Here is a 56,220-nt window from a genome sequence, read left to right as displayed (position 1 = left end):
CGCCTTCGTATGCCACGTGGAGTATTTTATGCCTGAGGTCATTTTCGCCGGTCCGGCTGGTCGCCTGGAGGGTCGCTACCAGCCCTCCAAGGAAAAGAGCGCGCCGATCGCCATTGTGCTGCACCCGCACCCGCAGTTCGGCGGCACGATGAACAACAAGATCGTCTACGACCTCTTCTACATGTTCCAGAAGCGCGATTTCACCACGCTTCGCTTCAATTTCCGCGGCATCGGCCGCAGCCAGGGCGAATTCGACCACGGCACCGGCGAATTGTCGGACGCGGCCGCCGCGCTCGACTGGGTGCAGTCGCTGCACCCCGATTCCAAGAGCTGCTGGGTCGCCGGCTATTCCTTCGGTTCCTGGATCGGCATGCAGTTGCTCATGCGCCGGCCGGAGATCGAGGGCTTCATCTCGGTCGCGCCGCAGCCCAACACCTACGACTTCTCCTTCCTTGCCCCCTGCCCGTCGTCCGGCCTCATCATCCACGGCGATGCCGACAAGGTGGCGCCGCCCAAGGATGTGCAGACGCTGGTCGACAAGCTGCACACGCAAAAGGGCATCACAATCACGCAGAAGACGCTGCCCGGCGCGAACCATTTCTTCGCCAACCACGCAGAACTGCTGATCGAAGAGTGCGCCGACTATCTCGACCGCCGGCTGGCGGGCGAGCTCGCCGATCCGCGACCGAAGCGGCTGCGCTAGTCCTAAGGCGGTCCTGGGAGCAACCTAACGGCGGTCAGCCGATAGCTCGCGGCTCCGCCTCGCCGACGCTATTTTGTCCTTCGACCCGCTCGACCATCCCAGCCGGAACGTGCGCTTGGGCACCGGTCGGGTCGACGACGGCCGCTGGAAGATGAAGCCGAGCCGCGCGAAGACCAGTCCCGAGACGATCGCGAAAGCCAGGCCAAGCCCGAAGCCTGCGACCGTGTCGCTTGGATAATGCGCGCCGACGAAGACGCGCGTCGATGCGATGCAGACCGTGACCGCCAGCGCGATGTGCCAGCGTTTTGGAAACAACAGCAGCAGGATGCCGAACACCGCGCCCATCGTCGTGGCATGGCCCGACGGAAAGCCGGCGAAGCGCGCATCCATGGCGAAGGGATGCAGCGACAGGACGCCGAAATCGTTGAAATAGAGCGGCCGCGCCCGGCCGATGCCGTATTTCAGCAAATTGACTGCCAGCCCGGAAAGCCCGACGGCGCAGAGCACCAGGAAGGCGAAACACGTCCAGTTGTAGACCATTATTCGCGCCTGCCGTGAAAGGCTGCGCCAGTCGGTCAGATTGGCGGCGACGAGACAGAGCGCCGCCGGGATGAGATACCAGCCGCCGAGGCCGAAATCCGTGAAGAAATCGGTGAAATGGACGAAGCCCGGCGTCCACGCTCCGCGCATCCTGCCAGCGGCGCTGTCGAGGCTGAGGAAAGCGGCCGCCGCCAGCAGCACCCAAGCGAGTGCCCAGACCGGCCACGCGATTTCCGGGTAGCGTGCCGGGCGGACGGCAAAGCGCCGCCTCACGATGGCAATCGTGTCGAGGAAGTTGCCGAGTGAGCGGCGGTAAAGGGCTACGACGGACATGACTGGGTCTACAGGGGTGTTTGGGGCCCGACACTATTCCTCACGGGGCCACCCGATAAAGGCCAAGCGCCAACTTGTCTCCTGACGAATAGTTGAGCCCATCGATCTCGGTAAGACGCTTTGCCGACTTGCCCTGCCCGCCAAGCAATTCGTTGAGCTTCTGTTCGTCCTTGACGGGGGCTAGTCCCAGCGCGCAGGCCGGATCGGCGAGCAGGTGTTTTGCGACGCCGTCGACGTCGGTCAGCACCGTGCTAGTGCCGACCAGGAACACCAGGCTCGGCTCGTGATAGGGCGACGAGGCGAGCACGGTGGTATCGCAGAGACGGTTGGCATCGACGGCCGCCTTGATGGCCGGGCTCAGCCAGATCGGCTTCAGAGACGGCGCGATGACACCGAACAACAGGCTGAAGGTGATGCCCGCGCCGACCGCGATCGCCGCGATGCGGCCCAGCGGCACCTGCAATTGGCGTGGGAAAGCCAGATAGCCGGTGGCCAAAGCGGCGATTGCCGCCGGGATACTCCACCAGGAAAAGGCCTTCGCGAGATAGATCGGCGTCCCGATGCACACCGCGGCCAGCCCGATCGACACGACGACGACGCCAAAGGCCGTCGCCCACCAAAGCCAGCTCTGCCAGCGCTTCAGCGGCGCGTTCGCCTGGTCCGCCGGCAAGGTGAGCAGCCAGCCGATCAGCAGCGCCATGCCTGGATAAGCGGGCATCACATAATGCGGCAGCTTGGTCGGGATCGCCTCGAACACCAGCCAGAACGGGATATACCAGGCGAGGCAGAAGCGCAGGCGCGGATCGTCCCAGAAGCGGTTGATGGCCTGCAGCCCGGCGCTGACCGCGATCAGGCCGAACGGCCACATGAACAGCGAATAGGTGAGCATGTAGAAGCCCGGCGGCAGGCCATGCGATTCCTCGCCCTGCGCCACCTTGTTCAGCATGTCCTTGCCGACCGCTTCCTGGAAGAAGGCGCCGCCGCTCTTCCAACTGATGAGAATGATCCAGGGCAGCACGATGACGAGCACGATGAGGACGCCGCGCACCAGCTTCAGCTTCAAAAGCCAGCGCCAGTCGCGCTCGAAGGCGAACAACGCCACGGCCGTCAGCAGCGACAGGAGCGGCGTCACCGGCCCCTTGATGAGAATGCCCAACCCCTGCGCGATCCAGAAGATCCAGGGCAGATGGCCGGCAACCGGCTCTTTGCGGCGCGTGGCCAGATAAACCTGCGCCAGCGCGCCTTGCGCGGCCACGCAGCAGGCGAGCAGCATGGCGTCGGTCTTGGCGTCCCGGCCCTCGAAGGCAGTGGCGAAGATCGCCGCCATCATCAAGCCGGCGGCCAGACCGGCATTGGCGCCGAAGAGTTTCGTGCCGGTCCAGCCGATCCCGACGACGGCGAGCGCAATGCCCAGCATGGAAACCAGCCGATAGACCCAGATCGGCGCTTCAGCCCCCTCGCCGCTCAGCGCCACCGCTGCCGATTGCAGCCAGTAGATACCGATCGGCTTTTTGTAGCGGGAGACATCCTGCAGACGGATGTCGATATAGTCGCCGGTTTCGACCATCTGCTTGGTCGACTGGACGAAGCGGGATTCATCGCGGTCGACCGGCGGCAGGCTTGCCAGCCCGCTGACGGTCATAAGAATGCTGAACAGAAAGAGGATGAGGGAGTTCCTGTTCATCGCGGGAGCTTGTCCGATCTGATCTGCGGGATGGCCCCGTCGCGGCGCTTGGGGCGCGCTGCCCTTGCGCGGGCGCCTCATTACGCCAGCAAAAGGGGCGAAGCAAGGATGCGCGAGCGCGGTCTGAGCGGAACGCAAAACCGGAAACCACTTTTGCTGATCGCGCAATTTGAGTGGCGGGCGATCGGACGCAAAACCGGAAACCACTTTTGCTGATCGCCCGCTGATGCTAAACGCGCCCCTTCAAGTCAGGCTCGGCCGAGTGCTGGGCGATCTCCAGGAAGAAAAAATGTCCGGCTTCAAATCCGATTTCCTGCGCATCATGAGCGAGCGCGGCTTCATCCACCAGATTTCGGATGAATCCGCCCTCGACCAGCTTTTCGCCAAGGAAACGGTGAGCGCCTATATCGGCTTCGACGCGACCGCCAAGAGCCTGCATGCCGGATCGCTGATCCAGATCATGATGCTCCACTGGCTGCAGCAGACCGGCCACCGGCCGATCGCGCTGATGGGTGGCGGTACCTCGATGATCGGCGACCCATCCTTCAAGGACGAGGCGCGCAAGCTGCTGACGCCGCAGGACATCGAGGACAACCTGGTCGGCATCCGCCGCAATTTCGCGCCCTACCTCAAATTCGGCAGCGGCGCCGGCGACGCGATCATGATCAACAACGCCGACTGGCTGATGGAGATCAACTACGTCAATTTCCTGCGCGATGTCGGCCGGCATTTCTCCGTCAACCGCATGCTCGCCTTCGATTCCGTGAAGCTCAGGCTCGACCGCGAGCAGTCGCTGTCCTTCCTCGAATTCAACTACATGATCCTGCAGGCCTACGATTTCGTCGAGCTCTACAAGCGCGTCGGCTGCAGGCTACAGATGGGCGGCTCCGACCAGTGGGGCAACATCGTCAACGGCATCGACCTCGGCCATCGCATGGAAGGCGTGCAGCTGTTTGCGATGACCACGCCGCTGCTCACCACCTCGTCCGGCGCCAAGATGGGCAAGTCGGCCTCGGGCGCGGTCTGGCTCGATGGCGACATGCTGTCACCTTACGAGTTCTGGCAGTACTGGCGCAACACCGAGGACGCCGATGTCGGCCGCTTCCTGAAGCTCTACACGACGCTGCCGCTGGATGAGATCGCGCGTCTCGAAAAGCTCGGCGGCTCGGAAATCAACGAGGCGAAGAAGATCCTCGCCACCGAGATCACCGCCATGCTGCATGGCCGCGAGGCGGCCGAGACGGCAAGCGAGACCGCGCGCAAGACTTTCGAGGAAGGCGCGCTCGCCGACACGCTGCCGAGCGTCGAAGTGGCCAAGGCCGATCTCGAGGCCGGTATCGGCATCCTGTCGCTGTTCGTGACGGCAGGGCTCGCCGGCTCCAATGGCGAAGCGCGCCGGCATATCCAGGGTGGCGCCGTCCGCCTCAACGACCAGCCCGTAACGGACGACCGCAGCGTTGTGACGCTTCAGGATCTGGGCGCGGAGGGTGTCGTAAAACTCTCGCTCGGCAAGAAGAAGCACGTTCTGGTGCGGCCGGTCTGATCGGCCGGTCGTCCTACCGATACTCGAAGATCGATCGGAATATTCCGGGCGCGATCACCGAGAGCGGGTTGATGTCGAGGCTCGGCTTGTTTGCGTTGCCGCGCAGGCGGTAGGTGACGCCGATCAGGCCGCGGTCGCGGCCGTTGCCGAGCAGCGGGCCGAACAGCGGCAACTCGCCGAAGATGCGGTTCAGCCCATAGACCGGCATGAAGGTGCCGGTCATGTCCATGTTGTTGTCCTTGTCGTAGAGCATGCCCTGGAAGGTGGTGCCGATGCGCGGCCCCCGCAGCACGCCGTTTGCCAGTCTGAGATAGCCCGAGCCCTTGTCGATCTCGGCGAAGCCGCGCTCGAATTGCACCCTTGACGTGTCGATATCGGCCTTCACCGCCTGGTTCAGGCTGCGCGTGTCGCCGGCCGGCTTGGTCGACACGATCGAAGCGAGCTTCGGCTCGTTGACGACGTAGAAATTGCTGGCGTCGACCTGGCCCTTCATCGGCCCGTCGGCGGCGCCCGCGAGCGACAGCGTGATCGCCCCGCCCTCCATGTGTTCGTATATGTTGAGGAAACGCAGGATGGCCCCGGCATCGGCCGACTTCATCCTGAGCGCTCGGCCGGCGTCGCCGGTGCTGTTCTTGACGGTGATCGCGGCACCCGAACTCGCCGTCGCGCTGACATCGAGACCATTCACCCGGGAGCCGGCGCCGCTGTAGTCCAGTTTCAGGTTCGACAGCACTTCGTCGTGGAAGCCGGTAAGCGACTTCACGTCGGCGCTCACCGAGATCGCGTCGGCGCCGGCGCCTTTCGTGGCCGTGTCGACGTCGGTGGTGAACTGCTTGATCAGCGAGCGGGCATCGAGTGAATCGCCGCTCACGTCGACCGCATAGCTCTTGCCCGACCGTTTCACCGAGACGGCGACATCGTCGCCCCTGTTGAGCGCGACCCTGCTGAAGCGGGCCGAGGACAGCGCCCCATTGACCAGCGTCACGTCGCCTTCGACCGAAAAGCTCTTCCCGTCGAGATTGAAATCGGACAGCGTGGTGGTGTTGCCCGACTTGGCCATCGTGAAGGTGGCTTTGGCCGGAATGCCCGCCCCCTTGCTCCATCCGACCCAGGGAATGTCGAGCCTGGCGTTGGTCAGGTCGGCCGAAACGTCTTGACCACCCTCGCCGCTCTTGTCGATCGCCACCATGATGGTTCCGGCAAGCAGCGGCGACAGGCCGGGCATCGTCGCCTCGCGCGTCTTGTCGTCGAGGACGAGCGCGACCTTGCGGCTGCGCGGCGGACCGTCGTCCTCGAGCGGTTCGACGAGATCGAGCTCCGCCGGAATGCCGTTGAGCTTCGCCTTGGCCGATATCACCGCGCGGTCCGGGCTGACGGTGATCGAGCCGTCGGCCTCGGTCACCGTCTGGTCCTCGAACGGCTTGGCTAAAGAAAGATCCTGGTAGTCCAGCGCCACCAGCCAATCGAGCGTCGAGGTGTCGACGCCGGAGGTCAGCGGGATGTCGGCCCGCACATGGCCGGTGACGTCGCCGCTCAAATCCTCCGGCGCGAGGCCGACATGGCGCATGGCGTTGATCGGCTCATAGGAGGCGAGTTCGGCGATCGCCGACGCTTCGCCTGCGACATCGATATCGAGCGCGCCGATGACCGGCGAACGGTTCGCCTGCTTCACGGTGAGCGTGCCGCCGCTTGCCGCCACGGTGCGGCCGCTCGGCATATAGACGTTGCCGGAGGACAGCGTGATATCGACGTCGTTGCCATGGAAGGCGACGACGCCGACGGCGTCGCGGATCGGCGGAATGCGGCCCGCCGTGTCGAAGCGCGAGCCCTCGACCTGGAAGCGGCCGAACACCTCGTCGCCGGAAAGCGGAACGCCGTTGCCGAGCCGCCCCGGCACGACCTGGAACTGCAGGTTGGCGTCGACCACGCGGCCGCCGAACAGATTGTCGAGCACCCAAAGCCTGGCATTGCGAGCGGAGAACCATGGCCACAACTGCTTCACATGCGAGACCGGCATGTCGTGGACATTGAGCGAAAGCGACACGCCCGGCGGGCCGTTGTCGATGAAGGCAAGCGACGCCCTGCCCAGCACCTCGCTCGAACCGCCGGAGCGGACGCCGATCTGCTCGGCGACGAGCTTGCGGCTCTTGGTCTGGTAGACGCCGGCGATGCGGGCGAGGAACTGAAGCGCCGGCTCCGGCGATTCCGACGGCGCGAGCGTCGAGCCGTCGCTGATGAGATCATAGCGATAGGACGGCTCTTCGCCCGCGGCTGCCGGCTTCGGCCCGATCGATCCGGCGAAGTCGAAGGTCGAGCGGCCCGTCTTGATCACCAGCCTGTCGACCGAAATCTTGTTCGATCCCGCCACCAGCGCGACATTGGCGTCGACGTCGGCCGGCAGCAGCCCGCGCGAGCCGAGATCGAGCACCGAGCCGCCGAGCGACAGCGAAGCCGTCAACCGCGACGGCGTTTCGCTTGACGCTTCAACGCCCGAGAGCTTCAGCGCAATCGAACCAAGCTTGCCGCCCTGGGGGGCGGAGTTCCCATCGCTAGAGCTTGCCTCGGCCAGGTTTCGGCCGGACTCCGCTACCTCGAGGCTGCCATCAAGCGACGCGATCCGCCGCGCCGTCGCGTCGCGAACAGCGGACGCCTTCAGGATCGCGCGCCGGCCATCGACATCGGCATCGTAAGAAAGCTCGATGCTGCCGGTGCCGGTCTGGGCAACGTTCGCGTCGGCGACCGTCACGCGCTTGACCGGTCCGCCGTCCGGCAGTTCGAATTCGACGTTGCTGAGTTCGACCTGGCGCATCGAATCCTCGCGCACCGCATCCAGTGCGTCGTTGACGCCGGAAAACACCGCCGCCGACACTTTCTCGGGATCGACGAGACCATCCTCGTTGCGCAGCGCCGCCGTCCAGTCGCCGCCGCCGGACGGCATTGCGGCGACCATGATGTGGGCGTCGGAAAACCTGGCGCTGGTCAGCCGGACCTCGCCGGACAGCAGCGGCAGCAGGCGCATGCCGAAGCGCACACGCCCGACGTCGGCCATCGGCTTGCCATCAGCGGTCTTCAGGCTGACGTCGCTCACCTGCAGGGCGACGAAGCTCGACCCGTCGAGCGTCAGCCGCGCCGGCCCGACGGTAACGTTGACATCGACGCCGGCCAGCTTCTCGATGGCTGTCTCGGCTTCGGCGCGAAGCCGCTCCGTGCCGATGCCCGACGTGCCGAGCACATAGATGCCTGCTGCCGCCAGGAACACCAGCGCGCAGAGCCCGGCAAACACCCGGCCAACGATGCGGAAGCGGCGGCGCACCGAAGCGCGGCCGAGTGGTGGCACGCGGCACGCGGACGGAAACGTCCCCAGGTCTGTGATCTCGTCACGCCTGAACCTGATCTTCTCGTGCTGCGGGTGCTCCTGATCCACGCAATATTCCGTTGTGAACGAACTCGTCGTGGACGAATCCCCACCTTAGGTTATACCGATGCTCGATCCGCGCGTAACCTCAGACAAAGGCATCGACATGGCTGATCTCGCAGTGGGCGACGTTGCGCCGCAATTCGATCTTCCGCGCGACGGCGGCGGCTCCCTCAGCCTCGCCGCGTTGCGGGGAAAGCCGGTCGTACTCTACTTCTATCCGCAGGACGACACCACAAGCTGCACCAATGAGGCGATCGGCTTCTCGCAGCTGAAGCCTGAATTCGAGAGGGCCGGCGCCGTGGTCATCGGGCTGTCCCCCGATAGCGTCAAGAAACACGACAAATTCAAGGCGAAGTACGATCTCACCGTCGACCTCGTCGCCGACGAGGAGCGCAAGGTGATCGAGGCCTACCATCTGTGGGTCGAGAAGACCATGTATGGCCGCAAATATATGGGCGTCGAGCGCGCCACCTTCCTGATCGGCAAGGACGGCCGCATCGCCCGCATCTGGCGACAGGTGCGGGTCAAGGGCCATGCCGAAGAGGTGCTGGAAGCGGCGCGCGCTCTTTGAGCCAGCCGAAAGCACCACCCACCGCATCTGCCGGCCGCTTCCTTTCCCCACTGCAACCTGCGACGCGCAATGCGTGAATTGGTTACGCGAGCATCGCGGCCAGCAAAGCTTTGTTAACCCTAATAATGTGTAATCCCGGGCGGTCGTTGGAGTCGTAACGAAAGCTTTGGTCCCGTGAAACCAACCGGTCAGTCAGCGGTCTTCGGCAGGCGCAAAGAGCCCCATACGGTCATTATCGCCAGGGGCAACGAGATCAGGCATTTCACCATTCGCCCCTGGCTTGCCGCATTCATCGGGTCGGCGCTTGCGGCGATCGCCATCGGTTACCTGCTCGCAACTTCCTATCTGGTGCTGCGCGACGACCTGATCGGCGCCACGACGGCAAGGCAGGCGCGTATGCAGCAGGCCTATGAGGACCGCATCTCCGCGCTTCGCGCCCAGGTGGACAGGATCACCAGCCGCCAGCTTCTCGACCAGCAGCTCATGGAAACCAAAGTGAGCGAGTTGCTGGCCAGGCAGACCCAGCTCAGCCAGCGCCACGGCCGGCTCGGACCGATCCTGGAACGGGCTGAAAGCGAGGTCGGCGACATACCCGCGGCGGCCGACGCTCCGGCGAAGCCCGACGAGCATGACGAAATCACCGGCAGCCTTTCGCAGGCCCCGACCTACTCCGTCGCTAGCCTGAGCGCCGGCGACACCAGGCCCTTCTCGCTGTGGTCGACACGGTCCGACCCGCTTGACAACGAAACCGCCGCCGATCGCGCCGACAAGCTGTTCGTATCGATCAACGCATCGCTGAAAGCCATCGAGAACCAGCAGCTCACCCGCATCACCACGCTTGCCGACAATGCCTACAAGAACGCCGATGCGATTTCGCAGGCGCTAGAAGCAGCCGGCCTCCCGGTCGATACCGAGCTCGACAAGAACGATGTCGGCGGCCCCTTGGTCCTGCTCGATTCCTCGATGATCTTCGACGGCAAAGTCAAGGAGTTGGATGAGGCTCTTGATGCGCTTGATCAAGTCAAGAAGGAAGCGCGCAAGCTGCCGCTCACCAATCCCGCTCCAGGTCGCGCCGTCACCAGTCCGTTCGGCGTGCGCACCGACCCGATCCTCGGCACGGCCGCCTTGCACACGGGGATGGATTTCAGGGCGCCGATCGGCATGCCGGCCAAGGTCACGGCCGCCGGCGTCGTGACCAAGGCCGGCTGGAACGGCGGCTACGGACGCATGGTCGAGGTCGACCACGGCAACGGTTTTTCCACGCGCTACGGGCATTTGAGTGAAATCGATGTCACCGTCGGCCAAAAGCTCGCCGCCGGCGACGTGATCGGCAAGACGGGCAGCAGCGGCCGCTCGACCGGCCCGCATCTCCACTATGAAGTGCGCCACAACGGCGAGGCGGTCGACCCGCTGCGGTTCCTCGCCGTCGGCAAGAAGGTCGCGCAATACCTTTAGCGCGTCCGTCCGCCGCGCGCCGGAGACCCCTCGAATCTACCCGCAATTTGATTGCATGAACGCGTCGCGATTGACTCGGCCCAAGTTGTAGGATGATATGTATCACCCTACCGCCTGATGCCGATTGCACCGCCGATGACCATTCACAGCCTGTCGCCGGAGATTATCGACGCCCTCGAAGGCGCCGTCGGACGGAACGGCCTGACCGCCGAGCCCGCGGGAATGGCGAAGTATCTTGGCGATTGGGCGGGCGACCATCATGGCGGCGCCCTTGCGGTCCTGCGACCCGGCTCGGTCGCCGAGGTGCAGGCATTGATGCGCCTTTGCAGCGAGCTCGGCCTCGGCGTCATTCCGCAAGGCGGCAACACCGGGCTGGTCTCGGGTGCGATCGATACGAAGGACGCCGGCCGGGTCGTCATCAGCCTGGAGCGACTGAACACCATCCGCCGGATCGATCCTGAGAACTTCACACTGCAAGCCGACGCAGGCTGCGTGCTGCAGACGATCAAGGACGCGAGCGAGGCACAGGACTGCCTGTTTCCGCTGGCGCTCGGCGCGCAAGGCAGTTGCCAGATCGGCGGCAATGCCGCGACCAATGCCGGCGGCGTCAACGTGCTGCGCTACGGCATGGCGCGCGACCTGATCCTCGGACTGGAAGTCGTGCTTGCGGATGGCGAGTTGTGGAACGGGTTCTCCGGGCTGCGCAAGAACAACAGCGGCTATGACCTGAAGCAGCTTTTCATCGGCTCGGAGGGCACGCTCGGCATCATCACCGGCGTCGAGGTCAAGCTGTTCCCGAAGCCCGCGCGGACCGAAACGGCCTATCTCGGTCTCGCCTCGTTCGAGGCGGCCGTCGCGCTGTTCAACAGGGCGCGCCGCGACTGTTGCGACCTCATCTCGGCCTTCGAAATCATCGGCTCGGAATGCATCGAGCTTGCCCGGCTGATCGACCCTGGAATGACCGCGCCGGTCGCGGCCCCCGTGCAGGTGCTGATCGAATTGTCCTCCGGGCCGACCATCGATCTCAACGGCTTGCTGGCCGGCTTCCTTGCCGATGCCATGGAGCGAGGCCTGGTGACCGACGCGGTTCTCGCGACCAGCAACGCGCAGGCGAATGCCTTCTGGGCGATCCGCGAAGGGCTGGTCGAAGGCCAGGCGAAGCGTGGCTATCATGTCCGCACCGATCTCTCGGTGCGCATCTCGGACATCCCTGCCTTGATCGAGCGCGCGCGCCGCTTCGTCGCACTCGAGCATCCCAATTGGATCCCGCTGGCCTACGGCCATGCCGGCGACGGCAACATCCATTTCAATGTGCTGCCGCCGCTCGATCTCGGCACGGCGGAAGCCCGCGCGCGCGGCGCGGAGATCACGGCGGGGCTCTACGACATTGCCGTCGACCTCGGCGGGTCGATCAGCGCCGAGCACGGCATCGGCCGCAGCCGCCGGCGCGAATTCTGGTCCGGACTCACGCCCACACATCGTCGCATGATCGCGGCGCTGAAAACCGCCCTCGACCCAAAGGGGCAGATGAACCCGGGCTGCCTATTGCCCTCGACGGAGACTTCCCCATGAAGCAAAGACTGGCCGCTATCGGCACTGTCGAGACGCTGCCCCACCGGGTCGCTACCTTCCTCAGCCGCGAGATCGAATCCGGCGAGTTGAACCCCGGCGCGCGGCTGCCGACCGAGCAGGAGCTGTCGGAGAAATTCGGCGTCAGCCGCAACGTCGTGCGCGAGGCGATCGCGCAGCTCCGTGCGGACGGCATGATTGAGGCCCGGCAAGGCATCGGGGCTTTCGTGCTGGCGCCCGAGCAGCGGGCCGCGATCCGCATCGACCGCGAGGCGCTCAAGGACACGCACAATATGGAGCGGCTGTTCGAGCTGCGCTGCATCCTCGAGTCCGAGTCGGCGGCTCTCGCCGCGGTGCGGCGCGGTCAAGAACATCTCGAATCGATCAAGGCGGCGCTCGACCGCATGGGCGGCGAGGAGCGATGGGAGGAAGGCAGCATCGACGCCGACCTGCTCTTCCACCGCGAGATCGCGCGGGCCACAGGCAACAGCTACATCCACACCTTCATTTCCTTCGTCTGCGAGCAGATCCGTCACTCGATCCACTACGCCCGCCTCACCAACCCGCTGCACGATCTCGTCGAGGTCAATGTCGGCGAGCATGTGCGCATCTACGAGGCGCTGGTGGCAGGCGATCCCGTGGCCGCCGCGGCGGCGATGCGCACGCATATCATCGGCGCCGCCAACCGCGTCGGCGTTAAGCTGCCGCTCTCGAAAACAAGCGGAGCGAAATAGATGCCGGCGAGCGTCACCCGCATCTCCGACGTCTGCCTGCTCGTCGAGAATATCGAGCGCACGGTCGACTTCTATGTCGGGAAACTCGGCTTCCGCCTGCGTCGCCGCGCCGAAGGCTTCGCCGATTTCCATGGCGAGGGCGTGACGCTCGCCGCCTGGGAGCTCGACCACATCAACCGGCACACCGGCGTCTCGAATCTCAGATCGCCGCGTCATGCGCACAAGGTCTGCGTCGCCGTCCAGCTCGACACACCTGCCGATATCGATCGGCTGCATGGCGAACTCAGCGCCAAGGGCGTGCCATTCTACGGCCCGCCCGAAAACTACGTCTGGAATGCGCGCTGCGTCTATTTCACCGACCCGGACGACACGCTCTGGGAGCTCTACGCCTGGCTCGACGGCGGCCCTGGCGACTACCACGACGAACAGCCGTAGACGACGCCGCGCCGGAGGGAACGGCGCTTGCAAGAAGAGACAAGAAGTCTGCAACAGGAGCGAAAAATGAGTGGGAACCGAGACAATCGATTGAACCGCCGCACTTTCGTGAAGAGCGGCCTCGCAGCGGTCGCGGCCGTATCGGCCGGCCTGCAACTGGTGCTGACGCCGGGCGCCAGGGCCGCCGGCAAGGTCGTCATCCAGTATGACTGGCTGATGTCCAACGGCCAGATCGGCGACATCGCCGCCGTCGCCAACGGCTATTTCAAGGATGCCGGGCTGGAGATCGAATTCAGCCCCGGCGGCCCCAACGCCTCGACCGTGCCGCCGGTCATCTCTGGCGCCGCGCAGCTCGGCCAGTTCTCCGAAACGCCGCAGCTCTATGCCGCGCGCGCCAGCGGCGTGCCGGTCAAGATCGTCGCCTGCGGCTTCCGCACCGGCCCCTACGCACTGACCTCGAAGCCGGCCAAGCCGATCCGCAATGTCGCCGACCTCAAGGGCAAGAAGATCGGCATCCAGCCGACCGCGCGCTTCGTCATCGACGAGATCCTGGCCAAGAACGGCATCGACCCGTCCGAGGTCACCATCGTCAATGTCGGCTTCGACAAAGGTCCGCTGGTGCGCGGCGATGTCGACGCCATCGGCGGCTGGATCACCAACACACAGGCTTTAAGCGTGGTCGGCGACGATCGTATCGACCTCCTGGTGCGCGACCTCGGGCTTAGCTCCTACGCCGACGTCTATTTCGCCACCGACAAGGCGATCGAGGAAAATGCGGACACGCTGGCAAAATTCATCGGCGCCGTCGGCAAGGGCTGGGGCTGGGTGCACGCCAACCCGCAGGAAGCGGTGAAGAAGATGGTCGCCGCCTACCCGGAAATGGATCTTGGCTGGGAGCAGAAGACCGTCAACCTGGTGTTGAAACTTTCCTTCGACGGCGCGACCGCCAAGGACGGCTGGGGCACGTTCGATCCCACTTCGATCGAGGAGCAACTGACGCTGCTCGACAAGGTCGGCCAGTATCCGAACGGGCGCCCGGCCGCCAAGGATGTCTACACCACCAAGATCCTGGAGCTCTCTGCCGCCGACCGGCCCAAGCTCGATGCCCCTGCGGCCTGATGGCGAACGCGATCGAAGCCCAGAAGCTCGATGTCGGCTATGGCGACCGGCAGACGGGCGTCAAAGTGCTCGCCGGCCTCGACCTCGCGGTCGCGGCCGGCTCCTTCCTGTCGATCCTCGGACCATCCGGCTGCGGCAAGTCGACCTTGCTGCGGGTGGTGGCCGATCTGCTCGATCCGCTCGGCGGCACGATCAGCGTGCTAGGCGCCACACCGCACGCGGTGCGCTCGCGCCGCGATGTCGGCTTCGTCTTCCAGGATTCCACGCTGCTTCCCTGGCGCACAGTGCGCGACAATGTGCGCCTTCCGCTTGGCGTCGGCCAACGCAGCCTGACACGCAGGATCGAAGACCGCAGCGCCGAGCTGCTCGAACTGATGGGGCTTGGCGGTCTCAGTGAGCGCCTGCCGCATCAGCTTTCCGGAGGCCAGCGCCAGCGCGTCGCGATCGCCCGCGCTCTGCTTGGCGAGCCAAAGCTGCTGTTGATGGACGAGCCCTTCGGGGCGCTGGACGAGATCAACCGCGACCGGCTCAACGACGAGTTGCTTTCGCTCTGGCGGCGCACCGGCACGACGATCCTCTTCGTCACCCATTCTATCGCCGAGGCCGCCTATCTCGGCGAGCGCGTCATCGTGCTTGCCGCCAATCCGGGGCGTGTGGTGAAAGACTTGGACATGCGGCCCTTCAAGCAGGAAGGCAACCGCTGCTCGCGCGAGGATCCGGCGATCGTCGCCGCCATGGCGGAGCTGCGCACGGCGCTGGAGCGCGCGTCGTGAGACCGGCGCCGCTCTCCCCGCAGATGACCTTTGCGCTGCCCGTGCTGGGCGCCGCGTCGATCCTGCTTGCCTGGCAGTACCTTCTGCCGCTGCTCGGCGTTCCCGCCTATATCGTGCCGACGCCAACCGCGATCTTCGGCGTCTTCCAGAAGAATTTTCCGCTTCTCATCGACAATCTGAGGCCGACGCTGATCGAGGCGTTGGCGGGTTTCATCATCGGCAATCTGGCCGCCGTGCTGCTTGCCGTGCTGTTCGTGCACAGCCGCATCCTGCAGGCCGCCTATTTCCCGATCGTCCTGTTCTTCAACACCATTCCGATCCTGGCGCTGTCGCCGATCATCATCCTGATCTTCGGCCTCGGCATGACACCCAAGATCGTCATCGCCGCGGTGATCTGCTTCTTCCCGACGCTGGTGAACATGATCCGCGGGCTGGATTCGGCAAGCGACAACGAGCACGAGCTGTTCCGGGTGCTGTCGGCGACACGCCCGGAGATTTTCTGGGGCCTGCGGCTGCCGCGCGCCCTGCCGATGCTGTTCTCCTCGCTCCGCATCGCCTCCGCGACGGCCGTCATCGGCGCCATCGTCGGCGAATGGATCGGCTCGGACAAAGGCCTCGGCGCGCTGATCATCCAGGCGACCTTCAACTACCAGTCCGACCGCCTCTACGCGGCAATCGTGCTGTCGTCGTCGTTGTCGATCGCGCTGTTCTGCATCGTTGTGCTGATCGAGCGCCGGGCTGTCAGATACTGAACGGACGCACGTCGGTCCGTGCGAACCCTGCACGAGCCGGTGTTGGTCAGTCCGATTGCACGAACAGAAACCGGATCGCCGCCGCAGCCAGGGTCGTGGCGCTCCCGGCCGGATCTGCCGTGGCCTCCCTCTCAGGATTTGACATGAATCTCTCGCGGGAACTTGGTCAAGGTCTCATGGCCGGTTTCGGTCACCAGGATGGTCTCACTGATCTCGATGCCCCAACCATCCATCCACATTCCGAGGATGGAATGAACGACGTTGCCGGGCGTAAGCACGGTCTTGTCGCCCGGCCTGAGGCTGATCGTGTGTTCGCCCCAATCCGGCGGATAGGCGACGCCGATGGAATAGCCGATGCGCGATTCCTTCTTCAGCCCGTAGCGTTGTATAACCTTGCGCCACACAGCCTCGACTGCCTCGGCCGATGTTCCCGGCCTGACCGCGTCGAGCACCGCGGCCATGCCCTCGATCACTGCCTTGGCGGTGTCCGCGACACGGGTTGGTGTCTTGCCCAATTGCACCGTTCTCGCCAGCCCGGCCGCGTAGCGGCGGCAGACGCCAGCGAGTTCCAGCGCAATCGTCTCGTTGTCACCGAACCGCCTGTCGCTCCACATGATGTGTGGGGCCGAGGCATTCTCGCCGCCGAGGATCGTTGGCGGAAGGGCGGTGATATCGCCAGCGAAGTCCGGGCTGCCGGCTATCTGCGCCGCCTGGATGGAGGCAATGGCATCGCATTCGCGAATGCCTGGCGCAATGACTTCAAAAGCTCGCGCGACGGCAGCTTCGGCGAGCGTCGAGGCCTTGCGCAGGTAGGCGATCTCGGGAGCGGATTTGACCACGCGGATCCAGTTCACCAGGAGATCAGCGTCATGCCATTTTGCGTTGGGAAGCCCAGCGACAAGCCGCGCATGCCCTTTGGGAGAGAAATAATAGGCTTCGAGTTCGATGCCGATGTGCCTGTTTCCCCAGCCTTTGGCGGCGATCCAGCTCGCGATCCAGTCCATCGGATGGCGGTCGGCCCGCTGAACATGGTCTTCCGGAAAACCGACCACGTTCTCGGGCTTCATCCAGGCGGTCAGAAGCCCGCCCGCCGCATCCATGGCGCGGCCGATCCAGACCGGCTCGGCCTCTTCGATCGGAACCAGCACCATCTGGGGCGTGTAGAATGACCAGCCATCATAGCCGGTGATGTAATGTTGGTTGGCAACGTCGTTGACGATCAGGAGTTCGAGGCCACGCTTCGACATCTCGGTCCGAATCTTGCGAAGCCGCTGCTGGTATTCGTCGCGGGCAAACGGCAATTCGATCATTTCTGCTCCATGCCTGTCGGATCAAACGATTGCTGGTTCCTCACCATTGAGGCGGCTTCAATATGGAGGCAATCAGCCAGGACGGCACGTGCACAGGTCCTAAACCGGTCCTGCCCTTTCCCGCGCCTCAGGATTCCATCGTCGATTTATTTTTGAATTCCATTTGACTGAATAAATCTTCTCTGCGAACCTTGCGTCAGATGGGAGCGCAAGGCATGGCGTTGCGAGGGACCAATCAGGAGTTCGGGCGGCCGTACAACCGGCGCATCGTGCTCGAATCCATCCGTCGCTTCGGCCCCATCGCCCGCGGCGACATCGCCCGGCATGTCGGCCTCACCGTCCAGACCGTATCGACCATCGTTCGCGAACTGGAGGAGCAGGGTTACATCCTGTCGGTCCGCGAGGAGCCGAAGGGCCGCGGCCTGCCGCCGGCAACCCTGCGCATAAATCCGGAAGGCGGCTATGCCGTCGGCATCCACCTCACCCCGCTCGGCATCGACGCGGCGCTGATCAACCTCAGCGGCGACGTGATCGAGAGCGCGCATCGCGAGGCGCCCAACGCCACGCCCGACGCTGCCTTCGATGCGATCGGCGCCATGGTTGCCGAACTGACCGGCCGCCGCTCGGGTGGCCGGGTCATCGGCATCGGCATGGCGCTTCCGGGACCGTTCGGCGTCGAGCCGATGAGCTTCGTCGGCCCGACCACCATGGCCGGCTGGCAGGACGTTCCGCTGCGTGAGCGGCTGACCGCCGTCACCGGCCTGCCGGCCTTCTTCGAGAACGACATGGCCGCCGCCGCCATGGGCGAGCGCCTTTACGGCCTCGGCGCGAAGCATGCCGAATATTACTATATCTACTTCGGCGTCGGGCTCGGCGGCACCATGCTGCATGACGGCAGCGCGCTGCGCGGCGCCTGGGGCAATGCCGGCGAGATCGGCCATATCCCGGTCGTCCCGGGCGGCGAGTTCTGTCCGTGCGGCAATCGCGGCTGCCTCGAACGCTACATCTCGCTGGAAGCACGAGGCCGGTGGAGCGGCGATGATGCCGAGTGGGTGGCCGAGGTAGCGCCGATCTTCCGCAACGCGATCGCCATCATCGAGAACCTCTTCGACCCCGAAACGATCGTCCTCGGCGGACTGGCTTCCCCTGCCCTGCTCGAACGGCTGGCGGCGTCAGCGGAACCGCTGCACAACTCGGTCTCTGCCCGCAAGGATCGCATGACGTCGCGCATCCTGGTCGCTCGGGGCGGCCAGCACGCGGTGCTGCGGGGCGCGGCGGCGCTTGCCGTTTCCGGCGTGCTTTCGCCGCGCTTCGGCCAGATCTTCACCGCCAAGCGGCAACGCGAGGACCACCCTCTGAAAGGCGGAGACATCGCGGCATGAGTGAGCCCCTGCTGGTCCTCGACAACGTCGCCAAGAACTACGGCGCCATCCAGGCGCTGCGAGGCATCAGCTTTTCGATCGGACGCGGCGAGGTCGTGGCGCTGCTCGGCGACAACGGCGCCGGCAAGTCGACGCTGGTCAAGATCATCGCCGGCGGGCTCGAGCCGACTTCCGGCCGCATGCTGTTCGAAGGCAAGGAGTTCCTTGCCAAATCCCCCGCCGAGGCCAAGGCCGCCGGCATCGAGACGGTCTACCAGGATCTCTCGCTCTGCACCAACGTCGATGTGGTGGCCAACTTCTTCATGGGCCGCGAGATCACGCGCAAGGTGCTTGGCGTTCCGGTACTCGACGAGCGCGCCATGGAAGCGGTGGTGGCGAAGGCATTGGCCAATGCCGGCACGCGCATTCCCTCGCTGCGCACCAAGGTCGAGCATCTCTCGGGCGGCCAGCGGCAGGCGATCGAGCTCAACCGCTTCGTCCATTGGGGCGGCAAGCTGGTGCTGCTCGACGAGCCCTTCGCCGCGCTCGGCGTCGAGCAGACGCGCCGCGGCCTCGACATGATCCGCCAGGTGGCAAGCCAGGGCATCGGTGTCGTCATCATCACCCACATCATGCAGCAGGCCTTCCAGGTCGCCGACCGGATCGTGGTGATCCGCCAAGGCGTCGTGGCAGGCGACGTTGCGCGCAACAAGACAAGTCCCGATGCGGTGATCAACATGATCACCGGAGAGACGCTCGCCGGTGCCGGACCGGCGGGCTGAGGGACAAATGAGGGGTCCGGCGAGAAGAGGAGCGAACGACATGAAGCGAGTGCTACTTTCTGTCTTCGGTATCCTGGCCCTGGCCGTTGCCACGCTCACGCCGGCATTCGCCCAGTCCAAGGGTACCGTCTACTACCTGGTGCCGACACTGCTCGACGAATTCCAAACCGGCTCGGTGACCGCGCTGGAACTGTTCCTGAAGCAGGTCGGCTATGACTTCAAATCGCTGAACGCCGATAACAAGACCGACGCCCAGCAATCGCAGATGAACGACGTCATCGCACTGAAGCCTGCGGCGATCGTTCTTGCGGCGGTCGATTTCAACGCGCTGAAGCCGTCCGTCGAAGCGGCCCGCGCCGCCGGCATTCCGGTGGTCGAATTCGACCGCCAGATCACCGCCACTCCGTCCGACTTCACCTCGGTGGCGGGAACAGTCGAGATCGGCCACATCGCGGCCGACCAGGCCGAAGCGCTGCTGAAGGCCAAGAACGGCTCGGTGAAGGGCAAGGTTCTGCAGGTGCTCGGCGATCCCGGCGATCCCTACACCCTCGACATCCAGAAGGGCTTCGAGGAGAAAGTGAAGGCGTTTCCGGACGTCAAGATCATCTCGCTGCCGGCCATGCAATGGGAAGCGAGCAACGCCGGCACGATCGTCGCCGACCAGATGCTGGCCAATCCGGACATCGACCTGATCTTCAGCCACGCCGCCCATCTTTCGGTTGCGGCAGTCGCTTCGCTGGAAGCCGCCGGCAAGAAGCCGGGAGACGTCATGCTGATGAGCTCGAACGGCGCGCCGGTCGGCCTCGACCTGATCCGCAAGGGCTGGCTCAACGTCGAGGTCGAGCAGCCGCTCTACGCGCAGGCCGCCGCGGTCGCCATGTTCATGGACAAGGTCGCCAACAAGCAGGAGATCAAGCCCGGCGACTATGACGTGCTTGGCCTGAAGTCGATCGTGACCAAGGAAGCTTGGGGCCCGAACATCAAGATCCCGGGCGCGGCGATCACCAAGGACAACGTCGACAATCCCGCCTTCTGGGGCAACCAGAAGCCGCCGACGGAAACCGTGAAACCGGTCGAATAGACTTTGTCGCATCGAGCTCCGGGCTGCCGGCCCGGAGCCTCGCGGCGCGTCCGCCCGAAGTGGCAGCGCACCCCGTCCCGACGTCAACCGGATCGGCCCATGAGTCCGCACACCCGCTATAGTCTCGAGCTCGTTCTCGACAATCTCGTCTGGTTCATGCTGGTCTTCGTGCTGGCGGTCTTTTCCGTCCTCGTTCCGAACTACTTCCAGCTCGGCATTTTCGCCAACATCATCGAGGCTTCGAGCGTGCTCGGCGTCATGTCGATCGGCCTGGCGCTGGTGATCATTGCCGGCCACATGGACCTGTCGGTCGAATCGGTCGCCGCGCTCAGCGCCATGGCGGTCGGCATCATGTTCTGCTCGTCAGGCATCGGCCAGGGCGTGCAGTTGCATCCGGACTGGCTGATGGTGCCGGTGTCGCTCGCCATCGCGCTTGCCGTCGGCGCCATCATCGGCGTCATCAACGGCTTCCTCATCGTCAGGCTGAAGATGAGCGCCTTCATCATCACACTGGCCTCCTACATCTGGGTGCGCGGTCTCGTGCTGGTGATCTCAGGCGGACGCTCGGCGCAGGATCTGGCGCCCGCCATCCGATGGTTCGGCATCCAGCGGCTCGCCGGCCTGCCGCTGACCGCCTGGATCGCGGTCGGCTGCTTCGTGGTCTTCTCGCTGATCCTGGCCAAGACGCCGTTCGGCCGGCATCTGGTGATGATCGGCGGCAACGAGACCGCGACCTTCCGCGCCGGCATCCGCGTCAACCGCAACCTGATCGTCGCCTTTGTGCTTGCCGGCGCCATCGCCGGGCTGGCCGGCTGGCTGCTTGCCATCCGCACCTCCGGCGCCACTGCCAATCTCGGCGTCGGCCTGCTCTTCAATGCCTTCGCCGCCGTCGTCATCGGCGGCGTAAGCCTGAAGGGTGGCGTCGGCACTCTGCCCGGCGTCTATGCCGGCGTGCTGCTTCTGTCGGCCATCAACACCGCCATCAACCTGATGGGCCTGCCGGCCAATTTCACCCAGGTCATCCATGGCCTCCTGGTGCTGGCGGCCGTGCTGCTCGACGCTTTCAAGCAAACCATTCGTCAAAGACTCGCATGACAGGACGGCTCGCATGACAGGACGCATCGAAGGCAAGGTGGCGGCGATCGTCGGCGCCGCGCGCGGCATCGGCAAGGGCATAGCCCAGCGCTTCGCTGAAGAAGGCGCCAAGCTGGTGCTTGCCGACAGCGAGGCCGAAGCCGGTAAGGCGAGCGCCGACGAGTTGGACGCCGCCTTCATCCACACCGACATTTCGAAGATGGCCGATGCGGAAGCCGTCGTCGCATTGGCGCTCAAACGCCACGGCCGCCTAGACATCATCGTCCAGAACGCCGGCATCTATCCCTGGCAGCTCATCGAGAACACCAGCCCGGAGGACTGGGACCGCGTCATGGCGGTGAACCTGCGCGGCAGCTTCAACGCTGCCCGCGCAGCACTTACGCCGATGAAGGCGCAGCGCAGCGGCCGCATGCTCTTCACCTCTTCCATCACCGGCCCGCAGGTAAGCAGCCCCGGCCACGGTCACTATTCGGCGAGCAAGGCCGGCATCAACGGCCTCATCCGCGCCGCCGCTCTCGAGTTTTCCGCCTACGGCATCACCGTCAACGGCGTCGAACCCGGCAACATCCTGACCGAAGGCATGAAGCTTCATCGCGATGCCGCCTTCATCAAGAGCATGGAGAACGCTGTGCCGCTCGGACGCCTCGGCACGCCGCGTGACGTCGCCAACGCCTTCCTGTTCCTGGCCTCGGACGACGCCAGCTACATCACCGGCACGACCATCGTCGTCGACGGCGGCCAGCTTCTGCCCGAGGGTCAGGATTTCCGGTTGACGCCGCCGTGAGGTGCCGCGGCCGCCAACTGACTTCCAGCACGTCTGTGCGGCCGCGCGCGGCGCCGCAGGCGACGACGGGATACCTGGGCCGCCCCGATGGGAAACGCTCCGCTCGCCAGATACCTTGCGCAGCGGATCCTGCAGGCCTTCGTTGCACCAACGGTTGGGCGCAATCCGATTAGATCATATACTTCTAATATGCAGCCGATTCGCCGACTACCCGACACAGTTGAAATGCACCCCGGACAACCCGATCATCCCCGCAGTGCACTTCCAGAAAGAAGTATTGGACAATCAAGCCATCTGCGATACAGACTTCGATGTGCTGATTTCAGCAGCGGCGGCCTATGATTTGGGTAACAAGAACCTCAGGGCAATTTGGTTCAAAATGGAACCGACCTGCGGGCTATTGGCGATCCAATCGTTGAGGCCACCGAATCACATCAGGCAAAAAGCTTCGACCTCCCGGCTATCGCTCCAGAAGGAACCGAACCGTCAAATCTTCAAGGTTTAGCCTAGTGCCATCCGCCGGACGAGAACGTTCAGAAGTCGTTCATTCGGACATCAGCCGCAAGGGGCCCCGAGTCATCTCCCGGCTGATAACATTGCGGGGCTTGGCTCTGGTGCACGATGGCCTTATGGGCGCCATCGCACTGTTGCTTTCTTTCGCATTGCGGCTGGATGTCATCGGCTTCTCTCAGAACTCGTGGGGATACCTCGCCGCCGCGACATTCTTCGGAATTATAGTGAGCATCACGGGTTTCTTCCTTGGGCTCAACCGCGGCATATGGCGCTATGCGTCGCTATCCGATTTTCTGGCGATTGCGGGTGTCGCTACTGCATCTCTCGCAATTTTCACGGTTGCCGAGTTTCTGATCAATCGACTGAACTCAATTCCGCGTTCCTCGATCCTCATCGCTTGGGCCTTCACGATCGTGCTTTTGGCCGGGCCGCGCGCCGCATACCGGGTTTATCGCAACCGACACGATGTGAGCAGGGGAAAAGCAGCCCGAGGAGCTGGCAGGAACGTTCTGCTGATCGGCGCCGCCGACAATGCCGAGGCCTTCATAAGAACGATCAAGGAGAGGCAAAGTGCCTCTGTCAACGTGCTTGCGATCGTCGACGAGCGCGGCCGCAGAACCGGGCGAGCCATCCGGGGCATACCAGTCGTGGGTCCGCTGGACAAACTCCCTCAGATATTGGACCGGTTCGAGGCGCGGGGGCGCCGGGCCGAGGCAATAATCCTCACTCGATCGCGCGATGAATTTCAGCAGTACGCCAGTCTCGAGGAGCTGGTGGAGATCGCGGCACAGCAAAAGCTCGAGTTGCTGATGCTCCCAAACCTGCTCGACATGAAGAGCATCGATGCGGAGATCGAACTTACCCCGATAAAGTTGGAGGATCTTCTGCAGCGCGCGCCCGTCAAGTTGGACACGCGCAAGATTGCCGCCATGATTGGCGGCAAAAACGTAATGATCACTGGAGCGGGCGGTTCGATCGGGTCCGAGTTGGCGCGGCAGGTGGCGGAGCTGAGCCCTCTAAGCCTCGTTCTGGTGGACGCCAACGAGTATGCGCTCTACTGCATCAAATCCGAGCTGACCCAAAAACGCCCTGACACGCGGATCGACGCCGTGCTTTGCAACGTGCGTGAGAGGGATGCGATTAGCAATATCGTTGAAACCCATGCGCCACATCTGATCTTCCATGCAGCTGCTTTGAAGCACGTGCCGATGGTCGAAGCGCAGCCGATCGAAGGCATTTTCACAAATGCCATCGGTACCCGGAATGTTGCCGACGCCGCGCTCCGCTGGAAAGTCTCCAAGATGATCATGGTGTCGACTGACAAGGCTGTGAACCCGGCAAACGTCATGGGTGCCACGAAACGAATGGCGGAAATGTATTGCCAGGCAATGGATCTCGACCAGAAGACGTGCACCACGCGCTTCATGACCGTTCGCTTCGGCAACGTATTGGGATCAGCCGGATCGGTAGTTCCCCTCTTTGAACAGCAGATAAAGGCCGGCGGGCCCGTAACAGTGACCCATCCGGAGATCGTTCGCTTTTTCATGACGATCCCGGAAGCATGTCTTTTGGTCCTGCAGGCGGCGGCTCATGAGCCGGACAAGATTGATGAGCGAGGCCGGATCTTTGTCCTCAATATGGGGTCACCCGTGAAGATCGCCGATCTCGCGAGGAACCTCATTCGTCTCTCAGGACGCCGGCCGGACACTGACATTGAAATCGCTTACACCGGGCTGCGCCCCGGAGAGAAACTCTACGAGGAATTGTTCGACCGTAGCGAAACACTGAGCGAGACTGGCTCGCCGGGAATCCTGGCAGCGTCCGCACGATCGATTGAGCGGGCGGTGATCGTGCGTATCTTCGATGAGATGCAGCGCATGGTAGACGATCTGGATGTGGAGGGCGCGCTACGACTTCTCCAATCGACCGTACCGGAGTTCACCGCGGGACCTGATATCCACCTGACAATGAGCAGAGCGCGCTCGCTACGGCAATGAACGTCACCTACCGCTGGCGGATCGTCAGACAGCAGGTGGCGTGGGCAGTGGCAACTGTTGCGTTATGCTGTATCGGGATTTTGGTCGGAGGACCTTTCTTGCTGGCTTCGGCAGCGGCGCTGTGCAACGTGTTGCAGGTTTTCTTCTTTGCCAAGCGCGTTCGGGATAGATTCGAGGTAGACGCTACGGTCTTGGCGCTCCTTCGTGCAAAATCCGCCACCCCTTCGACAAGCCCCTGATGTGAACCGCTGCCCGCTTTAGACAGCGTGGCCAACCAATGACGGGAACAAAAAATTCAGCAGGTTATATGGTGGGCGATGACGGGCTCGAACCGCCGACATCTTCGGTGTAAACGAAGCGCTCTACCAACTGAGCTAATCGCCCGCTCCGGGCCGGACCTTTAAGCAGTTAGGGCTCTATTCGCAAGGCCCAATGAACAGCCGGCGCACCCGCTGTCAGGCGGATTTCCCCAATGCCGGCGCACTTGTCAAAAAACCTTCCGCTGATTGCTGATATGCTCACATGCCGCGCTTGACACCCGCAAACGAACCCCTTATCCAGCGCCCCAACGACGAACACGCCTTATACGTGCTCGTCAGTGCGCGGGTGTAGCTCAGTCGGTTAGAGTGCCGGCCTGTCACGCCGGAGGTCGCGGGTTCGAGCCCCGTCACTCGCGCCAGTCTTTTCAAGGGTTTAGGCTCTACGCTCCAAAGAAGTTTCAACTGCCGACCCTGGATGCGCAAGCTCTGGCAGCGCTCGTTCCGCTCCGCCGCGATCGCGTATGCCTGAGGCCCGTCTGGTCCACACCGCACGATCGAGAGGCCAAGAGCCTTCGCCATTGTCGTCGTATTGCGCTCAGCCGAGTTCTTGGGCGAGCCCGATGAGAAGCCCTTCAGGCCCGCGGATGTAGCAGAGCCGGTACGCGTCTTTATACTGGACTACTTCGCCTACGAGCTGCGCGCCGCGATGGCGGAGCTTTTCAAGCGTCTCGTCGATGTCGTCCACGGCGAACATGACGCGCAGGTAGCCTAGAGCGTTCACCGAGGCGTTGCGGTGATCCGCGACTACAGGCGGCGTGAGGAAGCGGGATAGCTCGAGCCGGCCGTGGCCGTCCGGCGTGCGCATCATGGCAATCTCGACGCGCTGATCGCCCAATCCAGTGACACGTCCGGCCCATTCTCCTTCGATCGTGGCCCGCCCTTCGAGCTCAAGGCCGAGCTCGCGAAAGAAATCAATCGTCCCTTCGAGGTCATCGACGACGATTCCTACGTTGTCCATCCGTTTGAGTGCCATGTGTTCAGGCTACAAGGTGCCGTCCAGGCCGTAAACTCATAAGCGCCGGGGCGCCCTTGAAATGGCCGGCGTCGAGTTCATCTCAGAGAACGGCGGCGGCGCCGGCATGAGGTTGAGAAAGGCTGGATCGTCAAGCGCTTCTCACCGGCAGCCACCTGAAGGAAGGCACTGCTCACGCCGGCGGCCATTTATGAAGCGCGTGTCTTCGTCAGCCGTTCGGATAGTAGCCGCCGTCGGCACCGTCACCCACATAGGTGCCTTGCCCGGTGGCATTCTGAAGCCGCTGATCCAGGGCATTGATCTCCCCCAGCGCCGAACGGTCTCCGGAAGTCAGCGCGGTACGCTGGATGGTATCCGCCTGCTGCATCAGATCACGGGCCTGATCCTGCGTGATCTTGCCGGCTTGCCTTGCTTCCCGGATACCCTGCCTCACGTTCAGCAACTGATCCAACGCCGCTTTCGCTTTCGGATCCGCCGGCACCGATGCCGTGGTCATGGTGTCGACCCTGTGGTGACGGTGCACCGCATAGGCGCTCGAAAGCGGTATGGCCGCGAAGACCGATGCGACCGCGATGATTTTTGGCATGAAATAGCGCATGACGGCATCTCCCTATGATGGAGGGAGCGGTAAAGCCGCTTCCCCAAAACGGGCCGTCTGGTCGCGTCGTGTCGCGATGCAGCCACTCACCGCCGGCGGTTCTCGGCCCGGGGACGAGATATAGAGGCCACCCCGGAGTTGAAACGCAGGTGGCACGCAAACGTTATCCGATGTGATCGAGCGTTGAATGGTGGCTGCACATATGCTGGCTACCTGTCTGTTTCGGGCGAATATACCGGCGCCGCTCGTCAGGCCTGTGCTCCACGTTCCCCTTGAACTGCCTCAAGAAAAGATGGCTGCCGGTGGGCCATAGCTGTCGTCGTCTTTTCAGGATGCGCCCTTGCTTACTTTCCCCTTCTCCGAAGCGAATCCCATTCAATATCCCGGCCCTCCTCCGAAAAGTTCGGACGTGGTGATTGTCGGCGGCGGCATTATCGGCGTGACGACAGCTCTTTTTCTTGCGCGGCGGAACATCTCCGTGACGCTGGTGGAAAAGGGGCGGATCGCGGCCGAGCAGTCCTCCCGCAATTGGGGATGGATCCGCAAGCAGGGACGCGATGCGGATGAGCTGCCGATCGTGATCGAGGCATCCCGCCACTGGCGGCAGCTGGCCGAGGAATGCGGCGAAGACATCGGCCTCAACCAGACAGGCGTGACTTATCTTGCCAGCTCGGACCGCCAAATGGCCGGCTTCGAAGAATTCCTGAAGATCGCCGCCGTCCACAAGATCGATACCCGCCTTCTGAACGCGCGGGAAACCGCGGGTCTCATCAAAGGGATGTCACGCAGTTTCAAGGGCGCGATGACAACACCTTCCGACATGCGGGCCGAGCCTTGGGTGGCCGTGCCCGCACTCGCCCGGCTTGCGGCCCGCAAAGGCGTCAGGATCGTGGAGAATTGCGCGGCGCGAACCTTGGAAATCTCGGCCGGCAGGGTCAGCGGCGTGTGGACCGAGGCGGGTCACATCGAGACGTCCAGCGTTCTGGTCGCGGGTGGTGCGTGGTCTTCCCTTTTCCTGAGAAGACATGGCGTCTCCATTCCCCAGCTCAGTGTAAGGTCGACCGCGGCTGCGACGGAGCCAATGCCTGAAATCCATGCAGGCGCCGCGTCGGGAGAACATATCGCCTTCAGACGCAGACAGGATGGCGGATACACGCTCGCTCCGGGAGGCAGCCATTTGCTCCACCTGGGGCCTGACGCATTCCGGCACGCGACGAAATACCTTCCCGCCCTCATGGCCAATCCTTTCGGCTCACGCTATTCGCCGGCCGCACCGGATGGCTACCCGGACAGTTGGTCGACGCCGCGTCATTGGACACCGGATTCTCAAAGTCCTTTCGAAAGAATGCGGGTGCTCAATCCGGCTCCGGAACGTTCCGGTCTCCGTTCGATCGAACGCAATTTCAGGCGCCTGTTCCCACAGCTCGAGTCGGTCCGCCTGAAGGCAAGCTGGGCAGGCATGATAGACGCCATGCCGGACGTCGTCCCCATAGTCGATCGCGTGCAGGCGATCATCGGCCTTGTCGTCGCAACGGGCATGAGCGGTCACGGCTTCGGCATCGGGCCGGGAATCGGTCGGGTCGTCTCCGACATGATCCAGGGAAACGAGATCGGCCACGATCTCACCCGCTTTCGCCTGTCACGCTTTTCTGACGGAAGCGCCATTCGGTTAGGCCCCTCTCTCTAGAGCCGCGGCAGGAACTAATCGCTTATTGTTCCGTTCCACCCAGAAGTCGAAATCGGGAGATTGAGATGACTGTGAGATGTCGCGTTTCGATTGACGACGCCAGGGATGTGGACGAGCTCGCTTTCCAGGAATTGCCGCGGGTGGGTGAAAGCGTATCCATGCCGGTCGACGGATCGAATATGGACCTTCGCGTTCTGCGCGTCGTGCATATGCCCGGCAGCGAGCAAGGCGCCGCGACGATGCTGGAACTGACCAGCAAGATTCTCTAGCGGCTTTTCCCCTGTTTCACTCGCCCAACACGACACCGGAGGAGACAATCTGGGCGGTTCGCTCGGTGAGCTTCTCGCGCTTTACAAGCGTAGGCTTTTCATAGGGCTTCTTCATCTCACCGTTCCGGAACCGGCGCTGCCTTGTGTTTGGTCAAGACAGTGAACGCGCGCGCACTCGTTGCGTTCCGAAGGACGGGTTGTGGCTGAATTCGGCCAGTCGTGGGCGCACGCGTGCCCCGACTGCGCTCGAACCGACTTGCGCGGACGCGCTCGATGGACTGGTGGCGTGGAATTTGCCGATACCAAATCTGCCTCAGTGCCCTGCGATTTCAGTTTGTAGATCAGCCGGACCGCCAGTCCGACGTATCCGACCTGAAGAATGATCATCGCAACAATGGCCCAGCCGAGCGCCCTCCAAGCCGAGCCTGTCTCCAGTTCAGCCCAGATCGCCGTAATGAACGACGTCGCGAACATGCCCACTAGAAATTGAGGAAATTGCATCGGCACGGCACCCAAGGCTTTGGCGTTTCCAGGCGACTCTCAACTCACCGTGAAAAAAGCCCGCCGCCCCATTTGCGGAGCGGCGGGCCCCCCAAATTTGCCCCCCGGCTACCGGGGCACGGTCGACCCCGGCATTGCTGACAGTGCAATTGCGGTGCCAGACACGATGACCCATTACGGGACACCTATGCGGTCGACGCAAGGCGTCGGCGCCAAATAACATTAACCGTGGCTAATATGTCACCGTATCGCCGCAAGAGACCGGATTGTGAGGATTGCGGCAGGCACCGGTCGGGCGCGGTGCTGGGAGCGCCCGTGAGGCTGCGCACGAGGCTGGCGACTGCTTCAAGCCTTCGCCAGCAGCGCCTCGACTTCCTCAAGCGTCGGCATCGACGGAGCCGTGCCCGGACGGGTCACCGAAATGCCGGCGACGGCGCAGGCAAAGTGCACCGCCTCCAGCGGCTCGACACCCTTGGCAAGTGCTGCCGCCAGGCCGCCATTGAAGGCGTCGCCCGCCCCCGTGGTTTCGATCACCGCGCCGGCATTGACCGCGCCTACATGTTCGGAACAGTCCTTGCTGTGCAGCAGCGCACCCTTCTCGCCAAGCGTCACGATGACGGTGCCGACACCCTTCGCCAGCAACGCGTCGGCGGCGCGGCGGGCATCCTCGATCGACGAAACCTTGATGCCGGTCAACCCTTCGGCCTCGGACTCGTTGGGCGTGACATAGTCGCAGAGCGCGTAGATGCTGTCCGGCAGCGTGGCGGCCGGCGCCGGGTTGAGGATGGTCGTCACCCCTGCTCCGCGCGCGATCTCGAGCGCCTTCAGCGCGGCATCGATCGGCTGTTCGAGTTGGGTGACGAAGACGCCGGCCGAGCGGATCAGATCGGCATGCGCCTCGATGTCGGCGGGCGAGATCAGCATCGCCGCACCCGGGCTGACGATGATGGCGTTGTTGCCGCTGCCCTCCTCGACGAAGATGTAGGCCGCCCCCGTGTAGCTGTCGGGCGTGTCGATCACCGCGCTTTTCACGCCGGCGCCTTTCCAGGTCTGCTTGGCCATGTCGGCAAAGGCATCGACGCCGAGCCGCGTCAGAAACGTGATGTCGGCGCCGAGCTTGCCGGCCGCCACCGCCTGGTTCGAACCTTTGCCGCCCGGTCCGAGCTTGAACGAATTGCCCAGGATCGTCTCGCCCATGCGCGGCTGGCGGTCGGCGCGATAGGCCGTGTCGGCGACGAAGACCCCCAAGATCACAACAGGCTTCATGACAACAGGCTTGCCGGCGGCCATCTCCTTACTCCGCATCCGGCGGAATGACGCCCTTGCGGAAGGCGAAGCAGCCATAGAAGCGGCGCTCGCCGGTCTGGATGACGCAGTATGCCTTCTTGGCGCGCTCGTAGAAGGCGTAGCGCTCGATCGAGATCATCGGCCAGGACTTGCCTTCGGCCGCGTCGATCTCCTTCTGCACCTCCTGCTGCACCGGCGGGATCTCGTTCGGCTTGCCGACGATCTCCATGCGTGCGGCGGCGTCGTCGACGAAGCTGTCCAGCGGATAGAGCGACAGCACCGCCTTCGCCACGTCGGCCGCCGGCGCATCGATGCGCAGCAGCTTGCCGAGCACGGTCTGCTTCGCGACGGAATCGGATGGGAAATTGGTGTCGGCGATGATCAGGTCGTCGCCGTGGCCCATCGCCCGCAGCGCCTGGAGCACGTCGGCATTGAGCAGCGGATTGATCCCTTTGAGCATGGTTTCCTCTTGGAAGTCTGTTTGCGGTCAGAGACGCTTGCCGGTCCCTGCGTCGAAGAGATGGACGTGGTCGAGGCGCGGCCTCAGTTTCAACGTATCGCCCGGCTTGAAGTCGTGCCGCTCGCGGAACAAGGCGACCATCTCGCCCTCGCCGAAGCGCACGAACACCAATGTCTCCGAGCCCGTCGGTTCGACCACCGAAATCGTGGATGCGACGCCATCGGGATGGATTTCCAGATGCTCCGGGCGCACGCCGTAGACGACGGCCTGTCCATCCTCGGTCCGGATGCCGGCTGGCATCGGAAAGGCCGAGCCCGCGATGTCGACCACGGGCTTCTCGCCCTTCTTCACCGTACCCTTGAGCAGGTTCATCGCCGGCGATCCGATGAAGCCGGCGACGAACAGGTTGGCCGGCCGGTCGAACAATTGCAGCGGCGCCCCGACCTGCTCGATACGGCCGTCGCGCATCACGACGATCTTGTCGGCCATGGTCATGGCCTCGATCTGGTCGTGGGTGACGTAGATGGTTGTGGTCTTCAGCCGCTGGTGCAGTTCCTTGATCTCGGTGCGCATCTGCACGCGCAGCTTGGCGTCGAGATTGCTGAGCGGCTCGTCGAACAGGAACACCTGCGGATCGCGCACGATGGCGCGACCCATGGCGACGCGCTGGCGCTGGCCGCCGGAAAGCTGGCGCGGATAGCGCTTGAGATAGGGCGCGAGATCGAGAATGTCGGCAGCCCGCTTGACCCGATCGGCAACCACCGCCGGGTCGGTGCCGCGCAGCTTCAGCGCGAAAGCCATGTTCTGCTCCACCGTCTTATGCGGATAGAGCGCGTAGTTCTGGAACACCATGGCGATGTCGCGCTTGGCGGGCGGCAGGTTGTTGACGATACGGTCGCCGATCGAGATCGTTCCGCCGGAGACCGTTTCCAGCCCCGCCACCATCCTCAGCAGCGTAGACTTGCCGCACCCCGAAGGACCGACCAGCACGACGAACTGGCCGTCGGCGATATCGACGCTGACCTCGTGCAGAACCTTGACGGTTCCGAACGCCTTGGCCACATTGGCGATTGCGACTTGAGCCATCCTCTCCCCTATCTTTTTCGGTGAAGCTAGCCATTGCCAACGGCAAGGGCAAGTCGGTATCTTATAGATAAAAAGCCATTCTTGTTGACAAGGTAATCGATTACGCGAATAGTTGCGAGTGCCAATCCGACAGCCGGTCCTTGTCCCGGAAAATCGGAGTTCCAGGCGACGCAGGGTGGGGTCCCACGTCCCCCTATGGTATAGGAGAACCACAGACGTTTCGGCGTCCGAGATTGGCAATTCAATTCACGACTGGAAGTTCTGGGAGGAACCTTGAGATGAGAGTCGATCTTTACGAAAAACTGGTGCGCGCCGGGGCGACCCGCCGCGATTTGCTGAAAGGCGCGGCCAGCATGGCCGCACTTGCGGCGGCGTCCGGCGCCGGTCTCGGTGCGCTGACGAGGCCCGCGGCGGCCGCGGATGATCTGCGCGCGAAACTTCTGCAGATACCGGGCGTCGGCAAGGGCCAGCCGACGGATGCCGACTTCCAGAAAGTCGGCGAGCTTTGCCTGGAAGCGACCAAGGCCAACGTCAAGGAAGGTGAATTCGCCGGTGTCGAGCTCACCTTCATGGGCCTCAACAACCAGAACCTGCATAACGTGCTGTTCCGCGGTTTCCTGAAGCCGTGGGAAGCTTATACCGGCGCCAAGATCAACTGGATCGATCTGGCACAGGCCGATTACAATCCGCGCCTGCAGCAGGCGATTGCCACGAATACAATCGATTTTGACATCGTTGAGATGGGTGCGCCCTTCGAAGGCGATGTCTGCGGCAAGGGTCTCACTTCCGAAATGCCGGACTGGGTCAAGAAGCAGATCGATATGGATGACCTGGTGGCGTATCTCAAGCCGCCGGTCGGCACCTGGAACGGCAAGCAGTATCGCGTGACCGTCGACGGCGATACTCATAATTTCAACTACCGCACCGACGTGTTCTCTGACGCCGATCTGGCGGCAGCCTGGAAAGCCGACACCGGCGACAAGGCAGGCCTGGCGGAATGGGGCGTGCCGAAGACCTGGCAGCAGGTCCAGGCCGTGACCAAGTTCCTCAAGGGCAAGCAGGTGAAAGGCCAGGACGTCTATGGCTACCTCGACGCGCCCAAGCCCTGGGGCGGCTTCGGCTTCTACTTCCTCGGCAGCCGCGCCAGCGCCTACGCCAAGCATCCCGACGACAAGGCTTGGCTGTTCGATCCGGATACGATGAAACCGCGCATCAACAATCCGGCCTGGGTGCGAGCGATCCAGGATGTGATTGATGCCCTGCCTTCCGAGCCGCAAGATCAGATCAACGCCGACCCGAACCAAACCGCGTTCAGCCAGTTTCTCGGCGGCACTGGTTCGATGGTGGCCTGGTGGGGCGACGTCGGTTCCAATGTCAAGACCAACGACTCCTCTGTCGTTGGCGACGTCACCGGTTTCTCGATCCTGCCGGGATCGGACGACGTCTACAATTCGAAGACTGGCAAGTGGGACAAGCTCGCCAGCGGACCGAACTATGCGCCGAACTGCGCCTATCTCGGGTGGGGCGTCTATGTCATGGCCCGGGTCGACAGCGACGAGAAGAAGAAGAAGGCAGCCTGGTCGGCGGCAGCCCATCTCGGCGGCAAGGATTTGTCGCTGTGGTGCGCGGCCTATCCATCGGGCTTCCAGCCCTACCGCAACTCCCATTTCAACATTCCGGAATGGGTGACGGCAGGCTACGACGAGGCCTTCATCAGCTCGTATCTGAAGTCGGAGGGCGACTCCTACAATCATCCGAACGCGGCGATCGAGCCGCGCATCCCCGGCATCTTCCAATACTACAGCGCCGCCGAGGACATCCTGGCCAACACCTTCGCCGGCAAGATGAAGGCGCAAGAAGGTGCGGATGCCATCGCCGCCGCCTGGGAGAAACTGACCGACCAGATCGGCCGCGAGAACCAGATCAAGCTCTACAAAGCCTCCCTCGGCATGTAGGCTGTCTCAGGAGAAGTCGCGGCCCGGCGACACCTCGTCGCCGGGCCGTATGTTGACCGGCTCTGGCCGGTGGCTTGAGCAAGAGGCGACAGGCGTGGCTGACCAGACTTCGACCGCCAATGCGTGGCCGGCAAATTCCACAGCGGCCGATCTGATCCCGCCCGGCCGCAAGCGCCTCGGCTGGGCCCTGCTGATTGCCGCGACGCTCGTGCTGCTGGCGGCGATTGTGATGCAGATCCTCTACAAGACCGAAGTCGACACGGTCGGCTTCTATACTTGGCGCCCCGTGATCTACGCCTATGTGCTGTGGGGCGCAGCACTTGGCGCCTGGCAGGTGCTGACACGCGGCGAGGACGGCCAGCGCGCGCTGTTCCTGCTGCCGGCGCTGCTCTTCACGATTGCCATGGTGATCTTCCCGACGCTGTTCGGCTTCTATATCGCGCTGACCGACTGGAATCTCAGCTCCTTTTCCGGCCGCAGGTTCAACGGGCTCGACAATTTCTGGCAGATGCTGGGCGACCCCTACTACCGCAATGCGCTGTTCAACATGGTGCTCTATGTGCTGGCGGTTCTGGTCGAATATGTCATCGCATTCGGACTGGCGCTGCTGCTCAACGCGCAGATCCGCGCCAGAAAACTCTTCCGCGTGGTCTTCCTGCTGCCGCTGATGCTGTCGCCGGTCGCGGTTTCCTGGATGATCGGCAAGTCGCTGATGGAATACCGGTTCGGACCGGCGGCGACGCTGGCGCGGCATCTCGGCTGGGACAATCCCGCTTTCTTCTCCGACCCGGTCATCGCGCGCATCTCGATCATGGTGCTCGACGCCTGGACCTTCATCCCGTTCATGATGATCATGCTGCTCGCCGGCCTGCAGGCCATGTCGCGCGAGGTGATCGAGGCGGCTCGCGTCGACGGCGCGAACGCTTGGCAGACCTTCTGGCAGGTCACCTTCCCGCTGATGCTGCCGGTGTCGGTGACGGCGGTGATCCTGCGCATCATCTTCAAGCTCAAGCTTGCCGACATCATCATCACGGTGACGTCCGGAGGTCCCGGCGGCGCCACGGATTCGGTTTCGAGCTTCATCTACCGCGAATATCGCGACCGCTCGAATGTCGGCTACGGCACCATGCTCGCCATGGTCTACCTGATCATCATCGTCGTGTTCGTCACCTGGCTGCTGAAATTCGCCAGCCGTTTCGTGCGCAACGTCAACTGAGCGGCATCATGAGCGTCCAGACCACCGACTACACCGTTTCCGAGATCCGCTCGCCGGCGGCCTTCATCGCCAGCCGCGCCTTCATCTATGGCGCGCTGGTGTTCTGGTCCTTCGTCTGCCTGTTCCCGATCTACTGGACGATTACCACCTCCTTCAAATCGGCGGTCGACGTCACGCAAGGCCACCTCATCCCCTTCGTCGACTTCCAGCCCGACTGGAAGGGCTGGCGCTCGCTCGGCCTGTCGCCGGATTCGATCTTCCAGACCTCGACCGTGCGCGACGAGTTCCTCAAGCGCTTCATGAACTCGGTCATCACCTCCGTCGGCGCATCGAGCCTTGCCATCGTCATCGGCAGCCTCGCCGCTTACGGCCTGACCCGCTATCGCTATCACTTCGCCTGGTTCAAGAACGAGGACATTTCCTTCTTCTTCCTGTCGCAGCTCATCCTGCCGCCGGTCGTGCTGGCGCTGCCCTTCCTGGTGCTCTACCGCGAAGTGGCGCTGCTCGACACACGCATCGGCCTCGTCCTGCTCTACACGCTGATGGTGCTGCCGATCGTCATCTGGATCATGCGCGACCAGTTCAACTCCATTCCCGTCGAGTTGGAGGAGGCAGCACTGGTCGACGGCCTGACGATCTGGGGCGCCTTCTTCCGCATCGTCATGCCGATCGCGCTCCCCGGCATGGTCGCCGCCTTCATCCTGGCGATGGTGCTCTGCTGGAACGAGTATTTCTTCGCGGCCCTCCTGACATCGACGGACGCCAAGACGATCCCCGTCATGGTCGCGAGCCAGACCGGCTCGCAGGGCATCAACTGGTGGTCGATGGCAGCCCTTGCCACGGCGGCGATCGCACCGCTGGCGATCATCGGCATCGCGCTCGAACGCTACCTGATCATGGGCATGACGGCGGGTTCGGTGAAGTAACTGCGGTCAATACCGCACGCAACGTCTGGATCGCTTGCCCTAGGCTGTCACTACATCGTCTCCGCTGGCGCAAAGAAGCAGTTTTCGTGCTCCTCGGTCGGATGCAGGCAAATGTGAAAATCATCGTCGCCGGACGGAATGACACTGTCGTAGGGGACAAAATAGCGGTCTTGGTGAGTGACCCTCCGATGATCTCCCGGCCGCAAGATGATCACGTAGCCATCCGGCGTCGGCGTAACAGTTGTGCCCGGGATGCTACTGCATTCGCCTGTCATTGGATCACCGTGACAGCAGGCCGGCGGATAAGTCCAGCCGCTGTCAGCTTTGTGCGCAGAGGCCGACACGGACAAATGCTCGAGCATCGCAGCCATGACGATCATGCCTGCAACGCTCGCCATGCGTCGCTTTGCGACCGTGTGCATCGGCCGGCTCCAAACGCCCTCGGCATTTCCGTGCACAGTAGCATATTATGAATATCTAATATAGGAGCAACTTCCGGGACTTGGAGATCAGCACACCAATATCGCTCGCAAATGCTCCAGGATCATCGCGACGCCCTTTTGCCCGAGATCGGCCGAGGCCTCCGGCGCGCTCTTCGTGTACCAGCCGGTATTGTCCGCGAAATGGGCTGCGTCCACCGCCTCGGGGCACAGCGCCAGCATCAGCGATGTCTCCCCGACACCTGCATGGTCGAACGGGTACCTGCCGTTCATCGTGGCCGGCATCAGCGGATGCACCTGCACCCAGTTGAAGACGTTTTCGCCCTGGGCATGGCCGGCATAATAGTCGGCCATCTTGTCGGAGCCCCACCAGCCCTCGCCGCGCTCCTTTTCCAGGAAGCGGAAGATCGCCTGCCGGCCGGCGGCCTTGAAGGCGAGATCGGTCGGCATGCCGGCGACGAAATTCTCGGTCTGGTGATGGATGATGGCGTGGATGTTGCGGAAGCCGATGCGCAGCAGGCCGTAGAACAGCTCCTCGGCAAAAGGCGCCAGCACCGGACCGCCGACCTGCACCGAGCCGCTGCCGCCCGGCGGCGCCACCGCATAGCTTGCCGCGCCATAGTAGAAGGGCGGCAGGATGACGATGTTCCTTTCCTTCTCGAAGAGTTCCAGCGTCTTGATGACGGCGAGCGTGTCCATGCCGACCGCCATGTGCTCGCCATGGTATTCGAGCACGCCGAGCGGCAGCACGACCGGCCAGTTCTCCTCGATCGCCTTGCGGATCTGGTGCGGCAGCATCAATTCGTAGCGCATCTCCCTACTCCATATTGGTGTGCCGGGCGCGCATCGCCTCCGGCGTCGCGCCGGTAAGCGCCTTGAGCTTCAGCACCATCACTTCGAACAGCAGGAAAAGCGCGCCCTCGAACAGCGAGCCCATCGGCAGCACGGACGTTCTGGCGGCGCCCTGGTCGCTGGCCATGGTCTGGGCCGGAACAAGCAGCGTGAAGTCGGCAAGCTTGGCCGCGCTGCCCGCCGGTTCGGCCGTAAGCAGCAGCACATTGGCGCCGGCGTCGCGCGCGACACGCATCAGGGTCAGCACCGTGCTGGTCTCGCCCGGTCCTGAGCTTGCGAGGAAGACATCGCCCTTGCCCAGCGGCGGCGTGGTCATGTCGCCGACCACCGCGACAGGCAGGCCGAGATGGAAGAGCCGCATGGCGAAGCCTTTGACCTGCAGCGCTTCGCGGCCGCATCCATAGACGACGATCTTGCCGGCGCCGGCAAGCATCTCGCAGGCGCTGTCAACCCGGCCGTCGTCGATGCGCCTCACCACGGCGCCAAGCTCGTCGAGCGCTGTCGCGAACATCTCGGATCCGGCTTGCGTCATGGCAATTCGTCCTGTCCGCCGAAGCTGAATAGATATGTGGTGTTGCGGTTCGTTTGCCGCGAAACACTTGTTTTTGTTCATGCTAACACCGCGAAAATTCGTGTCCAACGAGCCACGGCGCTTTTGCTGTGCCACCGGCGTGATAGTGTCATGTCAGACAAATCGATCCGGGACATTTGAGGATATGAAGACACGGCACTTCGACCGCATCGGCAATGGCGGCCTCACCTTCACTGAGCTTGGCTTCGGCACCGCGCCGCTCGGCAATCTATACCGCGCCGTCTCCGATGAGGATGCCAATGCCACGCTGGAGGCGGCGTGGGCGGCCGGCTGCCGCTACTTCGATACCGCTCCCCTCTACGGCCTCGGCCTGTCGGAAACCCGGCTCAACCCGTTCCTGCGCGGCAAGAAGCGGGACGACTATGTGTTGTCGAGCAAGGTCGGCCGCCTCATGCGCGTCTGCCCGCCCGACCAGCGCACGGGCATCGGCAAGTTCTTCGACACGCCCTCGCGCAAGGAAGTCTACGACTACAGCTATGACGGCGTGATGCGCTCCTTCGAGGCCTCGCTGGGGCGTCTCGGCGTCGACCGCATCGACATCCTCTATGTGCACGACGTCGACATCTTCACCCATGGCAGCAAGGAGGCGTCGGACGTGCGCATCGCGGAATTCATGTCGTCCGGCTACTACGGGCTGCTTTCGCTGCGCGACCAAGGCGTGATCAAGGCCTTCGGCGGCGGCATCAACGAATGGCAGGTCTGCCAGACACTCGCCGAACGCGGCGATTTTGACCTGTTCCTACTCGCCGGCCGCTATACGCTGCTCGAGCAGGAAGCGCTGGCTACCTTCCTGCCGCTCTGCGAGGAGCGCGGCATCGGCATCATTCTTGGCGGCCCCTACAATTCCGGCATCCTGGCGACGGGGCCGAAGCCCGGCGCCTTCTACAACTACACCGAAGCGCCAAAGGACGTGCTCGAGCGCGTGGCGCGCATCGAGGCTGTCTGCCAGCGCCATGGCGTGCGCCTGATCGAGGCCGCACTCCAGTTCCCGCTGCGGCATCCTTCCGTGATGTCGGTGATCCCCGGCGGCCAGCGGCCCGCCGAGGTCGAAAGCAACCGCGCGCTGCTTGACGTCAGGATTCCGGCGGCCCTTTGGGCGGATCTAAAGCGGGAAGGGCTGATGCGCGCCGACGCGCCGACCGGCTGAACCCGCAATCAGGCGGGTCAAAAAAGAAGAGCCGGGCAAGCCCGGCTCTTATGAGCTTAAAGAGAAAGGTCTTAGTTGACCGCGTCCTTGAGGCCCTTGCCAGCCGAAAACTTCGGCACGGTGCGCGCCGGAATCTTCACTTCCGCGCCGGTCTGCGGGTTACGGCCGGTCGAAGCAGCGCGTTTTGACACGGTGAAATTTCCGAAGCCGACAAGCCGGACATCGCCGCCCTTCTTCAGTTCGCCAGTGATCACGGAGAACACCGCATCGACGGCCGACTGCGCATCAGCCTTCGAAATGCTTGCGGAGTCGGCGACGGCGGACACCAGTTCGTTCTTGTTCATCAAAATTCCCTTCCATGAGAAAACCGGAACTTACGACTCATCCGGCAGGAAACGGACTTTAGAAAGAAGCGTTCCGGAACCCAAGCCGAAAACCGCGGAATTCCGGGCTTTTTTCCGTTTTTCGGAGCTTTTTTCACATGAAAAAGCCGGGCTTGAAGCCCGGCTCTCTCATTGTGCGTCGCAATGTTAGAAGATTCTAATGAGCAAGCGACTTGCCGGCATCGTCGCCGGCATCCACGCCGGCCGGCGGATTCACCGGCTCGACCCATTCGATCGGCTCCGGCATCCTGACCAGCGCGTGCTTCAGCACCTCGCCGACCCGCGAGACCGGAATGATCTCCATGTTGTTCTTCACATTGTCCGGAATCTCCGCCAGATCCTTGGCGTTGTCTTCCGGGATCAGCACCTTCTTGATGCCGCCGCGCAACGCGGCAAGCAGCTTCTCCTTCAGGCCGCCGATCGGCAGCACCCTGCCGCGCAGCGTCACCTCGCCGGTCATCGCCACATCGGCGCGGACCGGAATGCCGGTGAGCACGGAGACGATCGCCGTCACCATCGCCACACCCGCCGACGGGCCATCCTTGGGCGTCGCGCCCTCCGGCACGTGGACGTGGATGTCGCGCTTGTCGAACAGCGGCGGCTCGATGCCGAAATCGATGGCGCGCGAGCGGACGTAAGAAGCCGCCGCCGAGATCGATTCCTTCATCACGTCGCGCAAATTGCCGGTCACCGTCATGCGGCCCTTGCCGGGCATCATGACGCCTTCGACCGTCAGCAGCTCGCCGCCGACTTCCGTCCACGCAAGACCGGTGACGACGCCGACCTGATCGTCGGCCTCGACCTGACCGAAGCGGAAGCGCGGAACGCCGAGATAATCGGCGAGGTTTTCCGCGTTGATCTTCACCGTCTTCTTCTTCGTCTTCAGGATCTCGGTCACCGCCTTGCGCCCAAGCTTCATCAGCTCGCGCTCCAGGCTTCTGACGCCCGCTTCACGGGTGTAGGTCTGGATGATGCCGCGGATCGCGTCCTCGCCGACCGAGAATTCGTTCGGCTGCAGCGCGTGATCGCGGATCACCTTGGGCATCAGGTGGCGCTTGGCGATCTCGATCTTCTCGTCCTCGGTGTAGCCGGCGATACGGATGATCTCCATGCGGTCCATCAAGGGCGCAGGGATGTTCAGCGTGTTCGCCGTCGTCACGAACATCACGCTCGACAGGTCGTACTCGACCTCGAGGTAATGGTCCATGAACGTCGAGTTCTGCTCCGGATCGAGCACCTCGAGCAGGGCCGACGACGGATCGCCGCGGAAGTCCTGGCCCATCTTGTCGATCTCGTCGAGCAGGAAGAGCGGGTTGGACTTCTTGGCCTTCTTCATCGACTGGATGACCTTGCCGGGCATCGAGCCGATATAGGTCCGCCTGTGGCCGCGAATCTCGGCCTCGTCGCGCACGCCGCCGAGCGCCATGCGGATGAACTCGCGGCCGGTCGCCTTGGCGATCGACTTGCCGAGCGAGGTTTTGCCGACGCCGGGCGGGCCGACGAGGCACAGGATCGGCCCCTTCAGCTTCTTCTGCCGGCTCTGCACGGCGAGATACTCGACGATGCGCTCCTTGACCTTGTCGAGGCCGAAATGGTCGGCATCGAGCACGTCCTGCGCGAAGGCGAGATCCTGCTTGACCTTGGAGTTCTTGCCCCACGGGATCGACAGCAGCCAGTCGAGATAATTGCGCACGACGGTGGATTCAGCCGACATCGGCGACATCGACCGCAGCTTCTTCAATTCGGCTTCCGCTTTCTCGCGGGCCTCCTTGGAGAGCTTGGTCTTCTTGATGCGCGCCTCGATCTCGGCGGCCTCGTCGCGGCCGTCCTCGCCCTCGCCGAGCTCCTTCTGGATCGCCTTCATCTGCTCGTTGAGGTAGTACTCGCGCTGCGTCTTCTCCATCTGGCGCTTGACGCGCGAACGGATGCGCTTCTCCACCTGGAGCACGGAGATTTCGGCCTCCATGAATCCCATCGCCTTCTCGAGACGCTCCTTCACGGAAAGCGTGGCGAGCATCTCCTGCTTCTCGGGGATCTTGATGGCGAGATGCGAGGCGACCGTGTCGGCGAGCTTGGAATAGTCGTCGATCTGGCTGGCCGCGCCCACCACTTCGGGCGAGATCTTCTTGTTCAGCTTGACATAGTTCTCGAAGTCGGTGACGACCGAGCGGGCGAGCGCCTCGATCTCGACCTCTTCCTCCTCCGGCTCGGCCAGCGCCGTTGCGCGGGCCTCGTGGAAGTCGGCACGGTCGGTGAACGAGACGATCTTGGCGCGCGAGGCGCCCTCGACCAGCACCTTCACGGTGCCGTCGGGAAGCTTCAGGAGCTGCAGCACGTTGGCGAGCGTGCCGATGTCGAAAATGGCACCGGGCTCAGGATCATCGTCGGCTGCGTTCATCTGGGTGGCAAGCAGGATCTGCTTTTCCTGACCCATCACTTCTTCCAGCGCCTTGATCGACTTTTCGCGCCCGACAAAGAGCGGAACGATCATGTGCGGAAACACGACGATGTCGCGCAGCGGGAGAACCGCGAAGACGCCGTCGCCGGAAGCCCTGGATATTTTGGCCATTGTCCAACCTTTCATGTCGCGGACGCTAATTGAGCCAACCGCGAATCTTATATTAACGACCGAGCGTCGTTCCGCCTACCACAGTTTGTGACGGGAATTTTACAGCACGGAATTCGGCGCTTCGGCCTTCCGCTGTTAGGTGGATGCGGGCGGAGCAAAGATCAAGGGTTAACACGGTCCGTTCATCCACTCCATCGCTTGCCAGTACCCCCGTCACAGCAAAACGGCGCCGCACGGGCGCCGTTCCATGAAAAATTGCCGGATCGGGTGCCATCTCAGGCGCTGACGTTGCCCTTCTTTTCCTTCTGCTCGGAATAGATGTACAGCGGCCGGGCGTTGCCGGAAACCACCTCTTCCGAGATCACCACTTCGCGCACGCCTTCCAGCGCCGGCAGCTCGAACATGGTGTCGAGCAGGATCGCTTCCATGATGGAGCGCAGGCCGCGCGCGCCGGTCTTGCGCTCGATGGCGCGCTTGGCGATCGCCGACAATGCGTTCTCGTGGAAGGTCAGGTCGACATTCTCCATCTCAAACAGCCGCTGATACTGCTTGACCAGCGCGTTCTTCGGCTCGGTCAGGATCTGGATCAGCGCCGGCTCATCGAGGTCCTCGAGCGTCGCCAGCACCGGCAGACGGCCGACGAATTCCGGGATCAGGCCGAACTTCAACAGATCCTCCGGCTCGACCTGGCGGAACAGGTCGCCGGTGCGCCGATCCTCGGGCGACGCCACGGTGGCGCCGAAGCCGATCGAGGTCTTGCGGCCGCGGTCCGAGATGATCTTGTCGAGCCCCGCAAAGGCGCCGCCGCAGATGAACAGGATATTGGCGGTATCGACCTGCAGGAATTCCTGCTGCGGGTGCTTGCGGCCGCCCTGCGGCGGCACGGAAGCGACCGTGCCTTCCATGATCTTCAAGAGCGCCTGCTGCACGCCCTCGCCCGACACGTCGCGGGTTATCGACGGATTGTCCGACTTGCGCGAGATCTTGTCGATCTCGTCGATATAGACAATGCCGCGCTGCGCGCGCTCGACATTGTAGTCGGCCGATTGCAGAAGCTTCAGGATGATGTTCTCGACGTCCTCGCCGACATAACCGGCTTCGGTCAGCGTCGTGGCGTCGGCCATGGTGAAGGGCACGTCGATGATGCGGGCGAGCGTCTGCGCCAGCAGCGTCTTGCCGCAGCCGGTCGGGCCGATCAGAAGGATATTGGACTTCGCCAGCTCGACGTCGTTGTTCTTGCCGGCATGCGCGAGGCGCTTGTAATGGTTGTGGACGGCGACCGACAGCACCCGCTTGGCGTAGGGCTGGCCGATGACGTAGTCGTCGAGGACCTTGAGGATCTCCTGCGGGGTGGGCACGCCCTCCCGCGACTTCACCATCGAGGTCTTGTTCTCCTCACGGATGATATCCATGCAGAGCTCGACGCACTCGTCGCAGATGAAGACGGTCGGACCGGCGATCAGCTTGCGCACTTCGTGCTGGCTTTTGCCGCAAAACGAGCAATAGAGCGTGTTCTTTGAATCACCGCCGTTGTTGCTTACCTTGCTCATTTTTCTGTCCTTTCACCGCCTGCCCGCCGATGGTCTGGCCGCATGGGCGTCTCACCAATCTATCGCGGGAATTCGCGGCCGCCAGTGTCCCGGCTCACACAGCGCATTCCGTACGATACGCAAATCAGAAAACGCGACAATGATTCGCAGCAACCCCATGCAAAGCTAAGCCGTCGAAAATCAACATAGCCTTAACGTAGGCAATCCCGACCGTCGAGGGAACAGGCAATTGTGGCCGAAATGCCGCAAGCCGCGCCAAAAGCACGTTATCGCACCATCGAGCTGCCAACCAGGGCCTACGCGGCGGCGGTTTCGCCCAGCTCGCGCGTCGTGATGACCTTGTCGATCAGACCAAAGTCCTTGGCCTCGTCAGCGCTCATGAAATGGTCGCGGTCGAGCGTCCGTTCGATCTCGTCATAGCTCTTGCCGGTGTGCTTGACATAAACCTCGTTCAAGCGACGCTTGAGCTTGATGATATCCTGCGCATGACGTTCGATGTCCGACGCCTGACCCTGGAAGCCGCCGGACGGCTGATGGACCATGATGCGGGCGTTCGGCGTGGCGAAGCGCATATCCTTGTGGCCGGCGCAAAGCAGCAGCGAGCCCATCGAGGCGGCCTGACCGATGCAGAGCGTCGACACCGCCGGCTTGATGAACTGCATGGTGTCGTAGATCGCCATGCCCGAGGTGACGACGCCGCCCGGCGAGTTGATGTAGAGGTTGATCTCCTTCTTGGGGTTCTCCGCCTCGAGGAACAAAAGCTGTGCACAAACCAGCGTCGCCATGCCGTCCTCGACCGGGCCGGTGATGAAGATGATGCGTTCCTTCAACAGGCGGGAGAAAATGTCATAGGCGCGCTCGCCGCGATTGGTCTGCTCGACCACCATCGGAACGAGGTTCATGTAGGTTTCGACGGGGTTCTTCATGGACTACCCTTGTTAGATGGATTCCGGCGCCGTGAAATATGGCCAATCGGGCGGAATCGGTTCTTGATCGTTAAATCCTAAATAGGATGTCGGCTCACCCTAGCGCAAGGCCGCCCCTCCTAGCCATCTGGTTAAGTCGAATCAAGCGCCGCCGGTCAGGAAATGCCTGTGGTTGCGCCTTGTTCGGAAGTGCTCAGGCGCTAACCGGCCGCCTCGGTAGCAATTTCTTAACCGCGCGGCTTAACGACAAGCCTTGAAATCCCTGTCCGGCGGCGGGCCTTCCGATACATTCCTGCGTTGAACCGGCGTCCTTTTTCAACGGGGGAATGTCATGTTTCGCCAGAGTTCCTTTCGCAAGAGCTTCGCATCGCTCACCTCTGCCAGCCTGGCAACGCTCGCAACGGTGTCGCAAACGGCTGCCGGCGGCCGCGCGCTCGAATGCTACGAGCCGGTGCATCGGCCGGCGCTTTATGACACCGTCTACGAAGACGTGATGGTCAGCCCCGGCGGCCAACTCGTCGACTATGACCCGCCGATCTACGGCACAAGCGAAGGCCTGGAGCAGATCGCCCCGCCTCGCGTCACCTATGAGGTCGTGCCCGCCGTCATGCGCACCGTCTACCACACGGTCAAGGTCGACGATGGCGGCTATGCCTGGGAATGGCGCGTCATCCATGGCCGCAAGGTGCTGTGCAAGATCTGGCGCAAGGCGCGCTATGCGCGCGTCGCCGAAACCGTAATCGTCGAGCCGGAGCGCGTCCGTCGCGTGGTCCTTCCGGCGGAATATGAAAACGTGGCGCGGGAAGTGCTGGTGCGGCCGGAACGGCGGCGCGTCACCGAAATTCCACCTTCGTACAGGACAGTTGGGCGCCGCGTGGTGGTGCGGGAAGGCTCGACCAGATGGCGGCGGGTGCATATTCCGCGGCATTGCCTGGACTAGGTTCGACCGTTTGCCCTGGGGCTAGTCCGACCGGGCCTCTTCCTGCCCGGTCGAAAAAAATGTCGGCTCAGGCCAGATCGATATCGAGGATCGCCATCGAGAAATTGTAGTCGCCGTCGTCCTCGTCCTTGAAGACGATGCCGAGGAATTCGTCGCCGACATAGACTTCGGCCGAGTCTTCCTTGCGCGGACGCGCCTTCACCTGCAGCTTGGGATTCTGGAAGACGCGTTTGAAATAGGCGTCCAGCTTTCTGATCTCGTCGGGTTTCAAAGTCTTCTCCGAAATGTCGGCCTTGTTCGTTGGGACGCGCTTCTGACATGCCGACAATGGCGATGTAAAGGCAAGCCGGCAGGATAAATAGGGACGACCGGTATTTGACACGGCAGCCGGAATCCGGCCGCCGCAAATGATGGCCGAATTCAGATGTCGAAGCTGACGACGTGGTCCATCGTCTGAGAAGGCAGGAGCTGGTCCATCTGCCGCGAGGGCTGGTCGCAGCCGGTCTCACCGACGACGCGCGCCGGCACGCCGGCGACCGTCTTGTTGTGCGGCACCGGCGACAGCACCACCGAGCCGGCCGCGATCTTCGAGCAGTGGCCGATCTCGATATTACCGAGGATCTTGGCGCCGGCGCCGATCAGCACGCCGCGGCGGATCTTCGGATGACGGTCGCCGCTGGCCTTGCCGGTGCCGCCAAGCGTCACCCCGTGCAGGATCGAGACATCGTCCTCGATGACGGCCGTCTGGCCGACGACCAGGCCGGTGGCGTGGTCGAGGAAGATGCCCTTGCCGATGCGGGCGGCCGGATTGATGTCGGTCTGGAACACCGAGGACGAGCGGCTCTGCAGGTAGAGCGCGAAGTCCCTGCGGCCCTGGTTCCACAGCCAGTGCGCCAGCCGGTGCGTCTGGATGGCATGGAAACCCTTGAAATAGAGCACCGGCATGATGAAGCGGTCGCAGGCCGGGTCGCGGTCATAATAGGCCTGGATGTCGACGCGCAGCGTCGTGCTCCACTCCGGATCGTCGGCAAGCATCGCCTTGAAGGTCTGACGGATGAGATCGGAGCCGATATCCTGATGCGCCAGACGCTCGGCCAGCCGATGGATGACCGCTTCCTCCAGGCTTTCCTGGTTGAGGATGGTGGAATAGAGGAAGGCGGCCAGCAGCGGATCGCGGTTCACCGCTTCCATCGCCTCGTCGCGGATCGAGCGCCAGATCGGATCGACCGGCTGCACCATGCTGGGACGGGCTATCGTAACGCTGTTCATCGACGATCTCCGGCCTGCTCATTCTCCGGCGGCTTATATAAGGTAGATCGTAGCACGGTTGAACTCAATTTTCCTTAGTGCTTTGTCAAATGGACTTGGTTCACGGGAATTCAAGCCGCGATGGAAAACGAACCCTTGATCGACGGAGCACTGAAAAACGAGCTTACCGCGCTCTATCAGGCCGGGGACAGGCACTACCATGACCTCGCTCATGTCGAGGCCATGCTGGCGCTAGCGGAAGAATGCCGACGCCTGCTCCATGACCCGGACGCCGTCGAAGCGGCGATCTGGTTCCACGACGCGATCTATGACAGCCGCGCCAAGGACAACGAGACCAAGAGCGCGGTCTTGGCGGAGCAAAAGCTCTCCGGCCGCATCAGCTCGGAGCGTCTCAGCCGTATTGTGGCGATGATCGACGCCACCGCCACGCATCAGTTGCCGCGGCTCGACGACGAGAAGGCGACAAGCGACGCAGCCCTTTTCCTCGACATGGACCTGGCAATCCTTGGCGCCGAGCCGGGCGCCTTCGATGCTTATGAGAAAGCCGTCCGGCGCGAATATGGCTGGGTCGAGGAACCGATGTGGCGCGCTGGCCGGGCAGCGGTGCTGAAGAGCTTCCTAGCCCGCCCACATATTTTCCATACCGCTGAATTCCGGCGGCGCTTCGGAGAAAGGGCCCGGCAGAACCTTGCGCGCTCGCTGGTAGCGCTGGAGGGTTGACAAGTCCTAGTCCGGAAAGGTCTCCATGCGCTGCGCATAGGCCTTGAATCCCGCGCGTCGGTAAACGGACTGGGCGGCCGGATGATCATGGGTATCGGTATGAAGCCAAAGCCTTTCCGGCCGGTGCGACCACACCGCGCGTAGCGCCCGGTCGAGCAGGAACGGCCCCAGCCGCCGCCCTTGGAATGCGGGAACCAGCCCGAAATGAACGAGTTCGATGGCTTGCTGGCCGACATCGTTGAACTCGCAGAAGCCTGCGGCTTCGCCGTCGACGCGCAGCACATGGATATGCGTCGAGGCGCTGGCGAGCAGCGTTTCGAGCTCCACCTTGGGCATGCGCAGCCGCTGGTCCCATTGCACCGGTCCGCCGACGGCGCGGTAGAGGTCGAGATAGTTTGGAAGATCAGGCATCTCATGCCTCACGGCCGCGCCGGACAGCGGAACCGTAAGCGGCTCGCCGGACGACGGCTCGGTCATCTCCATATAGGTGACGAGAAGATCGACCATGGTCGTTCGAGCGCGAAGTCGCGCGTTCAGAGCGGATTTTCAGCGTAGAACTCGAGCACCCGCTGCTTGAAGCTCTTGTCGCCGACGGCAAGCATATGGTCGCGGCCTTCGATGTGAAAGGCTTTTGCATTCGGCATCAGGGCGGCGAGTTCGTCGGGCGAGCCGGCGATGTCGTCCTTCGTACCGACGGCGATCAGGGTCGGCTGTGAAATGCGCGCGACATCGTCCTCGCTCATGGATGCGCGCGAGCCGACGATGCAGACGGCAAGCGCCCGGCGGTCGCTGCGGGTCTGGTCGGCGAAAGCGCGAAACGAGCGGCCGCGCGCATGGCTGATCGTGGCGGGGTCCTCGGCCAGAAGCGCATCGGCGATCGGATCCCAATCGCCGACGCCGTCGACCAGACCGATGCCGAGACCGCCCAACACCAGCGTCGCCACCTTGTCCGGATTGGACAACGCCATGAATGCGGATACCCGCGCGCCCATCGAGTAGCCCATGACATGGGCGCGTTCGATTCCGAGGTGATCGAGCAGCGCGGCAGCGTCCGACGCCATCCTGGCCGGCGTGTAGTCGGCCTCGTCATAACTCTTCGACGAGGAGCCGTGGCCGCGATTGTCGAAGGCGATGGCGCGGTAGCCGCCGTCGTTCAGCGTCTTGAACCAGCCGGGCGAGACCCAGTTGACGTAATGGCTCGAGGCAAAGCCATGGATCATCAGCACCGGATCGCCCTCCCCGGACGCCGGCTGGCGGTCGAGATAGGCGAGTTCGAAGCCGTCATGGGAAAAATATTGCATTGACGCAGCCGCAGTCAGTCGGAACCGGCGCCCGACGCCTTGGCGATCACCGGGTGGCGCAAGAGATCGCCGTCCTCGAGACCGTCCTTGGCGGCCGTTCCCGCCTTGAGCTCGAGCACGAATCTCACCGGATGTCCCGGAGAGATGATCGCCTCCGATTCCGGTTCGCCGCGCTTGATGGCCTTGATCTTGCCGTCCTCGCCGACAAAGACCAGGTCGAGCGGCATCGGCGTGTTCTTCATCCAGAAATTCACTTCGCCGGATTTCTCGAATACGAACAGCATGCCGTGGTCGGCGGCCATATCCTTGCGGAACATCAGCCCGGCCTCGCGCTCGTCGGACGTATCGGCGATCTCGACGGAGAAGGAATGCTCGCCGGAGCCGGTCACCGCGACCAGCGGCGTCGGATCGACCGGCAGCATCATGGCCTGGCCGTCCGCCGAGCTCGATTTCAAGGCGCCGAAATAGGCAGCCAAAACGATGGCGCCGCAAAGCGCGCCTGCAGTCAGCCAGTTGCGGTAAGACATGTGATACCTCGTCCAGACCTCGTCCTAATGCAAAGTCGCCCAAAAATGCGCAGCGGTTTTGGGCAAACGACATGCATCAAAACAAACACAAAGCGCGGCGCCTGAATCCGTTTCGCCGCGACGCGCTTTAAACCATGATCCAGGCGAGTGGAACCGGTTTTCGGACAAGACAAGGCCTTGCACGTGCAAGGCCTTGTCACGAGACGGGCCCATCCTGATCGTGTCGGGGAAGCCCTCGAGCGTTTCACCATTTCACAGAAACGGCGAACCGCTTTATCTCTTTGTTTTGACGCAATTCCGGGCGGAAAACCGCTACGCACTTTTCCTGGAATTGCTCTAATGCGAGACCGGCAAGGTGCCCATATCGGGATGGATTTCGGCGGCCATAAGGCCTTTGTCGCCGCGCCCGAAGCGAACCAGCACGACCTGCCCCGGCCTCAGTTCGGTGATGCCGTAGCGGCGCAGCGTCTCCATGTGGACAAAGATATCCTCTGTGCCGTCGCCCCGGGTCAGGAAGCCGAAGCCCTTGGTGCGGTTGAACCACTTCACGAGCGCCCGCTCGAGCCCGCTTTCGGCCGTCACGGTGACATGCGTGCGCTGCTCCTGCTCCGCCGGATGAACCGCCGTGGAGGCATCCATGGAAAGAACGCGGAAAGCCTGCAGGCCGCGCTCGCCCTGCTTGACGAGGCAGACGACGCGCGCGCCTTCCAACGCGGTCTGGAAACCGTCCCTTCGAAGACATGTCACATGGAGGAGAACATCACCCGAGACGCCGTCGTCCGGAAGAATGAAGCCGTAGCCCTTGGCCACGTCGAACCATTTGATAGCGCCGGCGATTTCGACAAACTCGGCGGCGTCGCCGCCGCTGTCCCGCTTCAAGGCGTCGTCAAGGCTTCCGTCCCGCCTCGTGAAAGAGGCTTTTTCCCCCATAAGAATGCCCCCTTTTCCTACTGCAACCGACACTGATTCTTGCCATGAGATTAACACTGCGGCTTCCGGGGTGTGCAAGACCTGACGTGCCTTTTTTCACCGTTGCGCACGGGAAAGCCGCAATTCTCGTTTGCCGGCGCTTCGGGACAGGCAAATGGCCGGCCTGAAAAACGGCCCTCCCACCCGTTTTGTCGGACGATTGCCCTTTGGCGGAGCGGCTCCTATGGTGCGCCGCAACGCAACCCGCGAGGAAACCGATATGCGCTATCTCCACACAATGGTCCGCATCGCCGACATCGATCAATCCCTCGATTTCTACTGCAACAAGCTCGGCCTCAAGGAAGTGCGCCGCTACGAGAACGAGCAGGGACGCTATACGCTGATCTTCCTCGCCGCGTCCGAGGACGAGCAGAGCGGCATCGCCGAGAAGGCGCCGCTGGTCGAGCTGACCTACAATTGGGATCCCGAAGAATACAAAGGCGGCCGCAATTTCGGCCACCTCGCCTATGAGGTCGACGACATCTACGCCACCTGCCAGAAGCTGATGGACAATGGCGTGACCATCAACCGGCCGCCGCGCGACGGCAACATGGCCTTCATCCGCTCGCCGGATGGCATTTCGATCGAGCTGCTGCAGAAAGGCCCGGCAAAGGCCAAGGCCGAGCCGTGGGCCTCGATGACGAACACGGGAAGCTGGTAGGCGTCAGCACACGCCCAGGAGCATGCCGGCAGGCCTGCCTATGGCGTTTCGCCGGGCGGTGCCTATCTATCCGCTTGTGGCGCCGGCCTTCCAGGCCGGCGTTTTTCTTGATCCACCAGGAGAATTCCATGCCGACCAGCCGCGCCGATGTCGCCACCGAGCACGCCAGCCGTTACCTGCAGCAGCTCTGCAAGCACTGGTCGCACAAGTTCCCGGTCGAATTCGACCCGCACCATGGCGCCATCCAGCTCTCGCTCGGCCGCACCGTGATGGATGCCGACGACAAGGCCCTTCATATTGCGGTCGCCGCTGATGACGTTGCCGCGCTCGAGCGGCTGGAAACCGTCGTCGCCGACCACATCAAGCGCTTCGCCTTCGCGAGGAACTGACCTTCGACTGGCAAAAGGCCGCCTGAGCATATTCGGCTTCAGCCGCCGGCCTTGCCGGCCATGTCGAGCAAGGCAAGCACGCTGCGCCAGTTGCGCGCCGTGCCGGGCACCTTCAATGTGCGCGGGATGAGATTGGCGAAGACGGATTTGCCGACCCCATCCGGCGCGTGCAGGTAAAGCACGTCGCTCTTGATCTCGAAGCGCTCCGGGCCGGTGCATTTGTCCGCCAGCCGTTTGGCCTCTTCCGCGGTCGGCTCGCGTTCCAGTACGTAGGCGTGCAGCTTGGTCGGCTCGCCGGCAACTTCCGGATAGGGATTGTCCTTCACCAGTCGCTCGAACCATCCGGCATCACGGACCATGATGCGGGAATTGAACCCCCATTTCTTCTCGAAGGCGGCTTCGAGTTCTTTGGTCAGCGCTGCCGCATCGCCGTTTTTCGCGCGGAACACGACGTTGCCGCTTTGCACGTAGGTCGCGACGCCGGTGAAGCCGAGATCTTCGAAGAACGACTTCAGTTCCGCCATCTTGACGATGCGGTTGCCGCCGACGTTGATGCCGGAAAACAGCGCCACGAAAATCGCCCCTTTATCGTTTATTTTTGGCCCGCTCATATGATGAACCCCGCCAGCGTCTCGTTGTCGGTGATGTCCTGATACTGCACGCCCTCGGCGTCGAAATTGGCCTTCAGCAGATCGAAATTACGCCGGTCCTTGGTCTCGATGCCGATCAGCACCGAGCCGAAATTGCGCGCCGACTTCTTCAGATACTCGAAGCGGGCGATGTCGTCGTCGGGACCCAGCAACTCGAGGAAATCGCGCAGTGCGCCGGGCCGCTGCGGAAAGCGGATGACGAAATACTTCTTCAGTCCCTCGAAGCGCAGCGCCCGCTCCTTGACGTCCGGCAGCCGCTCGAAGTCGAAATTGCCGCCGGAGACCACCGCGACGATCGTCTTGCCCCTGATCTCCTTGCGCGAAAAATCCTTGAGCGCGTCGATCGCCAATGCGCCGGCCGGCTCCAGTACCACGCCCTCGACATTGAGCATCTCGATCATCGTCGCGCAGAGCCGGTTCTCCGGGACGAGGCGCACGGCGTCGGCAGTGAAGTCCTTGAGGTGGCGCAGCGGCTCGCGGCCGATCTCCGCCACCGCGGCGCCGTCGACGAAATTGTCGACCTTGGCGAGCTTGACCCGCTTGCCGCTGGCAAGGCTCTCGCTGAGGCTCGGCGCGCCCGCCGGCTCGCAGAACACGAAGCGCGTGTCGCGATGCCGGTCGGCGAAATAGTGGGTGACACCGGCGGCCAGTCCGCCGCCGCCGACCGGCAGCATGACGATTTCGGGCATGCGCCCGCCGGGCATCTGGGCGGCGATCTCATAGGCGACCGTCGCCTGGCCCTCGATGATGTCCTTGTGGTCGAAGGGCGGCACCATATGCGCGCCGGCGGTCTCGGTGAATTCGAAGGCGGCGCGATAACAATCGTCGAAGAAATCGCCGACCAGCTTGATCTCGACGAAATCGCCGCCGAACAGCCGCGTCTTGTCGATCTTCTGCTGCGGCGTCGTCACCGGCATGAACACGACGCCCTTTTTGCCGAAATGCCGGCAGACGAAGGCAAAACCCTGTGCATGGTTGCCGGCTGAGGCGCAGACGAACAGTTCCGCGTTGTTGCCGGCGGCAAGCGCCTTGCGGAAGAAATTGAAGGCGCCTCTGATCTTGTAGGAGCGGACCGGGGTCAGGTCCTCGCGCTTCAAAAGGATGCGGGCGCCTGTCTTTTTCGACAGGTAGTCGTTCTCCTGCAGAGGTGTTTCCGGAAAGATCCCGCGGATCGCCTCGGCGGCGGAGGCGACGCGAGAGGAAAAACTGTTCACTTCGGAACCTCTTTTCGCTTTGGCAGCACACGCCAGCACGCGGCTCCCCTGACCAACAAGTCTTCCTGCCGCCGTTTTGGCTTTCGCGCAACAGTGCCGCGGCCCTCGTCGGCCGCCGAGCAAATTTCCGCTGGACACGACTTACTTCCGCCGCACTTCGCCTGTCCGGGAGATTTCGCGGAGGTTGATGGCCAATTGCGGCCGGAGTGGATTTGTTCGACGTGCATGTGAAGACGCTTTTGATCATTGCCCTGGCTCTGTTGATGGCAGGCTGCGCGGGGCGGCAGACAGAGGAAATTCTGGGCAGCGTCGTCGTGCCGACGCAGGCGACCGAGATCGCCGGCAACCACTCGATCTTCATCGCCACCACGCGCAAGCGCTCCGACGACCCGAATAAGGTCTTCGACGGTGAGCGCTCGGCGACGCTCAACTATGCCCGCGTCAGCGTCACGGTGCCGCCGGTCCACCAGACCGGCCAGATCGAGCGCCGCTCGCGCGGCAACTCCAACGACCCGACTAAATATTTCATGGCATCCGAGGTCGTCGGTTACGACACGCAGCCGAAATTCACGAGCGCGCTCAACGCCGACATCGATGCCCGTGGCGGCCGGGTCATGGTTTTCGTCCATGGTTACAACACCGGCTTTGACGACGCTGTCTACCGTCTGACGCAGATCGTCCACGATTCCGGCTATCCCGGAACGCCGGTGCTGTTCTCCTGGGCTTCGGGCGCCAAGACCACCGACTATGTCTATGACAGGGAAAGTGCCGCCGCCGCCCGCGACCAGTTGGAAGTGACGCTGAGAATGCTCGCGCAGACGGGCGCGCGGCGCATCGACATCGTCGCCCATTCGATGGGCACCTGGGTGACGATGGAGACGCTGCGCCAGCTCGCAATCACCGGCGACCGGGATCTCAGCGGCAAGCTCGGCGACGTCGTGCTGGCCTCGCCCGATATCGACGTCGACGTCTTCAAGAGCCAGATGCGCCGCTACGGCAAGCCCGACAAGCCTTTCATCCTGCTGCTGTCGGACGACGACCGCGCGCTGCGGCTCTCCGGCCTGATTGCGGGCTCGCGGCCGCGCGTCGGCGACTACAGGGACGCCGCCGATCTCGCCTCCTATGGCGTCACGGTGGTCGACCTTTCCAAGGAAAAGGGCAACGACAGCTTCAACCACACCAAATTCGCCGACAACCCCGTGCTGGTGAAGATGATCGGCCAGCGGCTGCGCGAGGACGATGGTTTTGCCAGCGACCGCGATGTCACCGACCGCATCAGCCAGCTCGGGATCCAGTAACCGTGGCTCGCCGGATCGCGTCGCGATTGCCGTGCTGCATAGACTTTGAACTGGACCCGGCCGTGCTCTGGCTTTATCGGAGTAATCAGAGAGGTTTGCCGCCCTTGGGGGATCCCGGGTGATCGTGCGTTCGAAGATCGTCCTCGGCCTTGCCCTGGCGCTCGCCCTGACCGGCTGCGCCGGCGGAAATACGCACGATCTGCTCAACAGGAAGACGGTTGCGGTCCCGGCCTCCGACATTGCGGCCACGCATGAAATCTTCGTCGCCACGACCCGCCAGCAGGCAGCCAAGGATCCGCGCCAGGTTTTCGACGGCGATCGCTCGCTGAGCACCAGCTACGCTCGCGTCGATGTGACCGTTCCCAAGGCGCATCAGGTCGGCGCGATCGAGCGCGCCAAGGGTTCGGCCGACAGCAACCCGGCCAAGCAGTTCACCGCGACCGATGTCGTCCACTATGGCGACGCGCAGCAATTCGCCAAGGCGGTCGGTGCCGACATTTCGGTGCGCGGCGACCGCGCCCTGGTGTTCGTGCACGGCTTCAACAACGGCTTCGACGACGGTGTCTATCGCCTGACGCAGATCGCGCATGACACGAAATATCCGGGCACGCCGGTGCTCTTCTCCTGGGCGTCGAGCGGCAAGACGACCGGCTATATCTATGACAAGGACAGCTCCACCGCCGCGCGCGACGACCTCGAGGCGACGCTGAGAATGCTTGCCAAGACGCGAGCCAAAAGCATCGACATCATCGCCCATTCGATGGGCACATGGCTGACGATGGAAGCGTTGCGCCAGCTTGCCATCACCGGCGACCGCGATCTCAACGGCAAGCTCGGCTATGTCATCCTCGCCTCGCCCGACATCGACGTCGACGTCTTCAAGAAGCAGATGATCCGCTACGGCAAGCCCAACAAGCCGTTCGCCATCCTGCTCTCGGGCGACGACCGGGCGCTCAAGCTGTCCAGCCTCATTTCCGGCGACAAACCGCGCGTCGGCGACTACGGCAACGCGTCCGATCTCGCCAATTACGGCGTTACGGTGGTCGATTTGACCCAGGCCAAGGGCGGCGACGGTCTGAATCACGCCAAGTTCGCCGACAATCCGATCCTGGTGCAGTTGCTCGGCAACCGCCTGCGCACGCCCGCCGGCCTGGCATCCGACGAGCCGGATCCGGCGCAGCTCAACAACATCGGCCAGGGCCTCGGCAAGGCGGTCGGCTCGGTGGCCGAGGTCGTCATCACCACCCCGTTCAAGGTGCTGACCATCGCCACCGGTGGACAGTGAGTGAGCGCCCGCTCCGTCTCAGATAAAGAGATCGACCTTCTGGAACGTCGTCACGTCCACCAAACCCACGTCTGAGATTCTGAGCTCCGGAATGACCACCAGCGCCAGCAGCGAGTGCTGCATGTAGGCGTTGTTCAGCGAGCAGCCGACCTTGCGCATCGCTTCCGTCAGTTGCTCGGCCTTGGCGGCGACGATCTCGGCGCGCTCGTCCGACATCAGCCCGGCGATCGGCATTTCGACCAGCGCCAGCTCCTTGCCCTTGGAATAAAGCACGACGCCGCCGCCCACTTCACCGAGCCGGTTGACGGCCAAAGCCATATCCTCCTTGTTGGTGCCGACGACGATGATGTGATGCGCGTCGTGCGCCACGCTCGAAGCCATGGCGCAGTCCTCGACATAGCCGAAGCCGGACACGAAGGCGTTGGTCACGCCGCCGGTGCCCCTGTGTCGTTCCACCAGGGCGATCTGGCAGACGTCGTTGCGGCGGTCCATGGCGACCAACCCGTCTTCGACCGGCAGGTCGGCTTCGAGCGCCCGCGTCGGCGCCTGGTTCTCGATCACGCCGATCACCCGCGCCCGAACCTCGTTGGCGCCCTGGGGCGCGGCGATGTCAAAATCCGCGGCCCTGAGCTTCTTGCCGAGCTTGACCGTGTTCTTCGCCGTCCTTGGATAATCGTAGGCCGGAATATCGATCTCGAGCTTGCCGGC

53 protein-coding genes, 2 tRNA genes and 1 pseudogene (1 of these 56 only partly in view) are annotated in these 56,220 nt (G+C 63.2%); 30 read left to right on the top strand and 26 right to left on the bottom strand.

Annotated elements, in window-relative coordinates; translation table 11 throughout:
* The first annotated feature begins 28 nt into the window (after positions 1-28).
* Positions 29-703, top strand: coding sequence for an alpha/beta hydrolase (locus tag EJ070_RS24120; protein WP_126093582.1), 675 nt, complete (start codon positions 29-31; stop codon positions 701-703).
* Between the two features lie 24 nt (positions 704-727).
* On the opposite strand, the gene EJ070_RS24115 is transcribed toward EJ070_RS24120, so the two are convergent.
* Entirely contained in the window at positions 728-1,576 is an 849-nt protein-coding gene (locus tag EJ070_RS24115; protein WP_126093581.1) for a phosphatase PAP2 family protein, read from the bottom strand.
* A gap of 40 nt (positions 1,577-1,616) precedes the next feature.
* The gene (locus tag EJ070_RS24110; protein ID WP_126093580.1) at positions 1,617-3,260 is read right to left on the bottom strand and encodes a glycosyltransferase family 39 protein; all 1,644 of its coding nucleotides are present in this window, start codon (positions 3,258-3,260) and stop codon (positions 1,617-1,619) included.
* Positions 3,261-3,549: 289 nt separating this feature from the next.
* On the opposite strand from EJ070_RS24110, the gene tyrS reads away from it, so the two are divergent.
* Positions 3,550-4,803 (top strand): tyrosine--tRNA ligase, encoded by a 1,254-nt coding sequence (gene tyrS, locus EJ070_RS24105; RefSeq protein ID WP_126093579.1) that lies wholly within the window; start codon positions 3,550-3,552, stop codon positions 4,801-4,803.
* Positions 4,804-4,816: 13 nt separating this feature from the next.
* Here the strand turns inward: tyrS and EJ070_RS24100 are convergent, their stop codons facing one another.
* Positions 4,817-8,227 (bottom strand): DUF3971 domain-containing protein, encoded by a 3,411-nt coding sequence (locus EJ070_RS24100; RefSeq protein WP_126093578.1) that lies wholly within the window; start codon positions 8,225-8,227, stop codon positions 4,817-4,819.
* Between the two features lie 97 nt (positions 8,228-8,324).
* Between EJ070_RS24100 and EJ070_RS24095 the strand changes: the two genes are divergently transcribed.
* From EJ070_RS24095 to EJ070_RS24060, 8 genes are all read left to right on the top strand, one after another.
* Positions 8,325-8,792, top strand: coding sequence for a peroxiredoxin (locus EJ070_RS24095; protein WP_126093577.1), 468 nt, complete (start codon positions 8,325-8,327; stop codon positions 8,790-8,792).
* Between the two features lie 174 nt (positions 8,793-8,966).
* Positions 8,967-10,247: a M23 family metallopeptidase gene (locus EJ070_RS24090; protein WP_126093576.1), complete on the top strand. Its 1,281-nt coding sequence runs from the start codon at positions 8,967-8,969 to the stop codon at positions 10,245-10,247.
* Positions 10,248-10,382: 135 nt separating this feature from the next.
* Positions 10,383-11,819, top strand: a complete 1,437-nt coding sequence (locus EJ070_RS24085) for an FAD-binding oxidoreductase (protein ID WP_126093575.1) — start codon at positions 10,383-10,385, stop codon at positions 11,817-11,819.
* Positions 11,816-12,550 carry a FadR/GntR family transcriptional regulator gene (locus EJ070_RS24080; protein WP_126093574.1) on the top strand — a complete coding sequence of 245 codons (735 nt, stop codon included), beginning with the start codon at positions 11,816-11,818 and terminating at the stop codon, positions 12,548-12,550. The genes EJ070_RS24085 and EJ070_RS24080 overlap by 4 nt, the downstream gene beginning before the upstream one ends.
* Positions 12,551-12,985 carry a VOC family protein gene (locus EJ070_RS24075; RefSeq protein WP_126093573.1) on the top strand — a complete coding sequence of 145 codons (435 nt, stop codon included), beginning with the start codon at positions 12,551-12,553 and terminating at the stop codon, positions 12,983-12,985.
* Positions 12,986-13,051: 66 nt separating this feature from the next.
* Positions 13,052-14,104: an ABC transporter substrate-binding protein gene (locus EJ070_RS24070; RefSeq protein WP_189350022.1), complete on the top strand. Its 1,053-nt coding sequence runs from the start codon at positions 13,052-13,054 to the stop codon at positions 14,102-14,104.
* The gene (locus tag EJ070_RS24065; RefSeq protein WP_126093572.1) at positions 14,104-14,877 is read left to right on the top strand and encodes an ABC transporter ATP-binding protein; all 774 of its coding nucleotides are present in this window, start codon (positions 14,104-14,106) and stop codon (positions 14,875-14,877) included. Before EJ070_RS24070 ends, EJ070_RS24065 begins: the two co-directional genes overlap by 1 nt.
* Positions 14,874-15,629, top strand: a complete 756-nt coding sequence (locus EJ070_RS24060) for an ABC transporter permease (RefSeq protein WP_126093571.1) — start codon at positions 14,874-14,876, stop codon at positions 15,627-15,629. The genes EJ070_RS24065 and EJ070_RS24060 overlap by 4 nt, the downstream gene beginning before the upstream one ends.
* A 131-nt stretch (positions 15,630-15,760) precedes the next feature.
* Here the strand turns inward: EJ070_RS24060 and EJ070_RS24055 are convergent, their stop codons facing one another.
* A complete protein-coding gene (locus EJ070_RS24055; RefSeq protein ID WP_126093570.1) occupies positions 15,761-16,939 on the bottom strand; it encodes a M24 family metallopeptidase in 1,179 nt (392 codons plus the stop codon).
* A gap of 215 nt (positions 16,940-17,154) precedes the next feature.
* Here EJ070_RS24055 and EJ070_RS24050 point away from each other — a divergent pair, with 215 nt between their 5' ends.
* The 7 genes from EJ070_RS24050 (at position 17,155) to EJ070_RS24020 (ending at position 24,552) form a co-directional block, all read left to right on the top strand.
* Positions 17,155-18,321: an ROK family transcriptional regulator gene (locus EJ070_RS24050; RefSeq protein ID WP_126093569.1), complete on the top strand. Its 1,167-nt coding sequence runs from the start codon at positions 17,155-17,157 to the stop codon at positions 18,319-18,321.
* The gene (locus EJ070_RS24045) at positions 18,318-19,082 is read left to right on the top strand and encodes an ATP-binding cassette domain-containing protein (protein ID WP_126093568.1); all 765 of its coding nucleotides are present in this window, start codon (positions 18,318-18,320) and stop codon (positions 19,080-19,082) included. The genes EJ070_RS24050 and EJ070_RS24045 overlap by 4 nt, the downstream gene beginning before the upstream one ends.
* A 40-nt stretch (positions 19,083-19,122) precedes the next feature.
* On the top strand, positions 19,123-20,163 hold the full coding sequence (locus EJ070_RS24040; protein ID WP_126093567.1) for a sugar ABC transporter substrate-binding protein: 1,041 nt from the start codon (positions 19,123-19,125) through the stop codon (positions 20,161-20,163).
* 99 nt (positions 20,164-20,262) lie between these two features.
* Positions 20,263-21,258 (top strand): ABC transporter permease, encoded by a 996-nt coding sequence (locus EJ070_RS24035; RefSeq protein ID WP_126093566.1) that lies wholly within the window; start codon positions 20,263-20,265, stop codon positions 21,256-21,258.
* Between the two features lie 13 nt (positions 21,259-21,271).
* Positions 21,272-22,042, top strand: a complete 771-nt coding sequence (locus EJ070_RS24030; RefSeq protein ID WP_126093565.1) for an SDR family oxidoreductase — start codon at positions 21,272-21,274, stop codon at positions 22,040-22,042.
* 277 nt (positions 22,043-22,319) lie between these two features.
* Positions 22,320-22,547: a hypothetical protein gene (locus EJ070_RS24025; RefSeq protein ID WP_126093564.1), complete on the top strand. Its 228-nt coding sequence runs from the start codon at positions 22,320-22,322 to the stop codon at positions 22,545-22,547.
* 124 nt (positions 22,548-22,671) lie between these two features.
* A complete protein-coding gene (locus tag EJ070_RS24020; RefSeq protein ID WP_126093563.1) occupies positions 22,672-24,552 on the top strand; it encodes a nucleoside-diphosphate sugar epimerase/dehydratase in 1,881 nt (626 codons plus the stop codon).
* Between the two features lie 308 nt (positions 24,553-24,860).
* On the opposite strand, the gene EJ070_RS24015 is transcribed toward EJ070_RS24020, so the two are convergent.
* A tRNA-Val gene (locus EJ070_RS24015) sits at positions 24,861-24,936 on the bottom strand.
* 218 nt (positions 24,937-25,154) lie between these two features.
* On the opposite strand from EJ070_RS24015, the gene EJ070_RS24010 reads away from it, so the two are divergent.
* A tRNA-Asp gene (locus EJ070_RS24010) sits at positions 25,155-25,231 on the top strand.
* Positions 25,232-25,407: 176 nt separating this feature from the next.
* Here the strand turns inward: EJ070_RS24010 and EJ070_RS24005 are convergent.
* Both EJ070_RS24005 and EJ070_RS23995 read right to left on the bottom strand, forming a co-directional pair.
* A complete protein-coding gene (locus tag EJ070_RS24005; protein ID WP_126093562.1) occupies positions 25,408-25,845 on the bottom strand; it encodes a VOC family protein in 438 nt (145 codons plus the stop codon).
* Between the two features lie 208 nt (positions 25,846-26,053).
* A complete protein-coding gene (locus EJ070_RS23995) occupies positions 26,054-26,443 on the bottom strand; it encodes a hypothetical protein (protein WP_126093561.1) in 390 nt (129 codons plus the stop codon).
* Between the two features lie 340 nt (positions 26,444-26,783).
* Between EJ070_RS23995 and EJ070_RS23990 the strand changes: the two genes are divergently transcribed.
* On the top strand, positions 26,784-28,130 hold the full coding sequence (locus EJ070_RS23990) for an FAD-binding oxidoreductase (RefSeq protein ID WP_126093560.1): 1,347 nt from the start codon (positions 26,784-26,786) through the stop codon (positions 28,128-28,130).
* 65 nt (positions 28,131-28,195) lie between these two features.
* Positions 28,196-28,399 (top strand): hypothetical protein, encoded by a 204-nt coding sequence (locus EJ070_RS23985; protein WP_126093559.1) that lies wholly within the window; start codon positions 28,196-28,198, stop codon positions 28,397-28,399.
* Positions 28,400-29,245: 846 nt separating this feature from the next.
* Here the strand turns inward: EJ070_RS23985 and rbsK are convergent.
* From rbsK to ugpC, 3 genes are read right to left on the bottom strand one after another with little or no spacing between them, the layout of a single operon-like run.
* Positions 29,246-30,190: a ribokinase gene (rbsK, locus tag EJ070_RS23975; protein ID WP_126093558.1), complete on the bottom strand. Its 945-nt coding sequence runs from the start codon at positions 30,188-30,190 to the stop codon at positions 29,246-29,248.
* A gap of 4 nt (positions 30,191-30,194) precedes the next feature.
* On the bottom strand, positions 30,195-30,647 hold the full coding sequence (locus tag EJ070_RS23970; protein ID WP_126093557.1) for an RbsD/FucU family protein: 453 nt from the start codon (positions 30,645-30,647) through the stop codon (positions 30,195-30,197).
* Positions 30,648-30,674: 27 nt separating this feature from the next.
* Positions 30,675-31,733, bottom strand: a complete 1,059-nt coding sequence (gene ugpC / locus EJ070_RS23965; RefSeq protein WP_126093556.1) for a sn-glycerol-3-phosphate ABC transporter ATP-binding protein UgpC — start codon at positions 31,731-31,733, stop codon at positions 30,675-30,677.
* A 278-nt stretch (positions 31,734-32,011) separates the two neighbouring features.
* Between ugpC and EJ070_RS23960 the strand changes: the two genes are divergently transcribed.
* The 3 genes from EJ070_RS23960 (at position 32,012) to EJ070_RS23950 (ending at position 35,830) form a co-directional block, all read left to right on the top strand.
* The gene (locus EJ070_RS23960) at positions 32,012-33,688 is read left to right on the top strand and encodes a sugar ABC transporter substrate-binding protein (RefSeq protein ID WP_126093555.1); all 1,677 of its coding nucleotides are present in this window, start codon (positions 32,012-32,014) and stop codon (positions 33,686-33,688) included.
* Between the two features lie 94 nt (positions 33,689-33,782).
* On the top strand, positions 33,783-34,904 hold the full coding sequence (locus tag EJ070_RS23955) for a sugar ABC transporter permease (RefSeq protein ID WP_126093554.1): 1,122 nt from the start codon (positions 33,783-33,785) through the stop codon (positions 34,902-34,904).
* Positions 34,905-34,912: 8 nt separating this feature from the next.
* Positions 34,913-35,830: a carbohydrate ABC transporter permease gene (locus tag EJ070_RS23950; RefSeq protein WP_126093553.1), complete on the top strand. Its 918-nt coding sequence runs from the start codon at positions 34,913-34,915 to the stop codon at positions 35,828-35,830.
* A 50-nt stretch (positions 35,831-35,880) separates the two neighbouring features.
* Here EJ070_RS23950 and EJ070_RS23945 read toward each other — a convergent pair whose 3' ends face one another.
* The 3 genes from EJ070_RS23945 to hxlB form a co-directional block, all read right to left on the bottom strand.
* A complete protein-coding gene (locus tag EJ070_RS23945; RefSeq protein WP_245464659.1) occupies positions 35,881-36,252 on the bottom strand; it encodes a hypothetical protein in 372 nt (123 codons plus the stop codon).
* 87 nt (positions 36,253-36,339) lie between these two features.
* The gene (locus EJ070_RS23940) at positions 36,340-37,083 is read right to left on the bottom strand and encodes a creatininase family protein (protein WP_126093552.1); all 744 of its coding nucleotides are present in this window, start codon (positions 37,081-37,083) and stop codon (positions 36,340-36,342) included.
* Positions 37,084-37,087: 4 nt separating this feature from the next.
* Positions 37,088-37,654 carry a 6-phospho-3-hexuloisomerase gene (hxlB, locus tag EJ070_RS23935; protein WP_126093551.1) on the bottom strand — a complete coding sequence of 189 codons (567 nt, stop codon included), beginning with the start codon at positions 37,652-37,654 and terminating at the stop codon, positions 37,088-37,090.
* 184 nt (positions 37,655-37,838) lie between these two features.
* Between hxlB and EJ070_RS23930 the strand changes: the two genes are divergently transcribed.
* Positions 37,839-38,861, top strand: coding sequence for an aldo/keto reductase (locus EJ070_RS23930; protein ID WP_126093550.1), 1,023 nt, complete (start codon positions 37,839-37,841; stop codon positions 38,859-38,861).
* A gap of 71 nt (positions 38,862-38,932) precedes the next feature.
* Here EJ070_RS23930 and hupB read toward each other — a convergent pair whose 3' ends face one another.
* The 4 genes from hupB to clpP all read right to left on the bottom strand — a co-directional run bounded on the left by hupB (position 38,933) and on the right by clpP (position 44,289).
* The gene (hupB, locus tag EJ070_RS23925; protein ID WP_027166452.1) at positions 38,933-39,205 is read right to left on the bottom strand and encodes a DNA-binding protein HupB; all 273 of its coding nucleotides are present in this window, start codon (positions 39,203-39,205) and stop codon (positions 38,933-38,935) included.
* 196 nt (positions 39,206-39,401) lie between these two features.
* On the bottom strand, positions 39,402-41,813 hold the full coding sequence (gene lon / locus EJ070_RS23920; RefSeq protein ID WP_126093549.1) for an endopeptidase La: 2,412 nt from the start codon (positions 41,811-41,813) through the stop codon (positions 39,402-39,404).
* A gap of 275 nt (positions 41,814-42,088) precedes the next feature.
* Positions 42,089-43,363 (bottom strand): ATP-dependent Clp protease ATP-binding subunit ClpX, encoded by a 1,275-nt coding sequence (gene clpX / locus EJ070_RS23915; RefSeq protein WP_059185169.1) that lies wholly within the window; start codon positions 43,361-43,363, stop codon positions 42,089-42,091.
* A 296-nt stretch (positions 43,364-43,659) separates the two neighbouring features.
* Positions 43,660-44,289 carry an ATP-dependent Clp endopeptidase proteolytic subunit ClpP gene (gene clpP, locus EJ070_RS23910; protein WP_126093548.1) on the bottom strand — a complete coding sequence of 210 codons (630 nt, stop codon included), beginning with the start codon at positions 44,287-44,289 and terminating at the stop codon, positions 43,660-43,662.
* Between the two features lie 331 nt (positions 44,290-44,620).
* Here clpP and EJ070_RS23905 point away from each other — a divergent pair, with 331 nt between their 5' ends.
* Positions 44,621-45,229, top strand: coding sequence for a hypothetical protein (locus EJ070_RS23905; RefSeq protein WP_245464658.1), 609 nt, complete (start codon positions 44,621-44,623; stop codon positions 45,227-45,229).
* A 67-nt stretch (positions 45,230-45,296) separates the two neighbouring features.
* Here the strand turns inward: EJ070_RS23905 and EJ070_RS23900 are convergent, their stop codons facing one another.
* Positions 45,297-45,500, bottom strand: a complete 204-nt coding sequence (locus EJ070_RS23900) for a DUF3126 family protein (protein WP_027166457.1) — start codon at positions 45,498-45,500, stop codon at positions 45,297-45,299.
* Between the two features lie 149 nt (positions 45,501-45,649).
* Positions 45,650-46,498, bottom strand: a complete 849-nt coding sequence (gene cysE, locus EJ070_RS23895) for a serine O-acetyltransferase (RefSeq protein WP_126093547.1) — start codon at positions 46,496-46,498, stop codon at positions 45,650-45,652.
* A gap of 120 nt (positions 46,499-46,618) precedes the next feature.
* Between cysE and EJ070_RS23890 the strand changes: the two genes are divergently transcribed.
* The gene (locus EJ070_RS23890) at positions 46,619-47,218 is read left to right on the top strand and encodes a hypothetical protein (protein WP_126093546.1); all 600 of its coding nucleotides are present in this window, start codon (positions 46,619-46,621) and stop codon (positions 47,216-47,218) included.
* Positions 47,219-47,224: 6 nt separating this feature from the next.
* Here EJ070_RS23890 and EJ070_RS23885 read toward each other — a convergent pair whose 3' ends face one another.
* The 4 genes from EJ070_RS23885 to EJ070_RS23865 all read right to left on the bottom strand — a co-directional run bounded on the left by EJ070_RS23885 (position 47,225) and on the right by EJ070_RS23865 (position 49,976).
* Positions 47,225-47,725, bottom strand: coding sequence for a GNAT family N-acetyltransferase (locus EJ070_RS23885; protein WP_126093545.1), 501 nt, complete (start codon positions 47,723-47,725; stop codon positions 47,225-47,227).
* A gap of 26 nt (positions 47,726-47,751) precedes the next feature.
* Positions 47,752-48,519: an alpha/beta hydrolase gene (locus EJ070_RS23880; protein WP_126093544.1), complete on the bottom strand. Its 768-nt coding sequence runs from the start codon at positions 48,517-48,519 to the stop codon at positions 47,752-47,754.
* Positions 48,520-48,533: 14 nt separating this feature from the next.
* On the bottom strand, positions 48,534-49,046 hold the full coding sequence (locus EJ070_RS23875) for a DUF192 domain-containing protein (RefSeq protein ID WP_126093543.1): 513 nt from the start codon (positions 49,044-49,046) through the stop codon (positions 48,534-48,536).
* A gap of 336 nt (positions 49,047-49,382) precedes the next feature.
* Complete coding sequence (locus EJ070_RS23865) at positions 49,383-49,976, bottom strand: cold-shock protein (RefSeq protein WP_126093541.1); 594 nt, start codon at positions 49,974-49,976, stop codon at positions 49,383-49,385.
* Positions 49,977-50,235: 259 nt separating this feature from the next.
* Between EJ070_RS23865 and gloA the strand changes: the two genes are divergently transcribed.
* Both gloA and EJ070_RS23855 read left to right on the top strand, forming a co-directional pair.
* Positions 50,236-50,676: a lactoylglutathione lyase gene (gloA, locus tag EJ070_RS23860; protein ID WP_245464960.1), complete on the top strand. Its 441-nt coding sequence runs from the start codon at positions 50,236-50,238 to the stop codon at positions 50,674-50,676.
* Positions 50,677-50,804: 128 nt separating this feature from the next.
* Positions 50,805-51,091, top strand: a pseudogene (locus tag EJ070_RS23855) (DUF2218 domain-containing protein).
* 12 nt (positions 51,092-51,103) lie between these two features.
* Here the strand turns inward: EJ070_RS23855 and EJ070_RS23850 are convergent.
* Positions 51,104-51,676 (bottom strand): DUF1697 domain-containing protein, encoded by a 573-nt coding sequence (locus EJ070_RS23850; RefSeq protein WP_189350020.1) that lies wholly within the window; start codon positions 51,674-51,676, stop codon positions 51,104-51,106.
* Entirely contained in the window at positions 51,673-52,929 is a 1,257-nt protein-coding gene (gene ilvA / locus EJ070_RS23845) for a threonine ammonia-lyase IlvA (protein WP_126093539.1), read from the bottom strand. Before ilvA ends, EJ070_RS23850 begins: the two co-directional genes overlap by 4 nt.
* A gap of 263 nt (positions 52,930-53,192) precedes the next feature.
* Between ilvA and EJ070_RS23840 the strand changes: the two genes are divergently transcribed.
* Together EJ070_RS23840 and EJ070_RS23835 are read left to right on the top strand one after the other, a co-directional pair.
* Entirely contained in the window at positions 53,193-54,227 is a 1,035-nt protein-coding gene (locus tag EJ070_RS23840; protein ID WP_245464959.1) for an alpha/beta hydrolase, read from the top strand.
* A 118-nt stretch (positions 54,228-54,345) separates the two neighbouring features.
* Positions 54,346-55,512 (top strand): alpha/beta hydrolase, encoded by a 1,167-nt coding sequence (locus tag EJ070_RS23835; protein ID WP_126093538.1) that lies wholly within the window; start codon positions 54,346-54,348, stop codon positions 55,510-55,512.
* Positions 55,513-55,530: 18 nt separating this feature from the next.
* On the opposite strand, the gene ade is transcribed toward EJ070_RS23835, so the two are convergent.
* Positions 55,531-56,220, bottom strand: partial view of an adenine deaminase gene (gene ade, locus EJ070_RS23830; RefSeq protein ID WP_126093537.1) — the 3' portion only. 1,122 nt of this gene lie beyond the right edge of the window; 690 of the gene's 1,812 nt are visible here — the last part of the coding sequence; the start codon falls outside the window, past its right edge; the stop codon is at positions 55,531-55,533.

The sequence above is a fragment of the Mesorhizobium sp. M1E.F.Ca.ET.045.02.1.1 genome (genome assembly GCF_003952485.1).
Lineage (GTDB): Bacteria > Pseudomonadota > Alphaproteobacteria > Rhizobiales > Rhizobiaceae > Mesorhizobium.
The sequence above is the reverse complement of the archived record's forward strand: the minus strand, read 5'-3'. Positions and strand labels throughout refer to the sequence as shown.

Excerpts from the sequence above, each read along its gene's own strand:
- EJ070_RS24120 (WP_126093582.1), top strand. The coding sequence starts at position 29 with ATGCCTGAGGTCATTTTCGCCGGTCCGGCTGGTCGCCTGGAGGGTCGC.
- EJ070_RS24115 (WP_126093581.1), bottom strand. The coding sequence starts at position 1,576 with ATGTCCGTCGTAGCCCTTTACCGCCGCTCACTCGGCAACTTCCTCGAC.
- EJ070_RS24110 (WP_126093580.1), bottom strand. The coding sequence starts at position 3,260 with ATGAACAGGAACTCCCTCATCCTCTTTCTGTTCAGCATTCTTATGACC.
- tyrS (WP_126093579.1), top strand. The coding sequence starts at position 3,550 with ATGTCCGGCTTCAAATCCGATTTCCTGCGCATCATGAGCGAGCGCGGC.
- EJ070_RS24095 (WP_126093577.1), top strand. The coding sequence starts at position 8,325 with ATGGCTGATCTCGCAGTGGGCGACGTTGCGCCGCAATTCGATCTTCCG.
- EJ070_RS24085 (WP_126093575.1), top strand. The coding sequence starts at position 10,383 with ATGACCATTCACAGCCTGTCGCCGGAGATTATCGACGCCCTCGAAGGC.
- EJ070_RS24080 (WP_126093574.1), top strand. The coding sequence starts at position 11,816 with ATGAAGCAAAGACTGGCCGCTATCGGCACTGTCGAGACGCTGCCCCAC.
- EJ070_RS24075 (WP_126093573.1), top strand. The coding sequence starts at position 12,551 with ATGCCGGCGAGCGTCACCCGCATCTCCGACGTCTGCCTGCTCGTCGAG.
- EJ070_RS24070 (WP_189350022.1), top strand. The coding sequence starts at position 13,052 with ATGAGTGGGAACCGAGACAATCGATTGAACCGCCGCACTTTCGTGAAG.
- EJ070_RS24065 (WP_126093572.1), top strand. The coding sequence starts at position 14,104 with ATGGCGAACGCGATCGAAGCCCAGAAGCTCGATGTCGGCTATGGCGAC.
- EJ070_RS24055 (WP_126093570.1), bottom strand. The coding sequence starts at position 16,939 with ATGATCGAATTGCCGTTTGCCCGCGACGAATACCAGCAGCGGCTTCGC.
- EJ070_RS24050 (WP_126093569.1), top strand. The coding sequence starts at position 17,155 with ATGGCGTTGCGAGGGACCAATCAGGAGTTCGGGCGGCCGTACAACCGG.
- EJ070_RS24045 (WP_126093568.1), top strand. The coding sequence starts at position 18,318 with ATGAGTGAGCCCCTGCTGGTCCTCGACAACGTCGCCAAGAACTACGGC.
- EJ070_RS24040 (WP_126093567.1), top strand. The coding sequence starts at position 19,123 with ATGAAGCGAGTGCTACTTTCTGTCTTCGGTATCCTGGCCCTGGCCGTT.
- EJ070_RS24035 (WP_126093566.1), top strand. The coding sequence starts at position 20,263 with ATGAGTCCGCACACCCGCTATAGTCTCGAGCTCGTTCTCGACAATCTC.
- EJ070_RS24030 (WP_126093565.1), top strand. The coding sequence starts at position 21,272 with ATGACAGGACGCATCGAAGGCAAGGTGGCGGCGATCGTCGGCGCCGCG.
- EJ070_RS24020 (WP_126093563.1), top strand. The coding sequence starts at position 22,672 with ATGGGCGCCATCGCACTGTTGCTTTCTTTCGCATTGCGGCTGGATGTC.
- EJ070_RS24005 (WP_126093562.1), bottom strand. The coding sequence starts at position 25,845 with ATGGCACTCAAACGGATGGACAACGTAGGAATCGTCGTCGATGACCTC.
- EJ070_RS23995 (WP_126093561.1), bottom strand. The coding sequence starts at position 26,443 with ATGCGCTATTTCATGCCAAAAATCATCGCGGTCGCATCGGTCTTCGCG.
- EJ070_RS23985 (WP_126093559.1), top strand. The coding sequence starts at position 28,196 with ATGACTGTGAGATGTCGCGTTTCGATTGACGACGCCAGGGATGTGGAC.
- rbsK (WP_126093558.1), bottom strand. The coding sequence starts at position 30,190 with ATGGCCGCCGGCAAGCCTGTTGTCATGAAGCCTGTTGTGATCTTGGGG.
- EJ070_RS23970 (WP_126093557.1), bottom strand. The coding sequence starts at position 30,647 with ATGCTCAAAGGGATCAATCCGCTGCTCAATGCCGACGTGCTCCAGGCG.
- ugpC (WP_126093556.1), bottom strand. The coding sequence starts at position 31,733 with ATGGCTCAAGTCGCAATCGCCAATGTGGCCAAGGCGTTCGGAACCGTC.
- EJ070_RS23960 (WP_126093555.1), top strand. The coding sequence starts at position 32,012 with ATGAGAGTCGATCTTTACGAAAAACTGGTGCGCGCCGGGGCGACCCGC.
- EJ070_RS23950 (WP_126093553.1), top strand. The coding sequence starts at position 34,913 with ATGAGCGTCCAGACCACCGACTACACCGTTTCCGAGATCCGCTCGCCG.
- EJ070_RS23945 (WP_245464659.1), bottom strand. The coding sequence starts at position 36,252 with ATGCACACGGTCGCAAAGCGACGCATGGCGAGCGTTGCAGGCATGATC.
- EJ070_RS23940 (WP_126093552.1), bottom strand. The coding sequence starts at position 37,083 with ATGCGCTACGAATTGATGCTGCCGCACCAGATCCGCAAGGCGATCGAG.
- hxlB (WP_126093551.1), bottom strand. The coding sequence starts at position 37,654 with ATGACGCAAGCCGGATCCGAGATGTTCGCGACAGCGCTCGACGAGCTT.
- EJ070_RS23930 (WP_126093550.1), top strand. The coding sequence starts at position 37,839 with ATGAAGACACGGCACTTCGACCGCATCGGCAATGGCGGCCTCACCTTC.
- hupB (WP_027166452.1), bottom strand. The coding sequence starts at position 39,205 with ATGAACAAGAACGAACTGGTGTCCGCCGTCGCCGACTCCGCAAGCATT.
- lon (WP_126093549.1), bottom strand. The coding sequence starts at position 41,813 with ATGGCCAAAATATCCAGGGCTTCCGGCGACGGCGTCTTCGCGGTTCTC.
- clpX (WP_059185169.1), bottom strand. The coding sequence starts at position 43,363 with ATGAGCAAGGTAAGCAACAACGGCGGTGATTCAAAGAACACGCTCTAT.
- clpP (WP_126093548.1), bottom strand. The coding sequence starts at position 44,289 with ATGAAGAACCCCGTCGAAACCTACATGAACCTCGTTCCGATGGTGGTC.
- EJ070_RS23905 (WP_245464658.1), top strand. The coding sequence starts at position 44,621 with ATGTTTCGCCAGAGTTCCTTTCGCAAGAGCTTCGCATCGCTCACCTCT.
- cysE (WP_126093547.1), bottom strand. The coding sequence starts at position 46,498 with ATGAACAGCGTTACGATAGCCCGTCCCAGCATGGTGCAGCCGGTCGAT.
- EJ070_RS23890 (WP_126093546.1), top strand. The coding sequence starts at position 46,619 with ATGGAAAACGAACCCTTGATCGACGGAGCACTGAAAAACGAGCTTACC.
- EJ070_RS23885 (WP_126093545.1), bottom strand. The coding sequence starts at position 47,725 with ATGGTCGATCTTCTCGTCACCTATATGGAGATGACCGAGCCGTCGTCC.
- EJ070_RS23880 (WP_126093544.1), bottom strand. The coding sequence starts at position 48,519 with ATGCAATATTTTTCCCATGACGGCTTCGAACTCGCCTATCTCGACCGC.
- EJ070_RS23875 (WP_126093543.1), bottom strand. The coding sequence starts at position 49,046 with ATGTCTTACCGCAACTGGCTGACTGCAGGCGCGCTTTGCGGCGCCATC.
- EJ070_RS23865 (WP_126093541.1), bottom strand. The coding sequence starts at position 49,976 with ATGGGGGAAAAAGCCTCTTTCACGAGGCGGGACGGAAGCCTTGACGAC.
- gloA (WP_245464960.1), top strand. The coding sequence starts at position 50,236 with ATGCGCTATCTCCACACAATGGTCCGCATCGCCGACATCGATCAATCC.
- EJ070_RS23850 (WP_189350020.1), bottom strand. The coding sequence starts at position 51,676 with ATGAGCGGGCCAAAAATAAACGATAAAGGGGCGATTTTCGTGGCGCTG.
- EJ070_RS23840 (WP_245464959.1), top strand. The coding sequence starts at position 53,193 with ATGGCAGGCTGCGCGGGGCGGCAGACAGAGGAAATTCTGGGCAGCGTC.